The sequence below is a fragment of the Stenotrophomonas maltophilia genome, from assembly GCF_013464915.1.
Lineage (GTDB): Bacteria > Pseudomonadota > Gammaproteobacteria > Xanthomonadales > Xanthomonadaceae > Stenotrophomonas > Stenotrophomonas maltophilia_AT.
This window is the reverse complement of the sequence record NZ_RAVT01000025.1, coordinates 56,382-104,302: the sequence shown is the minus strand read 5'-3', so window position 1 is coordinate 104,302 and position 47,921 is coordinate 56,382. Positions and strand designations below refer to the sequence as shown.

The 47,921-nt window shown below is 68.4% G+C and carries 41 protein-coding genes (1 of these 41 only partly in view); 22 read left to right on the top strand and 19 right to left on the bottom strand.

Annotation, left to right across the window (positions count from 1 at the left end):
• Positions 1-549 precede the first annotated feature (549 nt).
• A complete protein-coding gene (locus tag D7T59_RS09515) occupies positions 550-1,737 on the top strand; it encodes a benzoate/H(+) symporter BenE family transporter (RefSeq protein ID WP_180851948.1) in 1,188 nt (395 codons plus the stop codon).
• Positions 1,738-1,743: 6 nt separating this feature from the next.
• On the opposite strand, the gene D7T59_RS09510 is transcribed toward D7T59_RS09515, so the two are convergent.
• The 5 genes from D7T59_RS09510 to egtB form a co-directional block, all read right to left on the bottom strand.
• Entirely contained in the window at positions 1,744-2,517 is a 774-nt protein-coding gene (locus D7T59_RS09510) for a DUF2628 domain-containing protein (protein WP_180851946.1), read from the bottom strand.
• A gap of 50 nt (positions 2,518-2,567) precedes the next feature.
• Positions 2,568-3,434 (bottom strand): D-hexose-6-phosphate mutarotase, encoded by an 867-nt coding sequence (locus D7T59_RS21490; RefSeq protein ID WP_180851944.1) that lies wholly within the window; start codon positions 3,432-3,434, stop codon positions 2,568-2,570.
• Positions 3,435-3,495: 61 nt separating this feature from the next.
• Complete coding sequence (locus D7T59_RS21485; protein WP_164139039.1) at positions 3,496-4,743, bottom strand: lytic murein transglycosylase; 1,248 nt, start codon at positions 4,741-4,743, stop codon at positions 3,496-3,498.
• Positions 4,744-4,824: 81 nt separating this feature from the next.
• The gene (gene egtD, locus D7T59_RS09495) at positions 4,825-5,799 is read right to left on the bottom strand and encodes an L-histidine N(alpha)-methyltransferase (protein ID WP_180851942.1); all 975 of its coding nucleotides are present in this window, start codon (positions 5,797-5,799) and stop codon (positions 4,825-4,827) included.
• Positions 5,796-7,067 carry an ergothioneine biosynthesis protein EgtB gene (egtB, locus tag D7T59_RS09490; RefSeq protein ID WP_180851941.1) on the bottom strand — a complete coding sequence of 424 codons (1,272 nt, stop codon included), beginning with the start codon at positions 7,065-7,067 and terminating at the stop codon, positions 5,796-5,798. Before egtB ends, egtD begins: the two co-directional genes overlap by 4 nt.
• A gap of 150 nt (positions 7,068-7,217) precedes the next feature.
• On the opposite strand from egtB, the gene D7T59_RS09485 reads away from it, so the two are divergent.
• Complete coding sequence (locus D7T59_RS09485) at positions 7,218-8,498, top strand: GGDEF domain-containing protein (RefSeq protein WP_180851939.1); 1,281 nt, start codon at positions 7,218-7,220, stop codon at positions 8,496-8,498.
• 3 nt (positions 8,499-8,501) lie between these two features.
• Here D7T59_RS09485 and D7T59_RS09480 read toward each other — a convergent pair whose 3' ends face one another.
• Positions 8,502-8,894, bottom strand: coding sequence for a YchJ family protein (locus tag D7T59_RS09480; RefSeq protein ID WP_180851937.1), 393 nt, complete (start codon positions 8,892-8,894; stop codon positions 8,502-8,504).
• A gap of 81 nt (positions 8,895-8,975) precedes the next feature.
• On the opposite strand from D7T59_RS09480, the gene D7T59_RS09475 reads away from it, so the two are divergent.
• Entirely contained in the window at positions 8,976-9,755 is a 780-nt protein-coding gene (locus D7T59_RS09475) for a sulfite exporter TauE/SafE family protein (RefSeq protein ID WP_032960169.1), read from the top strand.
• Between the two features lie 94 nt (positions 9,756-9,849).
• Here D7T59_RS09475 and D7T59_RS09470 read toward each other — a convergent pair whose 3' ends face one another.
• The 4 genes from D7T59_RS09470 to folE form a co-directional block, all read right to left on the bottom strand.
• Positions 9,850-13,230 (bottom strand): ATP-binding protein, encoded by a 3,381-nt coding sequence (locus tag D7T59_RS09470; RefSeq protein WP_180851936.1) that lies wholly within the window; start codon positions 13,228-13,230, stop codon positions 9,850-9,852.
• A gap of 16 nt (positions 13,231-13,246) precedes the next feature.
• Positions 13,247-13,948 carry a DUF4194 domain-containing protein gene (locus D7T59_RS09465; RefSeq protein WP_164139053.1) on the bottom strand — a complete coding sequence of 234 codons (702 nt, stop codon included), beginning with the start codon at positions 13,946-13,948 and terminating at the stop codon, positions 13,247-13,249.
• Positions 13,935-15,404, bottom strand: a complete 1,470-nt coding sequence (locus D7T59_RS09460) for a DUF3375 domain-containing protein (RefSeq protein WP_180851934.1) — start codon at positions 15,402-15,404, stop codon at positions 13,935-13,937. Before D7T59_RS09460 ends, D7T59_RS09465 begins: the two co-directional genes overlap by 14 nt.
• 112 nt (positions 15,405-15,516) lie before the next feature.
• Positions 15,517-16,128, bottom strand: coding sequence for a GTP cyclohydrolase I FolE (gene folE, locus D7T59_RS09455; RefSeq protein ID WP_004141296.1), 612 nt, complete (start codon positions 16,126-16,128; stop codon positions 15,517-15,519).
• A gap of 612 nt (positions 16,129-16,740) precedes the next feature.
• Between folE and D7T59_RS09450 the strand changes: the two genes are divergently transcribed.
• From D7T59_RS09450 to D7T59_RS09425, 6 genes are all read left to right on the top strand, one after another.
• Complete coding sequence (locus tag D7T59_RS09450; RefSeq protein ID WP_008265191.1) at positions 16,741-17,196, top strand: MarR family winged helix-turn-helix transcriptional regulator; 456 nt, start codon at positions 16,741-16,743, stop codon at positions 17,194-17,196.
• 108 nt (positions 17,197-17,304) lie between these two features.
• A complete protein-coding gene (locus D7T59_RS09445; protein ID WP_180851932.1) occupies positions 17,305-17,514 on the top strand; it encodes a DUF1656 domain-containing protein in 210 nt (69 codons plus the stop codon).
• On the top strand, positions 17,511-18,428 hold the full coding sequence (locus D7T59_RS09440) for an efflux RND transporter periplasmic adaptor subunit (protein ID WP_180851930.1): 918 nt from the start codon (positions 17,511-17,513) through the stop codon (positions 18,426-18,428). The genes D7T59_RS09445 and D7T59_RS09440 overlap by 4 nt, the downstream gene beginning before the upstream one ends.
• A complete protein-coding gene (locus D7T59_RS09435; RefSeq protein ID WP_180851928.1) occupies positions 18,425-19,894 on the top strand; it encodes an efflux transporter outer membrane subunit in 1,470 nt (489 codons plus the stop codon). Before D7T59_RS09440 ends, D7T59_RS09435 begins: the two co-directional genes overlap by 4 nt.
• A 3-nt stretch (positions 19,895-19,897) precedes the next feature.
• Positions 19,898-21,937, top strand: coding sequence for an FUSC family protein (locus D7T59_RS09430; RefSeq protein WP_180851926.1), 2,040 nt, complete (start codon positions 19,898-19,900; stop codon positions 21,935-21,937).
• Positions 21,938-22,030: 93 nt separating this feature from the next.
• Positions 22,031-22,429, top strand: coding sequence for a hypothetical protein (locus tag D7T59_RS09425; protein WP_180851925.1), 399 nt, complete (start codon positions 22,031-22,033; stop codon positions 22,427-22,429).
• 305 nt (positions 22,430-22,734) lie between these two features.
• Here the strand turns inward: D7T59_RS09425 and recD are convergent, their stop codons facing one another.
• Genes recD through recC form a run of 3 tightly spaced genes read right to left on the bottom strand, consistent with a single transcriptional unit; the run spans position 22,735 to position 31,636 of the window.
• Positions 22,735-24,615 (bottom strand): exodeoxyribonuclease V subunit alpha, encoded by a 1,881-nt coding sequence (gene recD / locus D7T59_RS09420; RefSeq protein WP_180851924.1) that lies wholly within the window; start codon positions 24,613-24,615, stop codon positions 22,735-22,737.
• Positions 24,612-28,292: an exodeoxyribonuclease V subunit beta gene (gene recB / locus D7T59_RS09415; RefSeq protein WP_180851922.1), complete on the bottom strand. Its 3,681-nt coding sequence runs from the start codon at positions 28,290-28,292 to the stop codon at positions 24,612-24,614. Before recB ends, recD begins: the two co-directional genes overlap by 4 nt.
• On the bottom strand, positions 28,289-31,636 hold the full coding sequence (recC, locus tag D7T59_RS09410) for an exodeoxyribonuclease V subunit gamma (protein WP_180851920.1): 3,348 nt from the start codon (positions 31,634-31,636) through the stop codon (positions 28,289-28,291). Before recC ends, recB begins: the two co-directional genes overlap by 4 nt.
• Before the next feature lie 189 nt (positions 31,637-31,825).
• On the opposite strand from recC, the gene D7T59_RS09405 reads away from it, so the two are divergent.
• Genes D7T59_RS09405 through D7T59_RS09380 form a run of 6 tightly spaced genes read left to right on the top strand, consistent with a single transcriptional unit; the run spans position 31,826 to position 35,925 of the window.
• Entirely contained in the window at positions 31,826-32,614 is a 789-nt protein-coding gene (locus D7T59_RS09405) for an ABC transporter ATP-binding protein (RefSeq protein ID WP_005411704.1), read from the top strand.
• Positions 32,614-33,363 carry an MlaE family lipid ABC transporter permease subunit gene (locus D7T59_RS09400; RefSeq protein WP_005414955.1) on the top strand — a complete coding sequence of 250 codons (750 nt, stop codon included), beginning with the start codon at positions 32,614-32,616 and terminating at the stop codon, positions 33,361-33,363. Before D7T59_RS09405 ends, D7T59_RS09400 begins: the two co-directional genes overlap by 1 nt.
• Positions 33,364-33,422: 59 nt before the next feature.
• A complete protein-coding gene (mlaD, locus tag D7T59_RS09395) occupies positions 33,423-33,947 on the top strand; it encodes an outer membrane lipid asymmetry maintenance protein MlaD (RefSeq protein WP_005411706.1) in 525 nt (174 codons plus the stop codon).
• Positions 33,944-34,606 (top strand): MlaC/ttg2D family ABC transporter substrate-binding protein, encoded by a 663-nt coding sequence (locus D7T59_RS09390; protein ID WP_099554187.1) that lies wholly within the window; start codon positions 33,944-33,946, stop codon positions 34,604-34,606. The genes mlaD and D7T59_RS09390 overlap by 4 nt, the downstream gene beginning before the upstream one ends.
• Positions 34,596-34,907 carry an STAS domain-containing protein gene (locus D7T59_RS09385; protein ID WP_099554185.1) on the top strand — a complete coding sequence of 104 codons (312 nt, stop codon included), beginning with the start codon at positions 34,596-34,598 and terminating at the stop codon, positions 34,905-34,907. Before D7T59_RS09390 ends, D7T59_RS09385 begins: the two co-directional genes overlap by 11 nt.
• Position 34,908: 1 nt before the next feature.
• Positions 34,909-35,925, top strand: coding sequence for an MlaA family lipoprotein (locus D7T59_RS09380; RefSeq protein WP_180851918.1), 1,017 nt, complete (start codon positions 34,909-34,911; stop codon positions 35,923-35,925).
• A 107-nt stretch (positions 35,926-36,032) separates the two neighbouring features.
• Here the strand turns inward: D7T59_RS09380 and D7T59_RS09375 are convergent, their stop codons facing one another.
• The 3 genes from D7T59_RS09375 to D7T59_RS09365 form a co-directional block, all read right to left on the bottom strand.
• Positions 36,033-36,578, bottom strand: a complete 546-nt coding sequence (locus D7T59_RS09375; protein WP_099554181.1) for a glutathione peroxidase — start codon at positions 36,576-36,578, stop codon at positions 36,033-36,035.
• A 137-nt stretch (positions 36,579-36,715) separates the two neighbouring features.
• Complete coding sequence (locus D7T59_RS09370) at positions 36,716-37,114, bottom strand: hypothetical protein (protein ID WP_180851916.1); 399 nt, start codon at positions 37,112-37,114, stop codon at positions 36,716-36,718.
• A 71-nt stretch (positions 37,115-37,185) separates the two neighbouring features.
• Complete coding sequence (locus tag D7T59_RS09365; RefSeq protein WP_180851915.1) at positions 37,186-38,736, bottom strand: DNA recombination protein RmuC; 1,551 nt, start codon at positions 38,734-38,736, stop codon at positions 37,186-37,188.
• A gap of 45 nt (positions 38,737-38,781) precedes the next feature.
• Here D7T59_RS09365 and D7T59_RS09360 point away from each other — a divergent pair, with 45 nt between their 5' ends.
• Entirely contained in the window at positions 38,782-39,387 is a 606-nt protein-coding gene (locus D7T59_RS09360) for a glutathione S-transferase family protein (protein ID WP_180851913.1), read from the top strand.
• Between the two features lie 68 nt (positions 39,388-39,455).
• Here the strand turns inward: D7T59_RS09360 and D7T59_RS09355 are convergent, their stop codons facing one another.
• Positions 39,456-40,463 (bottom strand): zinc-binding alcohol dehydrogenase family protein, encoded by a 1,008-nt coding sequence (locus D7T59_RS09355; RefSeq protein WP_164137098.1) that lies wholly within the window; start codon positions 40,461-40,463, stop codon positions 39,456-39,458.
• A gap of 91 nt (positions 40,464-40,554) precedes the next feature.
• Between D7T59_RS09355 and D7T59_RS09350 the strand changes: the two genes are divergently transcribed.
• From D7T59_RS09350 to D7T59_RS09335, 4 genes are all read left to right on the top strand, one after another.
• On the top strand, positions 40,555-41,526 hold the full coding sequence (locus tag D7T59_RS09350) for a LysR family transcriptional regulator (RefSeq protein ID WP_180851911.1): 972 nt from the start codon (positions 40,555-40,557) through the stop codon (positions 41,524-41,526).
• Positions 41,527-41,540: 14 nt separating this feature from the next.
• Positions 41,541-42,170, top strand: a complete 630-nt coding sequence (gene leuE, locus D7T59_RS09345) for a leucine efflux protein LeuE (RefSeq protein WP_180851909.1) — start codon at positions 41,541-41,543, stop codon at positions 42,168-42,170.
• On the top strand, positions 42,167-42,583 hold the full coding sequence (locus D7T59_RS09340; RefSeq protein WP_180851907.1) for a hypothetical protein: 417 nt from the start codon (positions 42,167-42,169) through the stop codon (positions 42,581-42,583). Before leuE ends, D7T59_RS09340 begins: the two co-directional genes overlap by 4 nt.
• 158 nt (positions 42,584-42,741) lie before the next feature.
• Positions 42,742-44,169 carry an amino acid permease gene (locus D7T59_RS09335; RefSeq protein ID WP_164137094.1) on the top strand — a complete coding sequence of 476 codons (1,428 nt, stop codon included), beginning with the start codon at positions 42,742-42,744 and terminating at the stop codon, positions 44,167-44,169.
• Between the two features lie 93 nt (positions 44,170-44,262).
• Here D7T59_RS09335 and D7T59_RS09330 read toward each other — a convergent pair whose 3' ends face one another.
• Positions 44,263-45,504: a dipeptidase gene (locus tag D7T59_RS09330; protein ID WP_180851905.1), complete on the bottom strand. Its 1,242-nt coding sequence runs from the start codon at positions 45,502-45,504 to the stop codon at positions 44,263-44,265.
• A gap of 154 nt (positions 45,505-45,658) precedes the next feature.
• On the opposite strand from D7T59_RS09330, the gene D7T59_RS09325 reads away from it, so the two are divergent.
• Positions 45,659-46,474 carry a protein klaA gene (locus D7T59_RS09325; protein WP_180851903.1) on the top strand — a complete coding sequence of 272 codons (816 nt, stop codon included), beginning with the start codon at positions 45,659-45,661 and terminating at the stop codon, positions 46,472-46,474.
• Positions 46,471-47,349 carry a hypothetical protein gene (locus D7T59_RS09320; protein ID WP_180851901.1) on the top strand — a complete coding sequence of 293 codons (879 nt, stop codon included), beginning with the start codon at positions 46,471-46,473 and terminating at the stop codon, positions 47,347-47,349. The genes D7T59_RS09325 and D7T59_RS09320 overlap by 4 nt, the downstream gene beginning before the upstream one ends.
• Positions 47,350-47,389: 40 nt before the next feature.
• Here the strand turns inward: D7T59_RS09320 and D7T59_RS09315 are convergent, their stop codons facing one another.
• Positions 47,390-47,921, bottom strand: the 3' end of a protein-coding gene (locus D7T59_RS09315; protein ID WP_049436108.1) for a class I SAM-dependent rRNA methyltransferase. 638 nt of this gene lie beyond the right edge of the window; 532 of the gene's 1,170 nt are visible here — the last part of the coding sequence; its start codon lies beyond the right edge, outside the window; it ends in the stop codon at positions 47,390-47,392.

The window sequence follows — 47,921 nt, the reverse complement described above, 5'->3', positions numbered from 1 at the left end:
ATCAAACGTCTGCAAGATGGACAATCATCCTTCCTGCAGGCGCCTTCACAAGATACCTGCGCATACTTTCAAAGATCCTGGGAAGTGGCCTCAGCGCCGTTCCCGTGTGCTGCGAAGTTTCCTTCGTAGCKAGCCGCCCATTATAGCCGGCTTTTCCGCTTCGTCAACACCTTTTTTCAAGGCCGTCTCACCGGGGTGGACGTTGTTGCCGATGCTGCTTCGTCGTTGGACCCGAAGGTCTTTCGTCGTTGCGAGCCGCCTATTATGCCGGACTTTTCGAGTCCGTCAACACCTTCGTTCGATCATCTCGTTCGTCGGTGGTGGCGTTGCTGTTCGCGTGCCGTTTCCGAAGAAGCGATGCGCTGCAGCAAGGGAGCGAATTCTAGAGATCCTGCAGATTTCGTCAAGCGCTTTTTTTCAGGGTGATGACAGAAGCCCCGCGACATCACGCATGACGTACGCTCGAAGATCACTGCGGCGTTGCCCGCGCGTTGCGSGGTMAACGCCGCAACCGCTATCAATGCATGGATGCACAAAGGAGAGACGGCAATGAACATGCGGGTGCGGCAAGCATGGTGGCGCGACCTTTCAGTACCGGCAGTCGTCGCCGGCTTCATTACCGTGCTGGTCGGCTTCGCCAGTTCCGCAGTGATCGTGTTCCAGGCCGCGCAGGCCGTCGGTGCCGACCAGGCGCAGATTGCCTCCTGGATGTGGGCGCTGGGGTTGGGCATGGGCGTCACCTGCATCGGGTTGTCGCTGCGCTATCGCGTGCCGGTGGTGACCGCATGGTCGACGCCAGGTGCGGCGATGCTGGTGGTCGGTGCCGGCGGCGCCTCGCTCTCTGAAGCGACCGGTGCCTTCCTGCTGGCTGCGGTGCTGGGCATGTTGGCCGGGTTCTCCGGCATCTTCGCCCGGTTGATGCAGCGGGTGCCGATGGCACTGGCCGCCGGCATGCTGGCCGGCGTGCTGCTGCGCTTCGGCCTGGACGTGTTCGTGGCCATGAACACCCAGCTGGTGCTGGCGCTGGCGATGTTCGCCACCTGGCTGGCTGGACGCCGCCTGTTCCCGCGCTATGCGGTCATCGCCACCCTGCTGGTCGGCATCGCGGTCGCGGCCAGCCGCGGCCTGCTGCACGCACAGCAGGTGCAGCTGCAACTGGCGGTACCGCAATGGGTGACCCCATCCTTGTCGTGGACTGCGGTGGCCGGCATCGCCCTGCCCCTGTTCGTGGTCACCATGGCCTCGCAGAACATTCCGGGCGTGGCGGTGATGCGGGCATCCGGCTACGACGCCCCGGTATCGCCGCTGATCGGCTGGATCGGTGTGGTCAATACGTTGCTGGCGCCGTTCGGTGCCTACGCGCTGAACCTGGCCGCGATCACGGCCGCGATCTGCATGGGCCGCGATGCGCATGAAGATCCGGCACGGCGCTATACCGCCGCCATGGCCGCCGGGGCCTTCTATATTGTCATCGGGCTGTTCGGTGCGACGGTTGCCGCACTGTTCGCCGCCTTCCCGAAGGAGCTGGTGGCCTGCGTGGCCGGTATCGCGCTGTTCAGCACCATCGCCAACAGCCTCGCCAGTGCGCTGGCGGTAGAGCGGGACCGCGAGGCGGCACTGGTCACCTTCCTGGTCACCGCCTCCGGTGTCACGCTGGCCGGCATCGGCTCGGCGTTCTGGGGCCTGGTGGCCGGTGCACTGTGCCTGCTGGTATTGCGGCCCCGCGGGGCTCGCTGATCCAGCCTATCCCACCAGCACAGCACCAACCGTACCCACCGCCAGCATGATGACGATGGCCACCAGTGTGGCAACCACGCTGGTGCCACCACGCGCGGCCAGTTCGCTGCGCATGCGCGCTTCATCGCCCCCCGCCACGGCACGGGCCCGGGCGATCTGCCGCTGGCAATGGGCCAGGTACCAGCTGTTGCCGAACATGCCGGTGGTGATGCTGAGCGCGAAGGTGATGACCATCGACAGGCCGTCGGGAACCCCCAGCAGTGTCTCGACCACACTGATCAACAGCAGCAGGCCAACCCAGAGCGCCGCCAGACGGTACATCCTGCGGTACATCATCCACACCAGGCCGATCAGGAATGCCGGCCAGTGCCAGGTTCCGGTACCCGTGGCGATGCCTTGATCCAGGCGCCAGCGCTGGCGGTAGACCGGGAAGTTGCCGCCGACCACGCTGGCGTACAAGGCCATCTCGCCCTCCAGCCCGGCAGCCGCAGCCATCTCCGGTGCAGCGGCGGGTGCACGATACGGATCGGACGGATCGCCGGCACTCGGCGCGACGCCCTCAACCGCCGGGGCTGCGTCGATATCCGGGGCCGGAGCCACCTCGATGGGCGTGGACGCCTGCTCCAGTTCCGTCAACGGCCGCCATGAGGGCATGCCTTCGCACCAGAGCAGCGTGCGCGCCGTAACCGTCCCTTCCTGCTGCAGCTGGCGAAGACCGGCCAGATCCACCGGTCCACTGCTCTGCCTGCCATTGGCGTACCACCACTGTGCTTCCTGCATGTTTTCCGTCCTTGCTACCCACATCGACAAACTGAAACTGCTGCCAGCGCTTACAGCGCGGTACTGGCCAGGGTCTGCACCAGCTGGTGGCGCGCACCTGGCGCAAGCGTAATCTGCTCCGGGCCTGCATTGGCCACTTCCAGGCAAACGTAATCGTGCCAGCCATCGCCGACATCGGCCATCCTGGCTGCGGCCTCGGCACCGGGGTTCCAGGCCACGAGCGTCTGGCTGCCTTCGCTGCGGATCTCGATCCGCCGCTGCAGTACGGGATCACGCAGCACGTAATGGCCGCCGGCACCGGTATAGATGCGATCGCTGCGCCCGGGATCACGCGGATCGCGCAATGACCACGGTCCCTGTTGCAGGCGCAGCTGCGCATAATCCTCGTACTTGTCCAGGTACTGCAGGCCATCCAGGCCCTCGACCTCGACCTGGTTGGCATCGCCCACCCGGAAATAGCTGTGCAGGGCCTGGGTGAAGGTCACCGGCGACGATCCCGTGTTCCCGGTGGCCAGCTGCTGGCGCAGCTGGCGGCCGATGCGCAGCTGCATCTGCAGGCGCAGGCCGAGGTGGTCAGACAGTGACGGCGCCAACTGCAGCTCCACATCGCCGGCCTCGTTCTGCCCGACGTGCTGCAACTCCCAACGCGCGGTTCGCGCCAGGCCATGTGCCGGAGCATCAGCATCCTGCCCCTGGCGGCCGAACCACGGCCAGCACACCGGCACGCCACCGCGGATCGGCGTCGGCAGCTCCGCGCGTTGCGGTGACAGCCACAGCAGGTCCGGCTGCCCTTCGGGGATGAATGACAACAGCTGTCCACCGAACACGCTGATGACCGCGGTGGCACTGGGGGTGCGCACATGCCAGGCCTCGAGCCCATGGAACAGGCCGGTGCGGATGTCCGGATTCAACTGCATGCGATGACGCTCCTTGATGAACGCGGCGATGATGTCGCGGCACCGATGCGAACGGCAAGGCCTAGCGGCTGGCCGGCGATGCGGTTGCTGCCTCCTGCTGCAGCGCGCGCAGGATGCGTTGTCCGGCGCGCCCATCCGCATTGGCCCATCCAAGGCGTTGCTGCTCGGCCTGGATCGCGCGACGCGTGGCGGTGCCGATCATGCCGTCGGCGGTGCCAATATCGTGGCCGCGGGCCAACAGCAGAGTCTGCAGTTGGCGGCGCTCATCACGACCGATGCCGGGATCGTCGGTCGGCCAGGCCGTGGCCAACCCGGTGCCGCCACGCAGCTGGTCGGCCAGCGTGGCGATCGCCAGCGCGTAGCTTTCGGCGGCGTTGTAGCTGTAGATCGCGTCGTAGTTGCGGAACACCAGCAGCGCCGGGCCCTTGCTGCCGGCCGGCAGCAGCAGCGCCGCACGTGCATCGGCCGGGAGGTTGGCCGGGGCCAGCGCGCTGCCGTCCAGCGCGGTCACACCCTGCACGCGCCAGTCGGCCAGCGCCCGACGCTGGGTACGCCCGGCCTGGCTGGCATTGAAGCCCGCCGGGATCCGCACTTCCATGCCCCACGGCTCGCCGCTGCGCCAGCCTGCGCGCTTGAGGTAGTTGGCGGTGGAGGCCAGTGCATCGGGAATGCTGCCGACCAGGTCGCGACGGCCATCACCATCACCGTCCACGGCGATGCGTGCATAGGTGCTGGGCATGAACTGCGTGTGCCCGAAGGCGCCGGCCCAGGAGCCGGTGAGCCCCTGTGCCTGCAGGTCGCCGCGGTCGATCAGCTTGAGCAGGGCCAGCAGCTCACCGCGGAAGAAGGGCTGGCGGCGGCCGGCGCAGGACAGCGTAGCCAGTGACTGCAGCAGCGGGCGCTTGCCGAACACACGGCCGTAGTCGCTCTCCACGCCCCAGACCGCGACGATGGTGGCCGGATCGATGCCGTACTGCGCCGACACGCGATCGAGCAGGTCGCGGTGCTGCTGCAGCAGGGCGCGCCCATCGTCCACGCGCTGGCGATCGACCAGCGCGGCCAGGTAGTCCCAGATCGGCGTGGTGAATTCGGGCTGTGCATCGAGCAGGCCGAGCACGCTGGGGTCGGGCGTGAGGCCGGCGGTGATCTCGTTGAAGCGGTCGGCGCTGATTCCCTGGCTGGCAGCGGTGGCCTGCAGACCCGCCAGGCAGCGGCTGAAGGCCGGATCGATGCCGGCGGCGGGAGCGGCAAGCGCTGTCGGTGCCGAGGCAAGAGCGGCCGCCAGGCCGAGCGTGGTCAGAATGGGCATGGCGTCCTCCGTGTTGCCGGTGCACGGCCATCTTAGGGGTAGCGGTGCGGCGGAACCTGAAGCCGCGCCGGCTGGCTGCTGCTACGTGGCGCGCAGCAGGCGCAGGCCATAGGCGGGGCCTTCAGCATCCCAGCGCTGCATGACCTGCAGGCCAGCCGGCTGCAGCAGCGCTTCGAAACTGTCGTCGGTGTACTTGTGGCTGTATTCGACGCGGATCGGTTCGTCGGCCTTGAAATGGAAGGTGCGGCCATCCAGATGGACGTCCTGTGCCCGCTGGCTGACCAGGTCGGTCTCGATACGCAGCCGCGCGACGCTGTAGCGGGCGCGATGGCGGAAGCCGTCCAGATCGAAATCGCTGCCGATCTCGCGGTTGAGGCGGGCCAGCAGGTTGAGGGTGAACGCGGCGGTGACACCCTGCGCATCGTTGTAGGCCGCCTCGATCAACGCCGGGTCCTTGTGCAGGTCGATGCCGACCAGGGCCAGGCCATCACGACCCATGGTCTGGCGCATCGCACGCAGCAGCGCGACCGCGTCCTCACCTTCAAAGTTGCCCAGCGTAGACCCAGGGAAGAACAGCAACCGCCGCGCGGGTTCGCGTTCGGGCATGGGCACGGCAACCGGACGGGTGAAGTCTGCACAGACCGGCAGCATCTCGACCTCGGGCAGCGCCGGGGCCAGATGGTCGATGCTGGACAGCAGCGCGGCACGCGAGATTTCAATGGGCGTATAGGCCACCGGTTCACCCAGCGCGGCCAGCAGCAGCGCGGTCTTGCGGCCGCTGCCACTGCCCAGTTCCACCACGTGCAGGTGCGGGCCGACGCTGCGGGCGATGTCTGGCAGTACCCGCGACAGCAGGGCCAGCTCGGTACGCGTGGGGTAGTACTCGCGGGTCTGGGTGATCTGTTCGAACAGGCGCGAGCCACGTGCATCGTAGAAATACTTGGACGGAAGCTGGCGCGGTGTGCGCGACAACCCTGCCACCACGTCAGTGAGGATCTGCTGGCGACCGGGCGTGAGATCGGTCAGCGCCTGCAGCGCGTCGTGCACCGTGCTCATGCCAGATCCCGGGCCAGGCGCAGGCCGGAGAACTGCCAACGTGCCGGTGGCATGAAGAAGTTGCGGTAGCTGGCGCGCACATGGCCACGGGGCGTGGCGCAGCTGCCGCCGCGCAGCACCCACTGCCCGCACATGAACTTGCCGTTGTACTCACCCAGATTGCCGGCGAACGGACGGAAGCCCGGGTAGGCGCCATAGGCGCTGTGGGTCCATTCCCAGACATCGCCGAACAGCTGGCGCAGTCCACCGCCCTGCCCTGCCTGTGGGTGCAGGTGATCGTCATCGGCAAAATGACCGCGCGGCGGCAGCGTCGCGGCGGCAGCCTCCCACTCGAACTCGCTGGGCAGTCGGGCACCGGCCCAGCGGGCACAGGCATCGGCTTCGAAGTAGCTGAGATGGCAGACCGGCGCGTGCGGATCCAGTTCGCGCCAGCCGCCCAGGGTGAATTCGCGCTGCAGGCGGTCGTCCCAGTACAGCGGATGCTGCCAGTCTTCGGTTTCACGCAGTGCCCAACCCTCGCTGAGCCACCAGCGTGGCTCGCGGTAGCCACCGGCCTCGATGAAGGCGCGGTACTCGGCGTTGCTGAGCGGGCGCTCGGCCAGGGCATGGGCGGGCAGCAGTACGCGATGGGGCGGCGATTCGTTGTCATAGGCGAACGCGGCATGCTGTGGCCAGGCTGCGGCGCCGACGGTGACGATGCGTTCGGGCGATTCGATCCAGCCCTGTGCACTGGCAACGCCGGGGGTGGTGCGCAGGTCCTCGCGGTAGGCCGGCTGCAACGGATTGCACCAGAACGCGTGCTTGATGTCGGTGAGCAACAGCTCCTGGTGCTGCTGTTCGTGCTGCAGGCCCAGCTGCAGGTGCTGCAGCGCCTGGTCGTCGAGATCACCCGCGTCCAGCCGTGACTGTACCTGCGCATCGATCTGGCGGCGGTAGTCCTGCACCTGCTGCAGCGAGGGCCGTGACAGCAGCCCGCGCTGCGGCCGTGCATGGGCCGGGCCGATGCTCTTGTAGTAGCTGTTGAACAGGTAGTCCCATGCCGGGTCATGCGCCTGCGTGGTGGCGAAGCCGGACAGCACGAAGCGTTCGAAGAACCAGGTGGTGTGGGCCAGGTGCCACTTGCCCGGGCTGGCATCGGCCATGCTCTGCAACATGGCATCTTCGGCGCTGAGGGGGGCCGCCAGCTGCATGCTGCGCTCCCGCACACGTGCGTACTGGCGGGCGAGATCGCGCTGCGGGGCAGCGACGGCGGCGGCTACGCTGTCCATTCGGGCAGCATCTGCGCAGCAGGGTGAGTGCGATGTCATGGTTCGACGTCAATGCGTTCACAAGCGTGACCATCCCGCATTCAAGAAGCCGGTGCGGACGCCGCTAACGGCAATGCTGCGGCCGCGTCGTCACCGCGCTGGAATTCCTGCTTGCCCCTGCATCCGCTCCGCCAGCCTGCGCATTACCTGTTCGTGCTGCCCGCCGTGCTGGTTGCCGTGGTGCTGTGGGCGGCACTGGGCAACGAAGACGTGGCCAATCCGGCCCAACGCATCCTGCCCTGGCTGCTGGCCTGCCTCGGCGCCGGCCTTGCCCTGCTCTACCACCAGGTGCGCACGCTCTGCCTGATGCTGGTGGTGGCCGTGATGTTCGCCCTGCTGCACCAGGACGTGGGTGGCTACCTGCGCAGCGGCCATGTCACGGCGCTGACACCGCTGCGCTTCCACGCCATTTCGGCCTGGTTGCCCTTGTTGTTCGCGGGCCTGGCGCTGTGGCCCGAGCGCGGCCGCCGCCGCCGCGACCTGCTGCTGCGGGGCGTTGCCAGTGGCACCGCGCTGATGATCTTCCTGCTGCTGGCCACGCAGCAACCGCGTGGCATGCACGATCTGCTGTCCAACCGCCACTGGAGCTGGATTCCGGCCGACTGGAACGCGCTGGCACAGCTGCCAGCCCTGCTGTTCCTCCTGGCAACCGCCGCGCTGGGCTGGCAGGCCTGGCGGCATCCGCGCCCACTGCACACGGCGATGCTGCTGGCGCTGCTGTGCCTGTGGTGGATGCTGCCACGGGTGTTCCTGCAGCCGGTGCTGCTGCCGGCGCTGGCCAGCGCGGCGCTGCTGCTGATGCTGGGCGCGATGCTGCAGGAGTCCTTCCACATGGCCTTCCGCGATGAACTGACCGGCCTGCCGGGGCGCCGCGCCTTCAATGAGACCCTGCAACGGGCGCGCGGCACCTACAGCATCGCGATGGTGGACGTGGACCACTTCAAATCGTTCAACGACACCCACGGCCACGACACCGGCGACGATGTGCTGCGCCTGGTGGCCTCGCGGCTGGGCCGGGTGGGTGACGGTGGCCGGGCGTTCCGCTATGGCGGTGAGGAGTTCGCGGTGGTGTTCCTGGATCGTCCCGCAGCGGCCTGCGTGGATGCGGTCGAGGCGCTGCGGCAGACCATCGAGGACACCCGCATGCAGCTGCGCGATCGGAGCACCCGCAGCCGCGACGATGAAACGGGGCGCCAGCAGCGCGGACGCGGCGGAAGCGGGCAGACGGTACAGGTGACGGTGAGCATCGGGCTGGCGGACAGCCGCGTGGATGAGCGGCCGGCGGCCGTGATCAAGGCCGCCGACCAGGCGCTGTACGCAGCCAAGGACGGTGGCCGCAACCAGGTCCGCGCGCATGCCGGCCAGCGCGTGCTGGCGGTGCGCGGCGGCTGAGGCTCACACCGCGTCGAGGTAGTACCAGCGGCCGTCGACGCGCAGGAATCGGCTGTGCTCGGCCATCTTCACCGCGCTGCCGCCGCCCACGCGGTAGCGGGCGGTGAAGCGCACTTCGGCGCTGTCGGCCCCGGTGACCGTGTGTTCGTGCACGGTCAGGCCCAGCCAGTGCGTACGCTGGCCCGGCGCATCGTCCAACGCCAGCTCAGCCGGACGGGTATCCGGGTGCCAGCTCTGGCGCAGATAGTCCGCCAGCCCCCGCACATAGGCGCTGTAGCGCGATCGCATCAGGCGCTCGGCATCGGGTGCTGCCTCACCGGCATGGAAGCGGCCACAGCAGGCGGCGTAATCGGCGGGAAGGCCGCAGGGACAGGGATCGGTGGGTTTTCGGCTCATGGCGGCATTGTCGCGCGGGACGCCGCCAGCATCCATCGGCGAAGGGCGTATGCTGTCGCGCCCCCACTTTGATTGATCGCCGTGCTGGAACTGGTTCCCCCTGAGTTGTGGTGGCTGGTGGTGATCGCCTTCATCGCCGGCCTGGTCGATGCCGCCGTCGGTGGCGGTGGGCTGGTGCAGCTACCCGGTCTGTTCACCGTGCTGCCGCAGCAGACGCCGGCGATGCTGTTCGGCACCAACAAGTTCAGCTCGATGTTCGGTACCGGTGCAGCCGCCTGGCGCTATGCGCGCAACGTGCGCTTCCCGTGGAAGCCGGTGCTGTTCGCGGCAGGCACGGCCTTCATATTCTCCTTCGCCGGCGCCACCGCGGTAAGCCTGCTGCCCAAGGACGCAGTGCGCCCACTGGTGCTGGTACTGCTGATCGCGATGCTGGCCTACACGCTGTGGAAGAAGGATTTCGGCGCACTGCACCGGCCGCAGGAGATCGGCCGCCGCGAACTGGCGATCGCGCTGGCCATCGGTGCGGCGATCGGCTTCTATGACGGCTTCTTCGGGCCGGGCACCGGCAGCTTCCTGATCTTCCTGTTCGTGCGCTTCTTCGGCCTGGATTTCCTGCGCGCCTCGGCGGCGTCGAAGGTGGTGAACCTGGCCACCAACGTAGCGGCGATCTCGTTCTTCGTGCCGACCGGCAACATCCTGTGGCTGTTCGCGCTGCCGATGGCAGCGGCCAACATCATCGGCTCGGTGGTGGGCACCCGATTGGCGCTGAAGGGCGGTACGCCGTTCATCCGCAAGCTGTTCGTGGGGCTGGTGGTGGTGCTGATCGCGCGGATGGCGTGGGATACGTTCCGCGGTGCGTGAGTGCGGTTGCCGGCCMGCGGCCGGCACTACCGGGCCGTGAACCCCGCCATGGGGAGTGCCGGCCGCTGGCCGGCATTCCCCTCAAGCGGCCGGGTCAGGCTTCGGCTTCTTCCGGTTCATTGGCCTGCTGGCGGCTGCGCTCCGGCAGCTTCAGGCGCCTGCCCTCTTCGTCGTACTCGATCAGCAGCACGCCGGAGTCGTGGCGACCGCTGATTTCGACGAAGCAGGCGCCGCCGATGAACGGTTCCAGCGTCATCACCGACTTCAGCGGGGTGGCGACCACCATCTGGAAGCCGAAGTTGTCGAAGATGTTCATCGCCAGCGCGGTGAACTCGTTGTCGGCCTTGTCGAAGGCTTCGTCGAGCACGACCGCGGCGTAGCTGGGCAGCTGGCTGTCAGCGCCGCCGAGCTGGTAGCGCAGTGCCGCAGCCAGGCAGGTGGTGGCCAGCTTCTGGCGCTGGCCACCGGACTTGCCGGCACCACTGCGGTAGATCTCGACCTGCTGGCGCGTTTCCGCATCCAGCTCGACGCCGATGAACTCCACATGCATGCGCACGTCCAGCACCAGCTCGCGCCAGCGCTTGTCCTCGCCTTCCTGCGAACCCAGGCGGTTGACCAGCTGGCGCAGCACGGTGAACTGCGATTCGGCCAGCTCGCGCTGCTCGGTCTGCTGCTGCGACAACACTTCGCGCAGCTGCAGGTGGAACTCGCCGACTTCCGGCAGGCGGCGGTCGCTCAGTTCGATGGTCAGCAGCGTGCCACGGTTGAACGGCACCTGCTCCAGGCTGGCATTCACTTCGTCCAGGCGCTGGCCGATCGACTTGCGGGCCTCGGCACTATGGCGCTGCAGGGCCAGCAGGTTGTTCTTGCTCTGGTTCTGCAGCAGGTCGAAGAAGCGCTCTTCGTGCTGCGGCAGGCCATCGCGCTCCAGGCGTTCGAGGCGGGCGAGGAAGTCCTCGGCCGAGGCCACCGACACGGTGAAGTCGCCCGATTCCTCCGGCCACTGCTGGATGAAGCGGCGGAAGCAGCCGATCAGCTGGTTCTCGATGCGGTTGAGGTCCTGCTGCGAGGAAGACAGCTGCTCGTTCAGTGCATTGCTGACCTGGCGCATGTGCGCTTCCAGCGTTTCCAGGCTGAGCGGGCCCTGCTCCTGCAGGCGCTCGGCGAGGCCGGCTTCCTGCTCCTGGGCCAGGCTCGGCAGCACCAGCGCACGGCTCTGCTGGCGTGCGCGGTCGAGGCGATCGCGCTCCTTGACCAGCTGGCCGCGCTCGACGCGGACGTCTTCGTAGGTGCGGCGCGACTGTTCGATGTCAGCACGCACCGCATCGATCTGCTTGGCCAGCTTGGCCAGGTCGGCATTGCCTTCGCGCAGGTCGCGCAGCGTGGCCTCGATGTCGCTCAGGCGCTGCTGCGGAGCGGCGATGTCGATCTCGTTCCAGCTGATGCTGACCAGCTCGTGGCAGGCCAGGCGGCGTTCGTTGTCGCGGTCACGCTGGCCACGCAGGCGCGCGATGTCGGTCTCGCAGCCGGCGATGCGCTTGGCCAGTTCCTGTGCTTCGCGCTCGAAGGCGCCCACCTTGTCGTGGTTGTTGAAGCCGAGAATCCAGCGACGGCGGTCGCCTACCGCGCTGCGGTCGTCCTTCTCGAAACGGTCGCCCGGATGCTTGACCTGGCCTTCGCGGGTGATGCCGCGGTCAACGTTGCGCAGCTGCTTGGCGTCCACGCACTCGTAGTCGAAGCGCTTGCCGAGCTCGCGCCGCAGCCAGCTTTCGAACACATGCTCGCGCAGTTCCAGCTTGTGCAGCAGCGACTTCGCCGACGGCTCGCGCGCGAACGCATCGTCGTTGCGGCGCACGCGGTAATAGGTGAAGCGCATGCCCAGGTGGGTACGGTTCACCCATTCGGCGACGTCGTTGTAGTGCTTGTCATCGACCAGCAGCGACAGTGCGAAGCCGCCCAGCACGCGCTCGATGGCTCCCTGCCAGCCCTGCTCTTCCGAGCGGACCTGGATCAGCTCGCCGACGAACGGCAGCGCCGCCTCGGCGATGCCGGTTTCCTCGGCCAGGCGCGCGCGCAGCTTCTGCATCGGCGCCGGGATGTTGGACGGCGTGCGCTGCATCGCTTCGAGTTCCGCACGGACTTCACCAAAGCGGCGCTCGTCATCGCGCTTGCCACCCAGGCGATCGCTGATCGCGTCGTCCAGCGCCGAAGAGGCGCGCTGGCGATCCTGCAGTTCATTCTGCGCGCGCTCGACCAGCCCGGCGAAGCCGTGGGCGTCGTCCGGCAGTTCAGCCTGCAGCTGCTGCGCAGCCTGGCTTGCCTGCTCGCGCTTGGCCTGGCGGCGGTCGCGCTCGGCTTCGGCACGGCCCTGCTCGCGTTCCAGTTCCTCGATGCGCTCACCGCCCTGCTGGCGGCGCTGCAGTTCCAGCTCGGCCAGGCGCTCGGTGTGGTTATCGAGTGCGGCACGGCGCTGGGCTTCCTCGCCCAGCAGGCCACGGTCACGCACGTCCATCTCGCGCAGGCGCGCTTCGATCAGCGCCTGGCGGCGGCTTTCGCGGAAGCTGTCGACGCCGAGCTTCAGCGCTTCGTCGTCGCCACGCTGGCGATGCATCTCCTTCAGGTCGTTGTAGTAGGCGCGTGCCGGCAGCAGGGTTTCCACCTGGCGGCGCGCGGTGACCACGGCCTGGTGCGCGCCATCAAGCTCGGCGAAGTCGCTGACCAGGCGCTCGGCGGCGTCGAAGGTCTTCGGCGTGTCGAGCATGAAGTCGCGCAGGAAGACGTTGAGGTCGCCCAGGTTCTTCGCCGACTGCGTCTTGTGCAGCAGGCGCAGCGCCATTTCGTTGTCGATGCCGAGCAGGTCGCGGAAGCGCTCGGCATAGCCGGAGAAGGTGTCGAAGTGGTGCAGGTCGGACAGCTTCTGCTTGAGCTTGCGCAGGTCCAGGTCGAAGCCGCCAAGATCCTTGGCGATGTCGAACGGGCGCTCGGCAATCATGTAGTGCTTGCGCACGTCGCCGGCCGAGGTGCCGTTGCCGGAGATCCACAGCAGGCGCACCAGGCTGACCACGCGGCCATCGCCGGCGCGGTACTCCAGCACCAGTGCGGTCCAGGTGGCGCCCTTGCGCAGGTACTGGGTGGCGATTTCACCGGTGCCGCTGTCCTGCTGGTCAGCCCAGGCGCCACGCACGTAGGACACCAGGTTGCGGTCGCGGCCACTGCGCTCGGCTTCACGCGCGGCGGCGTTGAAGTCGACGATGGCCGGCGGCGTCAGCAGCGCGGACATGGCATCGAGCAGGGTCGACTTGCCCGAGCCGGAACGGCCGACGAACAGGAAGCCGCGCTCGGCGATCGGCACTTCGGTCAGGCCGTTGAAGGTGCCCCAGTTGTGCACCTGCAGGCGGCGCATGCGGAACTGCTGCAGGCGCGGGTCCGGCAGGCCTTCGTTGAACAGGGCGGGAGTGTGCTTGGAGATAGCCATGCGATGGTCGGGTCTCTCAGGCCTCGGCGGCCGGGGTTTCACGCAGCTGGCGGTAGACCGCCGAGAGCTGGGACACGTCTTCGGCGGAGAACAGCAGCTTCAGCGCCGGCGAGACTTCGTGGCGGTCTTCCTGGCCGCTGAGGCGGGTCAGGATGTGGTTGTCCTTCATCTTCTGCACCGCCGAGGCGACGCGGCGGTTGAAGCCGGCGCGGTCGGTGGACAGGTTCTTTTCATAGATGGCCAGTGCTTCGGCCATCTCGGCATCGGCGACGACCGCGCGGTTGCCGCGCGCATCGGCCTCGGCCAGCTGCTGGCGCAGGTACAGCAGCAGCACCGAGTCGATGAAGGTCAGCGGCGAGGTGCGCAGCAGCACCGGCGCGTCGACGTCTTCGGTATCGGCCTGGCGGGTGAACGCCACGCCGCTGTCACGGTCGAGCACCAGTTCCAGGAACAGGTCGGCCAGCGCCGAACGGATCGCCGCTTCGCTGCGGATCAGCGCCGGCCACAGCTTGGCGTGGCGCAACTGGTCGATGCTGGGGCCGATCAGCAGCTGGCACAGCGCGCGGCGCGCATCCAGCGGCAGGCGCCCGGTATCGCCGAGGTAGTACACGTCGTTGCCACGGCGGGGCTGGGCCACGGCCGCCACCGGCTCGGCCTCGTAGGCGTCTTCCGCCACGTCGGCCTGCGCTGCGTCGATGGGATCTTCATGCCAGCTCATGGCGTCTCTCCTGGGTGAACCAAACCAGCGGGATGCGGGCGCGACGGACCTGGCCGTCGCCACCACGCCATTGCGCAAGCTCCTGCTCGCCGGCGACCACGTTGCCGAAGCGCGTGCCCAGCGACAGATAGCCGATGACGCTGCCAAGACCCTGCGGCGCCTCGCGCTGCGACAGGGCCTGGGCGATGCTGAGCCGCGGCTGTGCATCGAGCAGGTCGTGCAGGTCGCGGCGCAGGGTGCGGAAGTCGATTTCGGACGACGCGACCAGGTCGCCGACACTCTCCAGGCTGATCGCGGCCGCGTCGTTGTACTCGACGTTGCCATCGACCTGGGCACTGCGTGGATCATGCAGCTTCCACTGCGACCATGAGCGCAGGCGGCTGGTGGTCAGCTGCAGGTCGCGGCCGATACCGCGTTGTGCGGGGAATTCGTCACGCAGTGCCAGCGCTTCGGACTGCGCCTGCTTCAGCAGCTGGTTGAGGCGGCGCTGTTCCAGGTAGCCACGGCTCTGCACGAAGCCGCGCAGGCTGCGCGCGAAGTTCTGCAGCACATCGTGCACCTGGCCACCGCGCTCGAGCATGGTGCTGGTGAAGCTGCGCAGGAAGTTGCGTTCGTTGCGGTCCAGGCGGCGCGCGAACCCGCGCGCCAGCACCGCTTCCAGCGCGGCATCGAGCTGGGCACTCTGCTCGGCATCGTTTAGCAGGCGCCAGAAGGCCTGGAAACTGCGTCCGGCGTCACTTTCGCCGATGACATCCACACCTTCGAACAGCTGCGACAACACATCGCCGCGCTCGCCCTCGTCGTCGATGATGCGTTCGCGGAAATCGCGGTTGAGCTGCTCGAAGTCATCGCGCACACGGCGGAAGTCCTCGGTCAGCTCGTCGGCCAGGCCGATGATCTGGCGGGTGCGTTCCAGCGCGCGCTTGCCGTCCAGCGCAACCACGCGGCCGCTGCCGACCCGGGCAATTTCAGCATCGATGCGGTCGCGCTCGTCGTGCAGCGCGGACAGGCGCGCATCAGGATCGGCTTCGGTCTGCGCAGCCAGCGCCGAGAGCTGCTCAATGACCAAGGCCAGGCGGCTTTCGGTAGCGGCCACGCGAGCCTGCTCGAGACCGTCCGCGAAGCGGATCGCCTGCAGTGCGGCGGTGGACAGCTCGTACTGCTCCTGGTCGGCGCCTTCGGGCAAACGACGCTCCAACCAGCCCTGGGCCAGCCAGTGCGCGATGTAGGCCTGGGCGGTACGCGGCAGCTCGCGCGAGAGTTCATCGCCGGCCAGCTGGTCCAGCGCGCGCTGCAGTCGCTCGTTCAGCACCGAGGACGGCAGCGTGCGCTCGCCATCCATCAGCAGCCCCTGCAGCAGGCCGATGATTTCCGGGGCGTGGTCGGCGGCAAGCAGCTTCCACTGGGGCTGTTCGCGCAGGTGGCGGTAACGGGCAATGCGTTCGCGGTGCTTCATGCAGCGAAAGGGGTCTGTAGGGCTGACAGGGACGAGCCGCCATGCACGGCTGCCACGTGGGCAGCCGTGGGCATGCCGGCCTGCAGGGGCCGGCGCGGTGCGGGCAAGCGGCTCAGCGCTTGCCGCCCACTTCGATGAAGCGCAGGAACTCGGCGCGGGTGCGCGCGTCGTCGCGGAAGCTGCCCAGCATCTTCGAGGTGACCATGCTGACGCCGCGCTTGTGGATGCCGCGGGTGGTCATGCATTCGTGGGCGCCTTCGACGACCACGCCGACGCCGATCGGCTGCAGCACATCCTGGATGCACTGGGCGATCTGCGCGGTCATCTTTTCCTGCACCTGGAAACGGCGGGCGTAGGCTTCGACGACGCGGGCCAGCTTGCTGATGCCCACCACCTTGCCGGCCGGCAGGTAGCCGACGTGCACGCGGCCGATGATCGGTGCCATGTGGTGCTCGCAGTGGCTTTCGTACTCGATGTCGCGCAGGACGATCAGTTCGTCGTAGCCGGCCACTTCCTCGAAGGTCCGCTCCATGTAGGCGCGCGGGTCGTCGCGGTAGCCGCTGAACCAGTCGCCATAGGCTTCGGCGACACGGCGGGGGGTATCCAGCAGGCCTTCGCGGGACGGGTCCTCACCGGCCCAGCGCAGCAGGGTGCGCACGGCATCCTCGGCCTGGTCCTGGGTCACGTCGCCCTGCGGGGCGGCCTTTTCGTTGTTCTTGCTCATTGCGTACAGCGTCCCGAACGGGGGGCGAGCATCGTACCCGACCGGGGGGTGGGTCGTCCTGTTGGGACGGTTCATCGGGGGGTTCTTGCGGCGCCTCATGGCTGCTGAGCGAGAGGGGGAGGGGCAGGCCAGGCAGGACACGCCGCAAGTACGTCCCTGTAGGCTCGGCCACGGCATCCATGCCGTGGACGGTCCTGCCTGGCCTGCCCCTCCCCTTCTCCGACAATTTCTCGCGGGCGCGGTCGGACCGCCCGAAGGCGGGGTCAAAAGCAGGGGTTCATGACTTCGGAAGCAGCGCGCCGCTGCTGTGGTGTCTTCTGCTTTGGTGGGTGCGGACCGTTGGTCCGCACTGCTTCTGCTTCTGCCTTTAAAGAGCCAACCCACCGCGCCCGCGGGGTGATGGGCAGGCAGCGGGGGTCGGGCGGGGCAGGACCGTCCGCGGCATGGATGCCGCGGCCGAGCCCCCAAGGATGGGTTCACGGCGCGTCCTGCCCCGTCCGGCCCCCGCTGCCCCACCCGTAGCAACGTGGCGCAACGCTTTCCTCAACACACCCGCACATTCAGAAAAACCTATTGATAGGAATGAAATTAGTAGTATCCTATCTATCTCTTATGGACCGACCCCTCGACGAGCGCACCGTGCTGCAGATGCAGCTCAGCTCCGGCCTGCTGTACGCAGGGCGGCAGTGGCAGCGCCTGGCCGACAGCCGGCTCGGCAGCTACGGCATCTCCACCGCCTGCACCATGCCGCTGCTGATGATCGGCCGCTCCGGCGGTGGCATCCGTCAGGTGGCGTTGGCCCAGCAGCTGGGCATGGAGGGGCCTTCCCTGGTGCGCCTGCTGGACAAGCTGTGCGCCAGCGACCTGGTCCGCCGCGAAAGCGACGCCAGCGACCGTCGCGCCAACCTGTTGTGGCTGACCGATGCGGGCCAGGCCTTGGTCAGCGAGCTGGAAGACCAGTTGATCGGCCTGCGCCAGGACGTCTTCGGCGAACTCTCCATGGATGAACTGCACGCCGTGCTGAAGGCATGGCGCCTGCTGGCCGAGGCCGCCGACCGCATCACGTAAGAGCGCTGCCCCCGAACACCGCCGCTGCCGTGCACACGCCAGCGGCTTTTGCCCGTTGCCGTTGTTTCGTTGTCCCTCCCCTCCCCCACCTCGCCCCCGCCCCTTCCGATGCCCGGTGAATTCAGTCTCCACGGAGTGTTCGTCCCGACCCTGCTCGGGTTGATGTTGTTGGCCTATCTGGTCAACAGCGGCCTGCACGCGCTGCTGCAGCGTGCCGGTGTCTATCGCCATATATGGCACCCGCCACTGTTCAACCTGGCGCTGTACGGGATCGTGCTTGGCCTGCTGTTCCACCTCCTGCGTTGGATGCAATCGTGAACAAGATCGTGAAGAAGACCCTTCCCATACTGCTGACCAGCGCGGCGGTGATCGTCGCGCTGCTGGTGCTGCGCCAGCTGTGGGTCTATTACATGGATGAGCCGTGGACCCGCGACGCGCATGTGGGTGCCGACGTGGTGCAGGTGGCGCCGGATGTGTCCGGCCTGGTCGAAACGGTGCAGGTGGCCGACAACCAGGCGGTGAAGAAGGGTGACCTGCTGTTCATGGTCGACCGCGCCCGTTACCGCATCGCGCTGGAGCAGGCCCGTGCCAGCCTGGGCGAGCGCCAGGCCTCGGTGGCGCAGCTGCGCCGTGAGATCGGCCGTGACCGCAGCCTGCAGGACCTGGTGGCCGCCGAGGACGCCGAAGTGCGCCGCGCCAAGCTGCAGGCCGCGCAGGCGGCGCTGGCCACCGCACAGGCCGCGGTCGACCTGGCCGAGCTCAACCTGGGCCGCACGGAAGTGCGCGCACCGGCCGATGGCCGGGTCAACGACCGCACCCTGCGCGTGGGCGACTACGTGGTGGCCGGCAAGCCGGTGCTGGCGCTGCTGGATACCGGCTCGTTCCGCATCGATGGCTACTTCGAGGAAACCCGACTGCGTGGCGTGGCGCCGGGGCAGCGCGTGGACATCCGCCTGATGGGTGAATCGGCCCCGCTGCGCGGCCATGTCGAGAGCATCGCCGCCGGCATCGAGGACCGCTACCGCAGCAATGGCAGCACCCTGCTGCCGAACGTGACCCCGGCCTTCGACTGGGTGCGGCTGGCGCAGCGCATCCCGGTGCGCATCACCATCGACGAAGTACCCAGGGGCGTGGAACTGATCGCCGGCCGCACCGCCACGGTGACCGTGGACACCGGCCGCCACCCGCACAACGACAAGGCCGGCACCGCGCCGACACAGGCGGGACTGTGAACGCCGCCCTGCCCCGTCTCGGCCTGATCGTCGCGCTGGCCAGCCTGGCCGCATGCAGGACCGTCGGCCCGGACTATGCATTGCCGGAAGGCTCTGTGTTCAAGCGTCCCGAGGCCAACGCCGCCTTCATCGATACGCAGAACCCGCAGGTGGCCGCCAACCAGGCGCTGCCCGACCGCTGGTGGTCGCTGTACAACGACCCGGTGCTGGACGGGCTGATCACCCAGGCGCTGCGTGACAACGTGGAACTGAAGGCCGCCGATGCGCACCTGCGCCGTGCCGCCGCCGTGTACGAGCAGGCGCTGGACGCCGGCGGCTTCGAGTACGAGGCCGAGGCCGGCGTCAGCCGCGCGCAGCTGTCGGCCGAATCGTTCCTGCAGGAACACGAGCTGCCGGTGATCAACCTGGCCGATGGCAAGTTCGCGGTCAGCTACCAGTTCGACCTGTTCGGCAAGCTCAAGCGCGGCGCCGAAGCGGCACGTGCCGACGAGCAGTCGGTGGCGGCGGCACGCGATCTGGCCCAGGTCAGTGTGGTCGCGCAGGTGGCCGACAGCTACCTGGAAATCTGCCACGCCAACCACGAACTGCACGTGGCCGAGCATTCGCTGCAGCTGCAGCGGCGCAGCCGCACCGTAACCGAGCGACTGATCGCGGCCGGTCGCGGCACGCCGCCGGAGCTGGCCCGCGCCAATGCCCAGGTAGCGCTGCTGGAAGCCGCACTGCCGCCGCTGCAGGCGCAGCGGTCGGCGGCCGCCTATTCGCTGGCCGCACTGCTGGGCCAGACCCCCGGCCAGTTGCCAGCCGGCGTGATCGACTGCGCGCACGCGCCCAGCCTGGTGCAGCCGTTGCCGGTCGGTGATGGCCGCGCACTGCTGCAGCGTCGTCCGGACGTGCGCCAGGCCGAACGCAAGCTGGCCTCGGCCACTGCGCGGATTGGCGTGGCCACCGCCGAGCTCTATCCGGACATCCGTCTGGGTGCCTCGGTGGGCGCCGCCGGCCTGCTGGAGGACTTCGGCACACCGATGACCCAGCAGTGGTCGATCGGCCCGCTGATCTCGTGGACGCTGCCGTCGTCCGGCACCCACGCACGCATCCACGCCGCCGAGGCCGGTGCCGACGCGGCCCTGGCCGAGTTCGATCACACCGTGCTGCAGGCACTGCGCGAGACCCAGACCGCGCTGGACCGCTATGCGCAGGATCTGCGCCGCCTGCAGTCGCTGCGCATCGCGCAGGAGCAGGCCGCGCTGGCCGCCGAGCAGAACCGCCGGCTGTACCAGGGTGGCCGCACGCCGTACCTGTCCAGCCTGGATGCCGACCGCAGCCTGGCCACCAGCGATGCCACCCTGGCCGCCGCCGAAGCCCAGGTCTCACGCGACCAGGTCCATCTGTTCCTGGTGCTGGGCGGCGGCTGGCAGACCACGGTCGCGCCGGCGAGCCCCGCCACCGCACAGGCCTCGGCGAAGTAAGCCATGAACGCGCTGACCGACCGCCAGGCCTGGCTGTTCTCGATCAAGACCTACCTGGCAGCGGTGGCCGCGCTGTACATCGCCATGGCCGGCAACCTGTCGCGCCCGTACTGGGCGATGGGCACGGTGTACATCGTCAGCCAGCCGTTGCTGGGCCCGACCCGTGCCAAGGGCGTATACCGCATCGTCGGTACGCTGGTGGCCGGGCTGGCCACCCTGCTGGTGCTGCCGGCCCTGGTGGAGACCCCACTGGTGCTGAGCGCGGCGATGTCGATCTGGCTGGCCGGCTGCCTGTTCATGGCCCTGCTCAACCGCGGCCCGCGCGGCTACGCGTTCCTGCTGGCCGGCTACACCACCGCCTTCATCGGCTTCCCGGCGGTGACCTCGCCGGAAACCATCTTCGACACCGTGGTGGCGCGCAGCGAGGAGATCATCCTCGGCACGGTGGTGGCAGTGCTGTTCGCCTCGCTGCTGTTCCCGGCCTCGGTGCGACCGATGCTGCGCGCACGCATCGGCAACTGGATGGAAGACGCCGCGCAGTGGTGCCGGCAGATTCTGGAACGCGGCCGTGCGCATGCGCCGCGCAACCGGCTGGCCGCCGACCTGGTGCAGTTCGAGGCGCTGATCGAGTTCCTGCGCCGCGACGATCCGCGCCACGCCGGTTCGGCGGTATCGATGGAGCGGCTGCGCGAGCGCATGCTGCTGTTGTTGCCGGTGCTGTCCTCGATTGCCGATCGCCTGAGCGCGCTGCGCAGCGACGGCCAGGCCCTGCCCGAAGGGCTGCCGGCGCTGGTCGATGACATCCACGACTGGCTGGATGGCCCGACCAACGCCAGCGAATACGCCCGCCTGCGCGCGCGCATCAGCGCGCTGAAGCCGCAGGTGGACCGCGACCTGCAGCACTTGCAGCTGGCCAGCCTGCTGCTGCGCCTGGAAGAACTGGTGGACCTGTGGCAGGACTGCCGCACCCTGCAGCACGCCATCGACCACGGCACCGCGCCGCTGGACCGCGCGCACTACCGCATCCGCACCGAACGCGTGGCCGCCGACAAGCACGTCGACTACGGCATGGCGCTGTTCTCCGCGCTCAGTGCCGGCGTGGCACTGATGAGCTACTGCGTGCTGTGGATCGCGCTGGGCTGGGAGGGCGGTGGCAACGGCGCGATGATGGCCGCGGTGACCGCCGCGTTCTTCGCCGCGCAGGACGATCCAGCACCGAGCATGGTGTCGTTCCTGGTGTGGGCGATGGTTGCCTCGGTGGTGGCCGGTGTGTACCTGTTCGGCGTGTTCCCGGCCGTGCACGACTTCGGCCTGCTGGCACTGGTGCTGGCGGTGGTGTTCCTGCCACTGGGGCTGATGCTGCACCACCCCAAGAGCGCCCTGTTCGCGCTGCCGCTGACCGTGAACCTGGCCGCGCTGCTGAGCCTGCAGAACACCTACAGCGCCAACATCCAGACCTTCCTCAACTCGTCCATTGCGATGTTCATCGGCATTGGCTTTGCGGTGGTGATGACCCGCCTGTTCCGTTCGGTGGGTGCCGAGTGGACCGCACGCCGGCTGGTGCGGCAGGGTTGGACCACGCTGGCCGAAGCCGCCGAAGGCCGTGGCCAGCAGGACCGCCAGCGCTTCGCCGCGCGCATGCTCGACCTGCTGGGCCTGCTCGCACCGCGCCTGGCGGCGACGCCGGAGGGCAGCGACATCGCCTCGGTGGACATGCTCAACGAGGCGCGCATCGGCCTGAACATCCTGCAGCTGCGCCGCGCCCGGCTGGAACTGCCCGAGCGCAGCCGCGAAGCGGTCGAACACATCCTGGAGGAAGTGGCCGTGCACTACCGGCGGCAGATCGCCGCACGCAAGCCGATTGTGGCGGCCGAGGCGCTGCGCGAGCGGCTGGATACTTCGCTGGGCCGGGTCGGCAGCGTGGGTGCGTGCAAGGCGCGCGACGAGGCGCTGATGGGCCTGATCGGCCTGCGCTTTGCGTTGTTCCCGGAGGCGAAGGCGCTGGCGCCGGGGTTGGCGATGAGTACGGCGACGCAGCCGTAGCGCGCTACCCTGTGCGTCCACAGACTCCGCGCAGGGGTCAGATCCTTCGCCCCCGGCGAAGGCTCTGACCCCCGCTCAGCACAGGAAGCTCCAATGAGTTACGACATGATGGTGTTCGAGGCCAGCGCGGCCCCACGCGAGGCCGCGGCCTTCATCGCCTGGTTCGAGAAGCAGACGCAGTGGAACGAACGCCACGAGTACGACGACCCGGCGGTCAGCAGCCCGGCGCTGCAGGCGTGGTTCGCGGAGATGGCGCAGGAATTCCCGCCGATGAACGGGCCATTGAGCAACGACGATGACGACCGTGCCGAGGTAACCGAGTACAGCATCGGCCAGCAGGTGATCTACGGTGCGTTTGCGTATTCGGTGGCCGAGCGTGCGCACGGGCGCGTGCAGGACCTGGCCGAGAAGCATGGCGTGGGCTTCTTCGATGTAGGTGCCGATGAAGCGGCGATCGTGTTCCCGGATGGCCTGGTACTGATCGCGGAATGAACGTGGCGGCAGGGCTGCGCCCTGCACCTGCCAAGACAACGTCAACGTCAAAAGCGGGCATTCCTTGGGATGGCGGGGGGGGTCCGGTCGAGGGGGACGCCGTAAACCCATCCATGGGGGCTTGGTCGCGGCATCCATGCCGCTCACACCCCCTCAACCGGACCCACCCCGCCTTCGACAGTTTCCTGCGATCTGTCGGCATGGCGTTCTGCTCTGGTGGGTGTCGACCTTGGTTGACACGGTAGATCCACGCCATGCGTGGATGAAGGTGCGCGTTGTGATTGGAGGAATTGGAAGGACAGAGGTCAGAACAGCTGGCCCTGCACCGTGGGCTGTTCGATGTGCGCTGGCTCTTCAGCCACTTCTTCCACACCCAGCCGCCAGGCCAGGCCACCCAATCGGCTGGCGTGGCGCTTCAGCGCGGCCTGCAGCACGTCCGCGCTGCCCGCCACATGCAGCACCTGGCGGGCGCGGGTCAGGCCGGTGTAGACCAGTTCGCGCGACAGCACGCGGCTGTCCTGGCGCGGCAGCTGCAACCACACTTCATCGAACTCCGAACCCTGCGCCTTGTGCACGGTCATCGCGAAGGCGCTTTCGTGCGCGGGCAGTGCCGCCGGGTGGAAGGCACGCGGCTGGTCGACACTGTCGCCGGGGAACCAGGCCACCATCGCGCCGCTGCCATCGCGCAGGCAGATGCCGATATCGCCGTTGAACAGGCGGTGCCGGTAGCTGTTCTCGGTGACCAGCAGCAGGCGGCCCTGGAAGTAGCCCGGGGTGTTGCCGGCCAGCAGCTGTTCGATGCGGCTGTTGAGGCCGCGCGCGCCCTGCGGGCCTTCGCGCAAGGCGGTCAGCACACGCAGGCGCCCGGCCTGCTGCAGGGCAAGCACTGGATCGGCCGCGTCGGCCAACGCGCGCCAGTGGCCGAGCAGGTGCTCGCGCTGGCCACGCAATGGATCGGCTTCGCCTTCGTGGAAATGCACACCGGCCAGTGAACCGCCACGCAGCAGCTGCAATGCGGTGCTGCTGTCGCCTTCACGCACGGCATGGGCCAGCGGTGCCAGGTCCAGTGCATCGCTCTGCCGGTAACCGCGCTGCAGCTGCACGCGGCGGCCGGCGAAGGCGCGTGGCGTGGCCTGTGGCTGGAGCGTGGCCGGCGCCAGCAGGCCGTGCAGTGCCTGCGCGTCGTCGGCGCGGGTGCCGATGCCATCGCCGCTGGCACGCAGGATCGCGCTGAGCACGTCGCCGGCCTCCACCGACGGCAGCTGGTCGGGGTCGCCAAGCAGGATCAGCCGGGTACCACTGGCGATCGCATCGACCAGCTTGGCCATCATCGGCAGATCGATCATCGACGCTTCGTCGACCACCACCACATCCACCGGCAGCGGGTTGTCGGCGTGGTGGCGGAAGCGCGGTGAATCGGGAATCACCCCCAGCAGGCGATGCAGGGTGGTACCGGTACTGGGCAGTGCCGCGCACAGCGCCGGGTCCAGTCCTTGTTCCTGCAGCCGCTGCACGGCCACGCGCAGGCTCTCGGCCATGCGCTCGGCGGCGCGCCCGGTGGGTGCAGCCAACGCCACCTCGGGCAGCGGCTGGCCGGCGTGCCGGGCCTGTGCCGCCAGCAGCAGCAACAGGCGCGCGATGGTGGTGGTCTTGCCGGTGCCCGGGCCGCCAGTGACCAGCGCCAGCGGATGGCGCAGGGTCACGCCGGCCGCGCGCGCCTGGTGATCCTCGCTGCCCGATGCCTGCGGGAACAGCTGCGCAAACAAGGGTGCCAGCGCTGCCGTGTCCGGGACCGGCAGCGGATGCCGGCCGATGCGTTGCAGGCCGGCGACCAGCTGGCGCTCGTACTCGCGATAGCGGCGCAGGTACAGCAGGCCGTTTTCCAGCACCAGCGGCGCATCCTCGGCGATGGCATCGGCCTGCTCCGGCGTCGCCACCCAGGGCGACGCTCGCAGCTGCGCCAGCCAGTCCTGCGCAGCAGGCCACTCCGGCACGCCTTCCAGCAGTCGCTGCGGTTGCGCCGGATCGAAACCGGCGTGGCCCTGCGCCACCGCCAGCGAGGCCAGTGCTGCCGCCAGCGCCACGCTGTCCGGGGTGTCGTCGCGCAGCCGCTGCAGGCTGATCGCCAGTGCGTGATCGAGAGTGCGCAGCTGGCCGTTGCGATACAGCTCCTGCAGCAGGCTCATGCGCTGGCTCCACGCGCACGTGCGGCTAGCTCTGCCTGGGCCTGTTCGCCACCGGCGAACAACGCGTCCAGTGCATCCACCAGTACCAGCGGGAAGCGGTCCACATGCACGCCGTTGCCGGCGCCATCCAGGCCGCGGCAGAACAGGTAGCGGATGCCGCCCATGTCGCGCTCGTAATCGTAGGCGGCGCCGAGGCGGAAGCGCAGCCAGCGATGCAGGGCCACGGTGTAGATCAGCGCCTGCAGGTCGTATTCGCTGTGACGCATGGCGATGGCCAGCAGGTCCGGACTGTAGCCCGGCAGGCGGTTGGACTTGTAGTCGAGCACGTACCAGCGCCCGTCGCGCACGTAGGTCAGGTCGATCATGCCGGTCATCAGGCCTTCCAACCGGCGGCGCTGGCCGAAGCCTCGACGACTGCTGGAAACGCCGTGCGCGTGCAGCACCTGCAGCAGCGCCGGCACCGTGGTCGGTTCGATGGCGAAGTGGAAGTCGATTTCCGCGCGGCGCTCGCCTTCGCCCAGGCTGTGCAGGGCGCCGCCTTCGGGCAGCGGTACGGTAAGCGTGTGGCCGACCAGCGGCACCAGCACGCCCACGCCATCGTCCAGGTCGACATCGGCATAGCCTTCGTCGTGCAGCGCCTTGCGCAGCACCTCGGCCTGCCCCTCTGGGGCTTCCAGGCCCGGCTGCCAGTCAGCCCAGGCAGCGAAGTCGACGTTCTCCATCGCCTCGTGCAGCACGTTGCCGAAGCGACTGCCCATGAAGCGCGGGTCGAGCGGTGTGCTGTCTTCGGCCGCCGCAGCAGGTTCCGGCAGGGCCGGTTCCAGCGGCAGTTCGGGGCCAGCCGGTTCGTCGGCGGCCGGTGCTGGCAGTTCCGTGGCCGCCGCTTCGATATCGTCGCCGGCGCCAGCATCGGCATGGGCCAGCTGGGTGAAGCTGTAGACCCACCAGTCATGCGGCACGCGCCGGGTCAGCGCACGCACGGCCGGCAGGTCACCCTCCACTTCGACCGCCAGCTGCGGCAGCACCGCCGGCACCTCGCGGTCATCGACGTGTACATCGGCATGTGTGCGCAGCACCTGCAGGTCGCCCAGCAGCGGTGCCAGCCGCGTCCTGCCGAGCCCGGCCAGATCGCCCACGGCGATCCACAGCGCATGCTCGGCACGGGTCAGGCCGACATACAACAGGCGTGCATCCTCGGCACGCTGCTCGCGTTCGCGCTGCGTGGTGGCCGCTTCCCAGGCCTCGTCCTTGTCCAGCTTCCAGTGCAGCTGGCGCTGGCCGCCCACGTGCACCGTACAGTGCGACGCGGTGTTCGGCGCCCCGCCGTCGATGCCGACGAACGGCAGGAACACCAGCGGATACTCCAGGCCCTTGCTCTTGTGCAGGGTGATGATCTGCACACGACGCGCGTCTGATTCCAGGCGCAGCAGCTGCTGCTCGTCATCCTGGTCGGCGCTGGCCATCTGCCCCTGCAGCCAGTCCAGCAGGCCGTGCATGCCCAGCGCCTGCGCCGAGGCTTCCTGCAGCAGTTCGCCCAGCTGCAGGTAGTTGGTCAGGCGACGCTCGCCGTCGATCAGCGCCAACAGGCGTTCGCCCTGCGCAGCACAGACGTCGGCGATCACCGCGAACGGTCCGCCGCGCTGCCAGCGTTCGCGCCAGTGCAGCAGCTGTGCCTGGAAATCGCGTTGCAGGTCGCCCTCGCGTTCCATCGCCGCGATCGCGCTGGCCCGCTGGCCCAGCAGTACTGTGGCCAGCGCTGCACGCAGGCGGCCTTCGTCGGCCGGTTGCAGCAGCGCCAGCAGCAGCGCGCGCAGATCACGCGCTTCGCTGGTGGCAAACAGGCTCTGCTTGCCGGCCGCCACCGCCGGAATGCCGACCGCGGCCAGCGCGCGCTGCACCAGTGTGGCCTCACGATGCGAACGCACCAGCACTGCGATGTCGCCCGGCTGCACCGGTCGCCCACGCAGCACGGCGCTGCCGGCACGCGCATCGACCAGGGTCTGGTGGATGGCGGCCACGCAGGCCTGGGTGGCGGCATCGCGCGAGGCGTCGGCACTCATCGCCTTGTCGCCGCCACTGCGCAGCACGCGCAGGGTCAGCGCGATGGCGGCGCGGCCATCGCGCAGGTAGTCCTCGTCAACGCGCACGCCACCGGGCCGCACCGGCTCGAACTGGATGTCGCGTTCGAGGAAGGCGTCTTCGCCGCCGTTGTCGTACAGCGCCTGCAGCGCACGCAGCACGGCCGGTCGCGAGCGGAAGTTCTGGTCCAGCACCGGCGCCTGCTGCGCCACCTGCTTGGCCTTCAGGTAAGTGTGGATGTCACCGCCGCGGAAGCCGTAGATCGCCTGCTTGGGATCGCCGATCAGGAACAGGGCCGGCGCCAGGCCGAGTTCGCGCACCTCCGGCGAATCGCCGAACACGGTGTGGAAGATACCCCATTGGCGGTCGTCGGTATCCTGGAACTCATCCACCAGCGCGATGCGGTACTGCGCGCGCAGCTGCTTTACCAGCGCCAGCCGCTGCGGGCTTTCCAGGGCCAACGCCACGCCATCGATCAGATCGTCGTAGGTCTGTACCCGGCGCGTGCGCTTCAGTACCTGCAGGCGCTGCGTGGCTTCGGCGCGAAGCGCGTGCAGGAAATTCAATGCAGTGGCACGCAACCAGGCATCGCGTTCGGCCAGCAGCGCGACATAGCGCGCCAACGGCGCCTGCAATGGCGACGATGGCGTGCGCTCGGCGAATTTCTTGTTGGTCTTGGCGGCCAGTGCCTCGGGCAGCAGCGCTGGCAGGCGCTCATTGGCCAGCAGTTCGCGTGGATCGGCACGCTCGGCCCAGGCCAGCAGCTGCCGGCCCAGCGGGTGCAACCAGCCCAGCTTGTAGGACACCCCGTTGATCCACTTGTTGTCGACCGCATCGCAGAGGTCGATGAAGAACTGCTCGCCATGCTCGCGCACGCTTGCCGACAGTGCTTCCGCCGCGCGCTGCAAGGCCGGGTGTGGATCGGCCAGTGTCACCGGCTGCGGCAGCGGATGCAGTGGCGGCGCAGCCAGCAGCGCGCGCAGATCGGCGGCCAGCGCGTCCGGGTTGGACCACAGCCAGGTCAGCGGCTCCAGCGTGGCCGGGTCGTTGGCATGCACACGCCACAGGTCGGCCGCCAGCTCCTCCAGCAGCTCGCGGTCACTGGCCAGCAGTTCCGGCGGGTCAAAGGTGTGGCCGCTTTCCAGCGCATGCTCGCGCAGCACGCGCGTGCAGAAACCGTGGATGGTGAAGATGGAGGCCAGGTCGATCTCGTCCGCCGCCACCTGCAGGCGGCGCTTCAGTGCAGTGGCGCTCTCCGGGCCACTCTGCAGATGGCGCTGCAGCACGTCGCGGGTCAATCGCACGTCCGGTGCTTCACCCTCGGCCGGTTCCAGATCGACCAGGCGCGCGGCCAACGCCAGGCGCTCACGGATGCGCTTGCGCAGTTCCTGGGTGGCGGCGTCGGTGAAGGTCACCGCCAGGATCTGGCCGATGCGCAGGCCCTGCTCCACCACCAGGCGGGTGAACAGCGTGGCCAGGGTGAAGGTCTTGCCGGTGCCGGCGCTGGCTTCGATCAGGCGTGTGCCCTCCAGCGGCAGGGCCAGGTAGGGATCCCGGCTGAGGGATTCGATGCCGTCACCGGCGATGGCCGTGTTCATGCGCCGTCCTCCCGGCTTGCTTCGGCGCCAAGGGTGCGGCCTTCGCGTACCGCGCTGAAGACCAGCTGGCTGTTGCGCAGCAGGTCGGCATAGCTGGCATCGGTGGCGAACGGGTCGGCACCGCGCAGCAGCAGCTGCCAGGCGTCGCTGCTGGATTCACCCCAGCTGCGGTCGCTGCCGTGCCACTGCTTCCAGCCTTCGCTGCGTTGTTTCTCTGTCGGCGCGTTGTACAGCACCCAGCCGGTATACGGGGCAAAGCGCAGCGGCTCACGCAGGCCACGCTGGCGCAGCTGCAGCAGCGCGCGCAGCGCCGCGCGCGCAGCAGGAACGCTCAGTGCCGGCAGCACATGCGGGCCAGGACCGGCATCACCGCCATCATGGAACTGCACGAGGGGCAGCGCGTCGCCAGCGGCGTTGGCCAGCAGCCAGTCCAGGCCCTGGCGGATCACTGCATTGCCATTGAGCGTGCCGGCACGCAGGCGCACCAGCCCTTCGGGATGCCGATCGGCCACGCGGCCATGCAGGCGCACGCCATCGATGTCCACTTCGTAACGGCGGCTCTCCAGCGGTTCGCCCTGCATCCAGCCCAGCAGCGCACTGGCATATGGGCGCGTCTTCAGCCGTTCGGCTTCGAACTGACGTTCACCCAATGCGCCGGACGGCAGCAGGCCACGCGCGCGCAGGCGGGGGTACAACGGCTCGGTATCGCCGCTGAGCGTGGCGCGCACCACCGCGGCCTGCACGCTGCGCTTTTCCGGCCCCCGCGAAGACAGCACCAGCGGTTCCAGGTCATCCACCTCCTCGACCTCGTCGGCCAGGCGCAGGCCCAGCGACTGTGCGAGGAACTGCCCGGCCGGGTCGCACAGGAAACGGCGCAGGGTATCGAGCGCGACCTCATCCTCCACGGCATCGTCGGGTGGTGGTGGCAGTGGTGCGTCGAACCAGGGCTGCAGGCCTCCACGCTGGCCGGTGAGGCGACCGGCGGCCGGATGCCATTGGCGGCGATAGCTGAAGCGACGCGGGTCGCCATCGCCAAACGCGCCAGGCGAGAACGGCTGCAGTGCGTGGCGCACGGTGAAGTCGCGGGTGGCCGCAGCCGGATCGAGGTGATACGCGGCCGCGGCATCGATCAGTTCGCTGACCAGCACCGACGGCTCACGCACGCTGCCATCGCGTGGATCAGCGCCGAGGTAACTGAGATAGAACACGTCCTGCGCGGCGGCGAACAGCTGCAGGAACAGGAAGCGATCGTCCTCGCGGGTGGAGCGGTCGCCCGGCCGGCGACGCGGCGTATCCAGCTCGGCAGTGAGCTGGTTGAGGCCGGCGGCCGGATCGCGGCGCGGGAAATCACCATCGTTGAGGCCGAGCACGCAGATCACCCGGAACGGCAGCAGGCGCATCGGCACCATGCGGCCAAAGCTGATGCCACCGGTCAGCAGCGGTGCGCGCGTGTCGGCCTCGCCCAGCGCACCAGCGAAGTGCGCACGCACCACCTCCGGCGGCACCCCGTCCGCGAAGCCGGCCTTGGCGGCATCTTCAGCGAACTGGTTGAGCAGCTTGCGCAGGCGCTCAAGGGCACGCTGGCTGTTGGGCGAGCTGGGCGCGGTTGGCAGCAGTGCATCCAGCAGCGACAGCAGGCGCTGCCGCCACTGCGCGGGTGTCAGCAGTTCGCCGAGGCGTCGCTGATACACGGCCAGCACACGCAACAGGCGCAGCAGGCGGTCCAAGGCGTCCAACGCGCCGCCCTCCAGTTCGATCCACGGCGCCACGCCAGCCAGGTCGGCCTCGCTGCCGGTGGCATGGCCGAGTACCAGGCGATCCAGTGCGAACTGCCAGGTATAGGCATCGTCGGCTGGCGCCTGATGCTGGTCGCGATGCTTCGCATCCAGCCCCCAGCGCGCACCTGCCTGTTGCAGCCAGCCGTGCAGGCGGTCGAAGTCCACCGCTTCCAGGCCGGCCGCTTCGGCCAGGGGCGCGCTGGCCAGCAGGTCCAGAACTTCGTTCAGGCCAAAGCGCGAGACCGGCAGGCCCAGCAGGTGCACGAACACATCGGCCAAGGGCTCGCCGGCCAGCGGGCTGCTGTCGGCCAGCGCATACGGAATGTGCTCCTCGTCGCCTCCCCGGCCACCAAACACTGCCTCCAGGTAGGGCACGTAGGGATCGATGTCCGGCGCCAGCACCGCGATCTCGCGCGCCTGCAGCGGCGGGTCGAAACGCGGGTCCTGCAGCAGGCTGCGCAGCTGGTCGTGCAGCACCTGCAGCTCGCGCAGGCGGGTGTGGCAGGCGTGTACCTGCAGGCTGGGGTCGTCGCTGCGCAGGCCGTCGCGCAGCTCGCCCGAGGGCAGCGCACGGCGGTGGAACAGGTCGCGCTGCAGGCGATGCAGCAGGCTGTCGGACAGTCCGCCTTCGTCCAGGGTCGGGCGGGTGTCCTCTTCCGGATCGGAATAGGCGGCAATCTCGCCGGCCGGGTGCACCACCTCGTAGCTGCCCAGCACCGCCATGAAATCGCGCCCGGCCGCGCCCCAGGCTTCCAGCAGGCGGTTCTCGCCGGCCGCTTCACCGAACGGGTCCGGTGCGCCGCTGCGCAGGCGCTCGGCCAGCGTCTGCAGGTCGCCCCAGTACGACTGCACCGGGGTGGGCATGTAGAAGTGCAGTTCGCCCACCCGCGCCTGGGTGGCCATCACCCGCAGCACGTCGGGCGAGATGTTGAGCGTCGCGAACGCAGACATGCGCGGCGGCAAGCCCTTCGGCAGCGGCTGGCCCGCGCCTTCGAAGCGGTCCAGGTACTCCTGGATGCGCCGTGCGCGATAGTCGTGGCCGTGGGTGATGGTGCGCCAGAGGATCGCCTGCGGATCGCCCGGATCGGCACCGGCTGCCCAGCGCAGCAGCCAGTCGCGGCGCCACGCCTGGTACTTCTCGAATACCGAGGCCAGCTCGCTGGCCAGCGCCCACGGCTTCAATGCGTCACCGCCGGCAAGATAGGACTGCAGCGCGCGCATCGGTGGCTGCGCCAGCAACGCCGGGTCGCGCAGTGCCTGGTACAGCTTCCAGTGCAGGCCGGCCGCGTCCAGATCGTCCTGCTCTCCGCTGACATTGGCCTTCAGCGCGCGGGCCACGAACTCGCCCGGGGTGAGGAATTCGAGGTTGGCGGCGACACCGAATTCGGCAGCCAGTGTCGCTTGCAGCCAGCGGCGCATCGCGACCTGCGGGATCAGCACCACTTCCGGCGCCAGCAACGGCTGGCCGGGCACCGGCGCACGCACGTTGCGCGCCAGCAGCGCGGCCAGCACGTCCAGGGAGTTGGAATGGTAGAGGCGGAAATCGCTGCCTGGGTCACTCATCATGCACAGTGTGCAGGACAGCAGGCAGTATTCAATGGTCGGCCCGTCGACGGTACGGATTGTTCCGGGCTGCCGGCCGATTGTCCCGGCCTGCGCCAAGCCCTGCCGTGCAACAATACTGGACCGTCCAGTCTGCTTATGTTCAGCCGGCTGGCCCGATCCTTCGATGTCTAAAAAACGTTAATGGTGCCCATGTCGGCTTCCACCTCCAGTCTGGTGCAGTTGTCCAACGTCCGCATCGACCGGAGCGGACGCACGATCCTGCGTGACGTATCGCTGCAGGTGCCGCAGGGCAGCATCACCGCCGTGCTCGGCCCGTCCGGCAGCGGCAAGTCGACCCTGCTGGCGGCACTGACCGGCGAACTGCGACCGGTCGCCGGCGATGTCACCCTGTTCGGCAAGCCGATCCCGCACGACAGCAGCGCGCTGCTGGAGATGCGCAAGAGCGTGGGCGTGCTGCTGCAGGGCAATGGCCTGCTGACCGACCTCACCGTGGCCGAAAACGTCGCACTGCCGCTGCGTACGCATACCCGCCTGCCCGCCGCCGTGCTGCGCCGGCTGGTGGAGATGAAGCTGCATGCGGTGGGCCTGCTGGCCGCCGCCGATGCCTGGCCGCGCGAGCTGTCCGGCGGCATGGCGCGCCGCGTGGCGCTGGCCCGCGCGCTGGCGCTGGACCCGCCGCTGATGATCTACGACGAGCCGCTGACCGGGCTGGACCCGATCGCCTCCGGGGTGATCATGAGCCTGATCCAGCGCCTCAACCACAGCCTGGGCCTGACCAGCATCATCGTCAGCCACCACGTGCACGAGACCCTGCCGATCTGCGACCAGGTCATCGCCATCGCCAATGGCGGCGTCGTGTTCCAGGGCACGCCCGAGGCGCTGCAGTCCAGCCAGGACCCGCTGCTGCGGCAGTTCCTGCATGGCCAGCCCGATGGCCCGATTCCGTTCGATGCCGCGCCACGCGCGAGGGTTGCCTGATGCCGTTCGTCCAAGCCACCCGCTCGCTGGGCCGCGCCGGCCTGTTCTCGCTGACCGTGCTGCGCGGTTCGCTGCCGACCCGTGATTTCCTGGCCGAGCTGACCCGCGAGATCTACAAGATCGGCGCGCGCTCGCTGCCGATCATCGCCGTCGGTGGCGCCTTCGTCGGCCTGGTGCTGACCCTGCAGGGCTACCGCACCCTGACCACCTTCGGTGCCGCCGACGCGCTGTCGACCCTGCTCGGCCTGTCGCTGTACCGCGAACTGGCCCCGGTGCTGACCGCGCTGCTGTTCATCGGCCGCGCCGGCAGTTCGATCGCCGCCGAGCTGGGCCTGATGCGCGCCACCGACCAGATCAAGGCGCTGGAGCTGATGGCCATCGACCCGGTGGCCAAGGCCGTGGCACCGCGTTTCTGGGCGGCGGTGCTGACCGTGCCGCTGCTGACCGGCATCTTCTGCTCGCTGGCGATCAGTGCCAGCTACTTCGAGGCCGTGCACGTGCTGGGCCTGGACAATGGCGTGTTCTGGTCGGCGCTGCGCAACAGCGTCGATTTCTGGGATGACTTCGGCGTGGCGATGCTGAAGTCGGCGATCTTCGGCGGCACCGCCGCGCTGGTCGCTGCCTACGTTGGCTTCCACGCCGAGCCGACCATCGAGGGCACCTCGGTGGCGACCACCCGTGCGGTGGTCAACGCCTCGCTGCTGGTGCTGATGTTCAACTTCGTTCTGTCGGCAATGTTGTTCACCTAACCCCTCCACCGGCGGTGCGCAGGCGCGCGCGGCCACCACGACTCGATCAGGTAATCCACATGGCCATCCGCGGTCCCAGACTCGAATTCTCCGTCGGCGCTTTCCTGCTGCTGGCCCTGGCCTCGCTGATGGTGCTGGCCGTGGCCTCGACCAACCAGCGCTGGAGCTGGGGCAGCCAGGGCTACGAGCTGAAGGCGCGCTTCTCCCAGGTCGGCCAGCTGCGCAAGCAGGCGCCGGTGAAGATCGGCGGCGTCACCGTCGGCCAGGTCGCCTCGATCGACCTGGACCCGGTGAAGTTCGAGTCCATCGTGACCCTGCGCATGGACAGCAAGGTCAAGGACCTGCCGGCGGACACCTCCGCCGGCATCTTCACCAGTGGTTTGCTCGGCGAGAGCTATATCGGTCTGCAGCCGGGTGGTGATCCGGACGTGCTGAAGGCCGGCGACGAGATTGTCTTCACCCAGCCGGCGGTTGACCTGATCCAGCTGGTCGGCAAGTACATGTTCAGTGGCGGCGCCGGTGGCGGCGCTGCTCAGAAGCCCAACGATGGCGCGCAGGCGCCTGCAACGGAACCGCAACCATGAAGATGAAACTGATCCCGGCCCTGCTCGCCTCGGCGCTGCTGGCAGCTACTCCGTTCCTCGCCCAGGCGCAGGCCGCCGCCCCCGCCGCTGCCGCGACGCAGGGCCAGGCAGGCAAGGTGGTGATCGATGCCAGCACGCGCATCCTCACCACCCTGCAGCAGCGCAGGAGCGAGTTCGGCAGCAACCCGGCCAGCCTGCGCAGCTACATCGACAGCGAACTGAACCGCACCTTCGATCGCGACTATGCGGCACGGCTGGTGCTGGGCCCGCACGCCCGCGGTGCCTCGGATGCCGACATCAAGCTGTTCGCCGATGCCATGGCCGACAGCCTGATGCAGCGCTATGGTTCGACCCTGCTCAACATCCAGGGCAAGCCGAGCTTCCGCCTGAAGGGTGAAAGCCCGCTGCCGGGCAACCGCGGCGTGCGCGTGAGCACCGAGCTGGTGCGTGCCGGCAGCGAGCCGACCCCGGTCGAGTACTGGATGCGCAACGTGAACGGCCAGTGGAAGATCTTCGACGTCAACATCGAAGGCATCTCCTACGTGCAGACGTTCCGCAACCAGTTCGACACCCCGCTGCGCCAGAAGGGCATCAAGCAGGTGGCCAGCGAACTGCACAGCGGCAGCATGCAGGCCGGGCCCGCGGGCAATGGCAAGTAACGCACTGGCACTGCTGGAAGGCGACACCCTGCGCCTGCGCGGGGTGCTCGACCGCGCCGCGGTGATCGCGCTGTGGCCGCAGCTGCAGGCCCTGCCGGCAAAGCTGGCACGGCTGGAGCTGGGTGAGGTCGAGCGCGTGGACAGCGCCGGCCTGGCCCTGCTGGCCGAGCTGGCGGCACGTGCGCGCAAGGCCGGCCATCCGCTGGTGATCACCGGGGCGCCGGCTGGCTACAACGAACTGAGCGCGGCCTATCGGTTGTCGCCCAACCTGGATTTCAACGCTACTTCTGCTGCGAGCTGACATGAACGTCGTGCGCACCCTCCCCCTGATCGTCCTGGCCACCGCCCTCACCGCCTGTGCCGGCAAGCCCGCGCGCAGCGATGCACCCGCGGCCAGCACCCTGGTTCCGGCCAGTTCCTCCTCCTCGCCCGCCGCCGCGGCCACCGATGCCGGCACGGCTGACGCTGCACCGGTCGCATCCGTGGCCAATCCGCCGGCGGCGGCCGCATCGTCGCCGGCTGCGCCGACCGACAGCGGCGACAGCAGTGCAGCGAAGACCGCAGCGGCCACCACGCCCGCTGGCGATGACGACTTCGATGCCCTCTATGGCGGTGCCGGCAACACCACCAACGCGGCGGCCTACGACCCGTGGGAACCGTTCAACCGCAAGGTGCACAAGTTCAACAATGCGGTCGACCGCGGCGTCGCACGTCCGCTGGCCACCGCCTACACCCACGTGGTGCCGCGCTTCGCCCGCACCGGCGTCAGCAACTTCTTCAGCAACCTGCGCGCGCCGGTGACCATCACCAACCAGCTGCTGCAGGGCCGCGGTGCCGATGCATGGGACAGCCTCGGCCGCTTCCTGATGAACAGCACGCTGGGTATCGGTGGCCTGTTCGATCCGGCCAGCAAGGCGATGGTGCCGCGCCGCAATGAAGACTTCGGCCAGACCCTGGGTGCCTGGGGCTGGCGTCGTTCGCGCTACGTGGAACTGCCGTTCTTCGGCCCGCGTACCGTGCGCGACGTGTTCGGCCTGGCCGGTGACATTCCGCTGTCGCCGATCCGCCGTATCGAAGAGGACAAGGTCCGTATCGGCCTGCAGGGCCTGCAGCTGGTCGATACCCGCGCGCAGCTGCTGGCGATCGACGACCTGCGTGACACCGCCGTGGACGAGTACTCGCTGGTGCGCGATGCATGGATGCAGCGTCGCAACTACCAGATCGAGAACGATCTGCGCAGCAAGCGCGAGCGTGGCCACGACGACGCCAACTCGCCGATCCCGGTCGATGCGATGCCGATGCCGCAGTGGACCCACTGAGTCCTTTCAGCGACGCATGAAGAACCCCGCCTCGGCGGGGTTTTTCTTTTGTGGCCCTGAATGGGGTCGGAGCCCTTTCCCAGGGAAAGGGATCCGACCCCGACCGATCAGGCGGCCAGCGCAGCCTCGATGGCCTCGCGCAGGCGCGCGTCATCAGCCGCCACGTCCGGGGCGAAGCGGGCGATGACCTTGCCGTCGCGGCCGACCAGGAACTTCTCGAAGTTCCACAGCACTGCCGGCGCGGCATGGATTGGAATGTCCTTGCTGGCCAGGCGCTCGCGCAGCGGGCCTTCGCCGATCGACTGCGGCTGCGCGGCGGTCAGCTGCTGGTACAGCGGGTGGGTGTCGTCGCCGGCCACGCTGATCTTGGAGAACATCGGGAAGCTGACATCGTAGGTGAGCTGGCAGAACTGCTGGATCTCCGCCTCGCTGCCCGGCTCCTGGCCGAGGAAGTTGTTGGCGGGGAAGCCCAGCACTTCCAGGCCCTGCGCGTGCTTTTCCGCATACAGCGCCTGCAGGCCTTCGTACTGCGGGGTGAGGCCGCACTTGGAGGCGACGTTGACCAGCAGCAGTACCTTGCCCTGGTAATCGGCAAGCGAGGACGGCTGGCCGTCGATGGTGGTGAGGGAAATGTCCTGGATCGGGGTGCTCACGCGGGGGCTCCGGCAACAGCGGGGAATGGCCCACCAGCATAGCGCCGCGCGATGGCGGTAGTGCCGGCCGCTGGCCGGCAATCGTGCGACCGTTCGCAAGGGTTCATGCGGTTGCCGGCCAGCGGCCGGCACTACGATCAGTCCACGCAGATCGTGCCCTGCGCCTTGCCCTCATCAATGCGCTGGCGGCAGCCGAAGTTCTGGCGCACATCGCGCTGGCAGGTACCGGTGGCGGTGCTGCCAGCCGCCACTTCGCCGCCGGCAAGGCATTGGCCCGTGCAGTCGCTTTTGCGGCTGCAGGCCTTGCCGGCGTCGGCGTAAGGAATCACGCACTGTTCGCGCTGCAGCCGGCCCAGCCGCTGCAGAGTGCCGCCAGCGGCCTGGCAGTCGACGTCGCGCGCTTCGCGGTAGGCCTCGGCCGCTTCAGGCGTGGTCAGCTCACCCGCCGGCGCCGGCGTGTCCGCAACCGGCGGCGCACTGCCGCAGGCGGCAAGCAGCGCGGTCAGGATGAGACTGGTGCAGAGGCGCAGGCGCATGGCGGTACCTGATCGAAGCGGACAGGCCGCCAGCATACGCATCGACGATGCAGGCGGCGTGTCGGCCGTGCTCAGGCCTCGTCGCCGTCGCCGGCTTCGTCCTCGGACGTGGCGTCAGCATCGGCCAGGTCGCCCAGCAAGGACTGCGCCTGCTCGGACGCCAGCGACTCCACGCCACGCAGGCGTCGTTCGATGGTGCGCGTCTTGCGGCTGGCCTCGCCGATGCTGCGGCCCACCGTGGTGATCTGCTTTTCGGCCTTTTCGAGGATGCCGGCGAACTTGCCGAACTCGCTCTTCACCGCGCCCAGCAGGCTCCACACCTCGCTGGAGCGCTGCTCGATGGCCAGGGTGCGGAAGCCCATCTGCAGGCTGTTGAGCAGGGCGGTGACGGTGGTCGGTCCAGCCACCACCACGCGATGCTCGCGCTGCAGCAGGTCAACCAGGCCGGGGCGCCGGATCACCTCGGCGTACAGGCCTTCAGTAGGCAGGAACATCACCGCGAAGTCGGTGGTGTGCGGCGGCACGATGTACTTCTCGCAGATCGACTTGGCCTGCACGCGTACCGCGCGCTCCAGCTGGATGCCCTGCAGGCGCACGCCCTCGGCGTCGCCCTGTTCCTGTGCGTCCAGCAGGCGCTCGTAGTCCTCGCGCGGGAACTTGGAGTCGATCGGCAGCCACACCGGCGTGTCATCGCTGCTGCGGCCCGGCAGGCGCACGGCGATGTCGACCATCTCGCCGCTGTCCGGGCGTACCTTCACTGCCCGCGCGTACTGCTCCTGGGTGAGCGTCTGTTCGAGGATGTTCTCCAGCTGTACTTCACCCCAGCTGCCACGGTTCTTGACGTTGGTCAGCACACGCTTGAGATCGCCAACGCCGGTGGCCAGCTGCTGCATCTCGCCAAGGCCGCGCTGCACCTGTTCCAGACGCTCGGAAACCAGCTTGAAGGAGTTGCCCAGGCGCGTTTCCAGCGTCGACTGCAGCTTTTCGTCCACGGTGTGGCGCATCTGTTCCAGCTTCTGCGCATTGTCGTTCTGCAGCGCGCGCAGCTGCTCTTCCAGCGTGGCACGCATCTCGGCGATGCGCTGTTCGTTGCGCTGGGTCAGTTCCTGCAGGCGCAGGCCCAGGCTTTCGGTCAGGCGCTGCTGCGACTGCGCACCTTCTTCGCGGCCCTTGCGCGCGTCGTCCACCAGGGTCTGGCGCAGCGCACCCAGCTGGGTGTCGGTACGCCCGGTCAGTTCCTGCAGCTGCTGGCCGAACGCGTGGATGCGCGCTTCCTGCTGCTGGCCGAACGTTTCCAGCTGGCCGCGCAGTTCCTGCAGGCGCTGCCCCATGAGTGCGGCGCCACGCTGCTGGCTCTCCGCTGCCTCGGCACGCGCCTTGCGGGCATCTTCGCCCAGCGCTTCGCGCAGCAGGTCCAGGCGCTGGTCGGTGCGGGTGGACAGGTCGGTCAGCGCGCGGGCGAAGCCATCGAGCTGTTCGCGCAGTTCGCTGCGCCCGGCGCGCGCCTCCTCGCGCACCGCCTGTTCCAGGCGGTCGTGCGGCGGGCGGCGCAGCAGGGCGACAAGCTGCAGGATGAGCACGGCCAATAGAAGGCCGCCAATGAGCAGATATTCGGTTTGCATGGGGCAAGTGTAGGCTGGCGGAGTCTCAGCTGCTGCGCCGGAACCATGCTCGCTCTGTACGGAAAGCCCACCTCAATCAACGTGCGCAAGGTGCTGTGGCTGTGCGCGGGGCTGGATCTTCCCCTGCACCACGAGCCTGCGCCACCGGCGGACCTGCTGGCCACACTGAATCCGAACCGGCAGGTACCGGTCCTGCGCGATGGCGGCTTCCTGCTGTGGGAGTCCAACAGCATCTGCCGCTACCTGGCCGCCCGCGCTGGCCGTGACGACCTGCTGCCCGCTGCGGCGCAGGCCCGTGCACGGGTGGAGCAGTGGATGGACTGGCAGGCCAGCGACCTCAACAGTGCCTGGCGCCACGTGTTCATGGCCCGGGTGCGGCAGCATCCGGACTACCCGGATGACGCCCGTGCCGAGGCCAGCCTGGCGCAGTGGAGCCGGCTGATGGGCGTGCTCGACGCGCAGCTGGCCGCTACCGATGGCCACGTGGCGGGCAACACCTTCACCCTCGCCGATATCGTGCTGGGGCTGTCGACCCAGCGCTGGCGCAGTACGCCGGGCAACAAGCCCACGCTGCCGAACGTAGAGGCCTGGTTCGAACGCCTGCGGCAGCAGCCGGGTTTTGCCGAACACGTCGACAACGGCGTGGCCTGAGGCAGGGGTCAGATCCCTTTCCCAAAGGGAAAGGGATCTGACCCCAACGACGCAGGAAAGGCCCGGCCTTACCAGCCTTCCAGCACGATCTTGCCCTTGGCGCGGTGGCTTTCCAGCAGCGCATGGGCACGCCGCAGGTTGGCCGCGTCGATGCGGCCAAAGTGCTCGCCCAGCGTGGTCTGCAGCACACCGGCATCGATCAGCTCGGCCACCCGGTTCAGCAGGTCGTGCTGGCGCTGCATGTCCGCGGTCCTGTACAGCGGGCGGGTGAACATCGATTCCCAGTGCAGCGACAGCGCCTTGCGCTTGAGCGCCATCACATCCACCTGGCCGGGGTCGTCGATCAGGCCGAACTGGCCCTGCGGCGCCAGCAGCTCGACGATCTGCGCGTAGTGCTGGTCGGAATGGGTCAGGCTGGCCACATGCTGCACCTCGCTGATGCCCAGCCGTGCCAGGCCTTCGGCCAGCGGCTGGCTGTGGTCGATCACGTGGTGCGCGCCCATCGCATACACCCAGTCCTGGGTGTCCGGGCGCGATGCGGTGCCGATCACCGTCAGTTTCGTCAGCTTCCGCGCCAGCTGCACCAGGATCGAGCCGACGCCACCGGCGGCCCCGATCACCAGCAGGGTCTGGCCCTCGCCACCGCCCTCGGGAATACGCAGGCGGTCGAACAGCAACTCCCAGGCGGTTATGGCGGTCAGCGGCAGCGCGGCGGCAGCCGCATCATCAAGGCTGGCCGGCTTGCGGCCGACGCTGCGCTCGTCCACCAGCTGGTATTCGGCATTGCTGCCCGGCCGGTCGATGACGCCGGCGTAGTAGACCGCATCGCCGGGCTGGAACAGGGTCACTTCGCTGCCCACGGCGTCGACGATGCCGACCGCGTCCCAGCCCAGCACGCGCGGGCCATCGGTGGCCACGCCGCGGCGTACCTTGGTGTCGACCGGGTTCACCGCCACCGCGCGCACCGCCACCCGCAGGTCGCGCGGGCCGGGCTGCGGCAGTTCCAGTTCGATGTCGATCAGGGCCCGGGCGTCGTCGATCGGCAGGCCGGCGTGGGTGTAGGCAATGGCGCGCATGGCAGCGGTCCAGTGGGGAAGGAGTGCACAGGTTGCGCCGCGCACGGTCGCTCAGAAAGGCGCAGAATCGGGCAGCACTTTCACTCCGGCAATGAAGATGATCCGCTTCGACGACCTGCAGTTGTTCGTCCGCACGGCCGCACTGGGCAGCTTCTCGCAGGCGGCCCGCGAGGCCGATCTGTTGCCCGGCCAGGTCGCTGCTGCGGTGGCGCGGCTGGAGCGCGAACTGGACCTGCGCCTGTTCGTGCGCACCACCCGCAGCCTGCGCCTGACCGGCGAGGGCGCGCTGTACCTGCCGTATGCGCAGGAGGTACTGGCTACCCTGCGCGAAGGGCAGGCCCGCGTGCAGGGCGAGGACGCCGAACTGCACGGCGCGCTGCAGCTGTCGGCGCCGTCGGACTTCGGTCGCAACCTGCTGCTGCCATGGCTGACTGCGTTCCGAGCCGCCCATCCACGGCTGCGCCTGCACCTGCGGCTGTCCGATGAAGTGGCCGACGTGTTCCGCGATCCGGTCGATGTGGCGATCCGCATCGGCCACTTCGACGACGCCAACTACGTCGCCCTGCCCCTGCTCGAAGGCAACCGTCGCGTACTCGCGGCTTCGCCCGATTACCTGCAGCGACGGGGCACGCCGGTGCGCCTGGACGAACTGCGCGAGCACGATTGCCTGGTCTACCAGCTCAGTGGCCGCGCCTACGATCGCTGGTCGTTCGAGGTCGACGGGCGCCGCACCGTGATCCCGGTGCGCGGCCCGCTGGTCTGCGACGACGCCGACGTGGTGCGGCGCTGGGCGGTGGCGGGCGAAGGCATCACCTACAAATCCTGGCTGGACCTGCGCGAAGACGTGCTGGCCGGGCGCCTGCAGCTGCTGCTCGACGGCGCCGGCAGCCACATTCCACTGCAGCTGGTGTGCCCGCACCGCAAGCAGTTCTCGCCGGCGGTGCGGCAGCTGCACGCGCAGCTGCGCCAGCACCTGCAACCGCTGCTGTCTGGCATGCCAGATGGACTCGCCGGCCCCCTGTCGCCCGCCCCGGTGCTGGCCGACAATGGCGGCCCCCCGTAAGAGAGAACACCGCCATGCCGTGGATGGGCATCCAGGACCTGTGGACGTTTCTGGTCGCCGTGCTGGTGTTTCTCGCCCTGCCCGGCCCCGGTACCTTCACCCTGCTGACCGCCACCGGCCGAGGCGGCGTGCGCGGTGGCTACACGGCACTGGCCGGCCTGCTGGTCGGTGACCAGATCCTGATGTGGCTGGCGCTGGCCGGCGTGGCCGCGCTGCTCAAGGCCAACCCGCTGGTGTTCCATGCCGTGCAGTACCTGGGTGCAGCCTACCTGGTGTGGGTGGGCATCAGCCTGCTGCGCACGCCGAAGCACGAGGGCACTGACGCCGGCCCGATCCGCATGCAGCCGGGCCGCTATTTCCAGCAGGCCATCCTGGTCAGCCTGCTCAATCCGAAGGCGATCCTGTTCTACATGGCCTTCCTGCCGTTGTTCATCGATCCGAAGGCGCACCAGGGCATTGCCACCTTCGCCGCGCTGGCCGGCATCATCCTGGTGGTCAGCATTGCTTACTGCTCGATGCTGATCGGCGTGGGCAACCTGGCCCGCCGCCGGCTGATCCAGCATCCGCGCATCAGCGATGCGCTGCGCCGGGTGGCCGGCCTGTTCCTGGTGGGGTTCGGCATCCGGTTGGGGTTGAACGGATGAAGGCCTGGCTGGCAACCGCGGTCGCACTGCTGCTCGCCGGCACCGCCTCTGGCACCACCGTGCAGGACCATCGCTGCCTGAGCGGCGGTCGCAATGACAGCATCCACCTGGAATGGCGCTGGCTGGAGGACGGCCAGTCCGACGTGCGCTACGCCGGCCACCGCGAGCGCCTGCCGCTGCGTCGGGTTTCGCTGGAAACCACGGTGCTGGCCGAGGATCGCCCCTACCAGTTCGACAGCGTCTGGGAAGAGCGCATCGACGGGCGCCTCAACGGCCGCTACCTGCTGAGCACGCAGGGTGCCCTGGTGCTGGATCTGCGTTACGAACGCGCCCGCGATGGCCGCAGCACCACCTTCCACGACTCCCCCGAAGCCTGGCAGGAAGACGGCTGCCACTGGCCGAGCACGCCCTGAAGCAGCACCGGGCCGACGGCCCTTTATGCCGATTCCGGCAGTCTGGTCGCGGTGCAGCGCGCGTGGGGGCGGGCATGACCCCCGTCAGTGGTAATGCTGCGCTGCGTTCGGTCACACTCGGGAACTTGTCGTTCTTAGTCACCCCTTCCGAGGCCTGCATGTCCCTGTTCCGGCGCAAGTCCCTAGATTCCGTCACCGTCCACGAAGCCGGCAGGCGTCTGATCCCGACGCTCAGCTGGCCGCACCTGATCGCGCTGGGCATCGGCGCCATCGTCGGTACCGGCATCTACACGCTGATTGGCGTCGGTGCCAACCTGGCCGGCCCGGCCGTGCTGATCTCCTTCGCCATTGCCGGTGCGGTCTGCGCCTGTGCGGCACTGTCCTACGCCGAGCTGTCGACGATGATGCCGGCCGCCGGCAGCGCCTACACCTACAGCTACAGTGCGCTGGGCGAGGTGTTCGCCTGGGTGGTGGGCTGGAGCCTGATCCTGGAGTACTCGCTGGTGGTGAGTACGGTGGCGGTGGGCTGGTCCGGCTACTTCGTCGGCTTCCTCGAATGGGTCCACACCCAGTTCGGCTGGAACGTGCACCTGCCGGCCTGGCTGGCAGCCGGCCCGCACGTGGAAGGCGGCATGATCAACCTGCCGGCGATCATCATCACCTGGCTGGTGGCCGGCATGCTGATGGCCGGCACCAAGGAAAGCGCCACGCTCAACGCCATCCTGGTGGTGTTCAAGCTGATCGCGCTGGCCATCTTCGTGGCGGTGGCCCTGCCCGCCTTCGACAGCGCCAACCTGCAGCCGTTCATGCCGTATGGCTTCGCCAAGTCGATGGGCCCCGATGGCGTCGAGCATGGCGTGATGGCGGCAGCGGCGATCATCTTCTTCGCCTTCTACGGCTTCGATGCGATCTCCACCGCCGCCGAGGAAACCAAGAACCCGGGCCGCGACCTGTCGATCGGCATCATCGGTTCGATGATCGGCTGCACCATCGTCTACGTGCTGGTGGCGCTGGCCGCCGTGGGTGCGATGAGCTACGCCGTGTTCGGACACAGCGCCGAGCCGCTGGCCCTGATCATGCGCCAGCTGGGCCATCCGACCGCGGCGATGGTGATCGGCGTGATCGCGATCATCGCGCTGCCGACGGTGCTGCTGGCCTTCCTGTACGGCCAGAGCCGCATCTTCTTCGTGATGAGCCGCGATGGCCTGCTGCCGCGTGGCCTGTCCAAGGTCAACGCACGCACCGGCACGCCGGTGGCGACCACACTGTTCACCGCGGTGGTGGTGTCGGCGCTGGCCGGTGTGGCGCGCCTGGACGAGATCGCGGCGCTGGCCAATGCCGGTACCCTGGCCGCGTTCACTGCCGTGGGCATCTGCCTGGTGGTGCTGCGCCTGCGCGAGCCGAACCGCGAGCGCACGTTCCGTACGCCGCTGGCCTTCGTGGTCGGCCCGCTGGCCGCGCTGGGCTGCATCTACCTGTTCCTCAGCCTGCCGCACAGCACCCAGCTGTACTTCCTGCTGTGGAACGTGGTCGGCCTGGTGCTGTACTTCCTGTACAGCCGCCGCCACGCGTTGATCGCGAAATAAACCGATCACCGGTAGTGCCGGCCGCTGGCCGGCATTGCCCGTATCAACACGATGCGAGTTGCCGGCCAGCGGCCGGCACTACCGCAGGGGGCTTCACCCGCCCTGTTTTGCCGCGTAATCCTGCGCCTGGCGCATCACCCGCAACAGGTTGCCGCCCCAGATGCCGGCGATCTGCTTCTCGGTGTAGCCCTTGCGCAGCAGCCACGCGGTGATCTTCGGCAGCTGGCTGACATCGGGCAGATCGGTCAGGCCACCGCCGCCATCCCAATCCAGGCCGATGCCCACATGTTCCGGGCCGACCACCTTGAGGATGTGCTCGAAGTGGGCGAAGAAGTCGTCCAGGCTGGCATGGCGCACCGGGTGCTCGTGGTCCAGCGCCTGCTCGGCCTTCAGCAGTGCGACGCCCTGCTCGATGCCCATCCCTTCCCAGCCGCCCAGCTGCTTGCTCAGCGCTTCTTCGGCCTGCTTGCGCTCGGGCGTCTTCGCGGTGTCGATCAGGTAGCCGCCATAGGCGTTCACCTGGATCACGCCACCAGCCTTGGCCAGCCTGCGCAGCCGCGCGTCATCAAGATTGCGCGGGTGGTCGTAGACCGCCTTGGCCGAGCTGTGCGACAGCACGAACGGCACCGGCATCATCGCCAGCAGGTCGTCGAACACCGCGTCCGACGCATGTGACTGGTCGATCACGATGCCCAGCTTCACCGCCTGCCGTACCAGGTCCTTGCCGGCCGGGCTCAGGCCCTTCCACTCGGCGCCCTTGGGATCGGTGGCCGAATCGGCGAACTCGTTGTTGGCGAAATGCACGGTGCTGAGCAGGCGCAGGCCGGCGCGATGGTAGAACGACAGCAGGCTCGGGTCAGCCACCAGCGGGCTGGCATTTTCCATGCTGATGTAGACCACGCGCTTGCCGGCGGCCTTGATGCGCGCGGCATCATCGGCGGTCAGCGCCAGTGCGAAGCGCTCGGGATTGGCGGCCAGCATTTCGCGGATTTCCATGAGGCGCTGCAGGCCGTGGTCGCGTTCGGCGAGATGCGCAGCGGTGCTGCGATCGCCCTGGTCGGTATAGATCGCCCAGAAGCCTCCGTCAAGGGCACCTTCGACCATGCGCGGATAGTCCACCTGCGAGAGCGCGTTGCGGTCGTGGCGCTGTTCGATGTCGAAACCGGTGCGGCCGAAATTGGCCGGCGTATCCAGATGGCTGTCGAGGGTGACCAGGCGCTGCTGCAGTGCCTTGGCACGGGCCAGTTCCTGCGCGCTGAACTCGATGGCATGGGCGGACAACGGCGCGCACAGCGCCAGTGCGAGCAGCAGGGAGAGACGACGCAACGACGGCATGGGCATCCACCGGCAATGGGAAGGACACGACCATAGCGCTGTGTCGACAACCTCCGGTAGTGCCGGGTGACCCTGCGCACTCCATTACACTCGGCGGCAGCCGCTATCGATGACGGCAGCCCACCGGCTGCCTCGCCCCTGAAACGGAATTCCGATGTCCCATTCCGCCCCGCCCCCCCTTCCTACCGCTCACCCTGCGCCCAGGGGTGCGCCGCTCAGCGTCGAACAGCTCAAGCGCGATGTGCTGCCGGTCCTGTTCGCCGGGCGCATCGACATCGGTCGCTATGGCCCCGCCGAACTGGCCAACGCCAGCGCGGAGCCTGCCTGGCAGGATGGCAGCGCCAACGCGCTGGCCAAGGCACTGGCTGAGCTGGTCAGCCGCCTCTCCGAACACGACCCCAACGCTCTGCTGGAACGTGCCAGCTGGTGGGATCGGTTCACCGGTGCCGATATCGAGCGGCGGCTTCGCCGGCGCATCGCGCTGGGCGGCAACGGCGACGTGTTGTCCGAGATCGAGCACCAGGCCGCAGCGGTGCGCAGCAGCGTCGACCGCTTGAATGCGCAGCTCGATGAGCATGATGCACAGGGTGCACGCCTGCAGATCTACATCGATGCGGCGGTGCAGTTCCTGCAGGAACTGCCACCAGACAATGGCGCCGTGGACGATCCGCTGGTGATGGACCGCCCCGTGGAACGCCTGCAGCGGCGCGTGGCCAATCTGACCGCGCTGCTGGCCAGCCACTCGATGAGCCGCATCCAGGTGCAGCTGGCACGCAACCACGCCATTGAACTGCTCGACCGCTACTGCGAGACCGTGCAGATCCTTGTGCCGATCTGGCGCCAGACCATCCAGGCCCTGCAGAACAGCGACAACGCCAGCCCGCAGATGGTCGCGCGTGCGGCACAGGCCCAGGACCAGCTGAAACAGGCCCTGCAGCAGCTGCTTCGCACTTCCGGAGAACCCGCATGATCACGTCCCGGCCCGATCCACTGAAGGTGCCAGCAGAGCTGCAGCAGCGGGTCGAAGCGGTTTCCGGCCTGCGCGCGCTGTATCGCCGGGGTTCGTTCGCACGCAGCCTGGGCCTGGCCTGTTTCGCGGTGCTGCCGGCCACTGCGCTGTTGTCCATGATCTTCCTGCAGGGCCTGACCGGTAGCCCGCCCTCGGCGCACGTTCCGGCCGGCTACGGCAATGACCCGTCCACAATCGTCCTGCTGCTGTCTGCCAGCCTGTGCTTCGCTGGCGGCATGCTGGTCTGGATGGGGTTCGGCCTGCGCAGGGTGCTGCTCAATCGCGGCGTGCGCCACTTCACCTTCTCGTTCGTGATCGGCGGCTCCATGCTGGTCGTCCTGATGGCAGGCAACGGAATCGTCAGTCCCGACTTCAGCCGGGCCGACGCCGGCGATGGCACGAAGCTCGACAGCACCCAGCTCGGCAAGCTCATCGACAGCCCCGGATTCACCACGCTGAGCCCGCAATGGCAGGGCTACCTGCAGGCGCAGCACTCGCTTGCCAGAACCAGCACCCCCTTGAACGACACGGGCCTGGCCATCGCCCGCGGGGAGGACATCGGTATCGCGGTGCCCGATGTCATCCGCGCGCGCATTGAAGCCAAAGCCAGGGTTCCCTATTCGGCGCGCAGCCAGGCGTGGCTGCATGCCCATTGGCTGCGCATGGGCGTACTGCACTTCATCGGCATGGCGATCGCCTGGTCATTGCTGCTGCTTGTCATCGCCGGCATCGGCCTGACCACCCTGGGCTACCACGTGCGCGGCCGGGCCCGGGTGATCAACGGCCTGCTGCAGCAACTTCAGCCGCCGCCCCCGCAGGCCAGCGCACAGGCATGAGGTGCTGCCGGCCGGCGGCCGGCCGCACCGATGCCATGGATCAATCCACCACGCGGCAGAACACGGCCTTCAGGTAACGCGATTCCTGCACGTGGGCCATGAACGGATGGTCCGGGCCGGCGCCGGCCACCTTCAGGATCTGGATGGTGCGGCCGGAGAAATAGGCCGCGCGGCGCAGCATGTCGAGGAACTGGTCCTCGGCCACCAGGCCGGTGCAGGAGAACGTGGCGAACAGGCCACCCGGCTTGACCACGCCCAGCGCCAGCTTGTTCATGTCCAGGTACTTCTTCAGCGCGGTGATGACCTGGTCGCGGTCGCGGGTCATCTTCGCCGGGTCCAGGATCACCACGTCGTACTGCTCGCCACGGTTGGCGGCATCGCGCAGCCACGGGAAGATGTCGGACTGGACGAACTTCGGACGCACGTTGTTCAGGCGCGAATTGCCCTTGGCGATCTGGATGACGTCTTCATCGATGTCGATGCCGACCACGTCCGAGGCGCCGCGCGCCGCCGCATACACGGCGAAACCACCGGTGTTGCAGCACAGGTCCAGCACGCTCTTGCCTTCCACC

What these genes read in the sequence shown, in the direction of transcription:
- D7T59_RS09515 (WP_180851948.1), top strand. Translation starts at nt 550, where the DNA reads ATGAACATGCGGGTGCGGCAAGCATGGTGGCGCGACCTTTCAGTACCG.
- D7T59_RS09510 (WP_180851946.1), bottom strand. Translation starts at nt 2,517, where the DNA reads ATGCAGGAAGCACAGTGGTGGTACGCCAATGGCAGGCAGAGCAGTGGA.
- D7T59_RS21490 (WP_180851944.1), bottom strand. Translation starts at nt 3,434, where the DNA reads ATGCAGTTGAATCCGGACATCCGCACCGGCCTGTTCCATGGGCTCGAG.
- D7T59_RS21485 (WP_164139039.1), bottom strand. Translation starts at nt 4,743, where the DNA reads ATGCCCATTCTGACCACGCTCGGCCTGGCGGCCGCTCTTGCCTCGGCA.
- egtD (WP_180851942.1), bottom strand. Translation starts at nt 5,799, where the DNA reads ATGAGCACGGTGCACGACGCGCTGCAGGCGCTGACCGATCTCACGCCC.
- egtB (WP_180851941.1), bottom strand. Translation starts at nt 7,067, where the DNA reads ATGGACAGCGTAGCCGCCGCCGTCGCTGCCCCGCAGCGCGATCTCGCC.
- D7T59_RS09480 (WP_180851937.1), bottom strand. Translation starts at nt 8,894, where the DNA reads ATGAGCCGAAAACCCACCGATCCCTGTCCCTGCGGCCTTCCCGCCGAT.
- D7T59_RS09470 (WP_180851936.1), bottom strand. Translation starts at nt 13,230, where the DNA reads ATGGCTATCTCCAAGCACACTCCCGCCCTGTTCAACGAAGGCCTGCCG.
- D7T59_RS09465 (WP_164139053.1), bottom strand. Translation starts at nt 13,948, where the DNA reads ATGAGCTGGCATGAAGATCCCATCGACGCAGCGCAGGCCGACGTGGCG.
- D7T59_RS09460 (WP_180851934.1), bottom strand. Translation starts at nt 15,404, where the DNA reads ATGAAGCACCGCGAACGCATTGCCCGTTACCGCCACCTGCGCGAACAG.
- folE (WP_004141296.1), bottom strand. Translation starts at nt 16,128, where the DNA reads ATGAGCAAGAACAACGAAAAGGCCGCCCCGCAGGGCGACGTGACCCAG.
- D7T59_RS09450 (WP_008265191.1), top strand. Translation starts at nt 16,741, where the DNA reads ATGGACCGACCCCTCGACGAGCGCACCGTGCTGCAGATGCAGCTCAGC.
- D7T59_RS09445 (WP_180851932.1), top strand. Translation starts at nt 17,305, where the DNA reads ATGCCCGGTGAATTCAGTCTCCACGGAGTGTTCGTCCCGACCCTGCTC.
- D7T59_RS09430 (WP_180851926.1), top strand. Translation starts at nt 19,898, where the DNA reads ATGAACGCGCTGACCGACCGCCAGGCCTGGCTGTTCTCGATCAAGACC.
- D7T59_RS09425 (WP_180851925.1), top strand. Translation starts at nt 22,031, where the DNA reads ATGAGTTACGACATGATGGTGTTCGAGGCCAGCGCGGCCCCACGCGAG.
- recD (WP_180851924.1), bottom strand. Translation starts at nt 24,615, where the DNA reads ATGAGCCTGCTGCAGGAGCTGTATCGCAACGGCCAGCTGCGCACTCTC.
- recB (WP_180851922.1), bottom strand. Translation starts at nt 28,292, where the DNA reads ATGAACACGGCCATCGCCGGTGACGGCATCGAATCCCTCAGCCGGGAT.
- recC (WP_180851920.1), bottom strand. Translation starts at nt 31,636, where the DNA reads ATGATGAGTGACCCAGGCAGCGATTTCCGCCTCTACCATTCCAACTCC.
- D7T59_RS09405 (WP_005411704.1), top strand. Translation starts at nt 31,826, where the DNA reads ATGTCGGCTTCCACCTCCAGTCTGGTGCAGTTGTCCAACGTCCGCATC.
- D7T59_RS09400 (WP_005414955.1), top strand. Translation starts at nt 32,614, where the DNA reads ATGCCGTTCGTCCAAGCCACCCGCTCGCTGGGCCGCGCCGGCCTGTTC.
- mlaD (WP_005411706.1), top strand. Translation starts at nt 33,423, where the DNA reads ATGGCCATCCGCGGTCCCAGACTCGAATTCTCCGTCGGCGCTTTCCTG.
- D7T59_RS09390 (WP_099554187.1), top strand. Translation starts at nt 33,944, where the DNA reads ATGAAGATGAAACTGATCCCGGCCCTGCTCGCCTCGGCGCTGCTGGCA.
- D7T59_RS09385 (WP_099554185.1), top strand. Translation starts at nt 34,596, where the DNA reads ATGGCAAGTAACGCACTGGCACTGCTGGAAGGCGACACCCTGCGCCTG.
- D7T59_RS09380 (WP_180851918.1), top strand. Translation starts at nt 34,909, where the DNA reads ATGAACGTCGTGCGCACCCTCCCCCTGATCGTCCTGGCCACCGCCCTC.
- D7T59_RS09370 (WP_180851916.1), bottom strand. Translation starts at nt 37,114, where the DNA reads ATGCGCCTGCGCCTCTGCACCAGTCTCATCCTGACCGCGCTGCTTGCC.
- D7T59_RS09365 (WP_180851915.1), bottom strand. Translation starts at nt 38,736, where the DNA reads ATGCAAACCGAATATCTGCTCATTGGCGGCCTTCTATTGGCCGTGCTC.
- D7T59_RS09360 (WP_180851913.1), top strand. Translation starts at nt 38,782, where the DNA reads ATGCTCGCTCTGTACGGAAAGCCCACCTCAATCAACGTGCGCAAGGTG.
- D7T59_RS09355 (WP_164137098.1), bottom strand. Translation starts at nt 40,463, where the DNA reads ATGCGCGCCATTGCCTACACCCACGCCGGCCTGCCGATCGACGACGCC.
- D7T59_RS09350 (WP_180851911.1), top strand. Translation starts at nt 40,555, where the DNA reads ATGAAGATGATCCGCTTCGACGACCTGCAGTTGTTCGTCCGCACGGCC.
- leuE (WP_180851909.1), top strand. Translation starts at nt 41,541, where the DNA reads ATGCCGTGGATGGGCATCCAGGACCTGTGGACGTTTCTGGTCGCCGTG.
- D7T59_RS09340 (WP_180851907.1), top strand. Translation starts at nt 42,167, where the DNA reads ATGAAGGCCTGGCTGGCAACCGCGGTCGCACTGCTGCTCGCCGGCACC.
- D7T59_RS09335 (WP_164137094.1), top strand. Translation starts at nt 42,742, where the DNA reads ATGTCCCTGTTCCGGCGCAAGTCCCTAGATTCCGTCACCGTCCACGAA.
- D7T59_RS09330 (WP_180851905.1), bottom strand. Translation starts at nt 45,504, where the DNA reads ATGCCGTCGTTGCGTCGTCTCTCCCTGCTGCTCGCACTGGCGCTGTGC.
- D7T59_RS09325 (WP_180851903.1), top strand. Translation starts at nt 45,659, where the DNA reads ATGTCCCATTCCGCCCCGCCCCCCCTTCCTACCGCTCACCCTGCGCCC.
- D7T59_RS09320 (WP_180851901.1), top strand. Translation starts at nt 46,471, where the DNA reads ATGATCACGTCCCGGCCCGATCCACTGAAGGTGCCAGCAGAGCTGCAG.